The 54,370-nt window shown below is 67.8% G+C and carries 61 protein-coding genes, 2 pseudogenes and 1 riboswitch (2 of these 64 only partly in view); of the genes and pseudogenes, 23 read left to right on the top strand and 40 right to left on the bottom strand.

Annotation, left to right across the window (positions count from 1 at the left end):
* From E3O48_RS15490 to E3O48_RS15450, 9 genes are all read right to left on the bottom strand, one after another.
* Positions 1-884, bottom strand: partial view of a hypothetical protein gene (locus tag E3O48_RS15490; RefSeq protein WP_134540199.1) — the 5' portion only. Its footprint begins 178 nt before the window's first position; 884 of the gene's 1,062 nt are visible here — the first part of the coding sequence; it begins with the start codon at positions 882-884; its stop codon lies beyond the left edge, outside the window.
* On the bottom strand, positions 885-2,114 hold the full coding sequence (locus tag E3O48_RS15485; RefSeq protein WP_134540196.1) for an aminotransferase class V-fold PLP-dependent enzyme: 1,230 nt from the start codon (positions 2,112-2,114) through the stop codon (positions 885-887). It lies immediately after the preceding gene.
* A 23-nt stretch (positions 2,115-2,137) separates the two neighbouring features.
* The gene (locus E3O48_RS15480) at positions 2,138-3,667 is read right to left on the bottom strand and encodes a multicopper oxidase family protein (RefSeq protein ID WP_134540193.1); all 1,530 of its coding nucleotides are present in this window, start codon (positions 3,665-3,667) and stop codon (positions 2,138-2,140) included.
* Positions 3,667-3,954, bottom strand: coding sequence for an SHOCT domain-containing protein (locus E3O48_RS15475; RefSeq protein WP_134540191.1), 288 nt, complete (start codon positions 3,952-3,954; stop codon positions 3,667-3,669). The genes E3O48_RS15480 and E3O48_RS15475 overlap by 1 nt, the downstream gene beginning before the upstream one ends.
* Positions 3,955-4,049: 95 nt before the next feature.
* On the bottom strand, positions 4,050-4,967 hold the full coding sequence (locus E3O48_RS15470; RefSeq protein WP_134540188.1) for a F510_1955 family glycosylhydrolase: 918 nt from the start codon (positions 4,965-4,967) through the stop codon (positions 4,050-4,052).
* Between the two features lie 58 nt (positions 4,968-5,025).
* Positions 5,026-5,682, bottom strand: coding sequence for a DUF305 domain-containing protein (locus E3O48_RS15465; RefSeq protein ID WP_241982573.1), 657 nt, complete (start codon positions 5,680-5,682; stop codon positions 5,026-5,028).
* Between the two features lie 42 nt (positions 5,683-5,724).
* Positions 5,725-6,273 carry a hypothetical protein gene (locus E3O48_RS15460; protein WP_134540186.1) on the bottom strand — a complete coding sequence of 183 codons (549 nt, stop codon included), beginning with the start codon at positions 6,271-6,273 and terminating at the stop codon, positions 5,725-5,727.
* 166 nt (positions 6,274-6,439) lie between these two features.
* Positions 6,440-6,997, bottom strand: coding sequence for a gluconokinase (locus tag E3O48_RS15455; protein WP_134540548.1), 558 nt, complete (start codon positions 6,995-6,997; stop codon positions 6,440-6,442).
* 34 nt (positions 6,998-7,031) lie between these two features.
* A complete protein-coding gene (locus E3O48_RS15450) occupies positions 7,032-8,438 on the bottom strand; it encodes a GntP family permease (protein WP_241974641.1) in 1,407 nt (468 codons plus the stop codon).
* A 275-nt stretch (positions 8,439-8,713) separates the two neighbouring features.
* On the opposite strand from E3O48_RS15450, the gene E3O48_RS15445 reads away from it, so the two are divergent.
* Positions 8,714-9,463 (top strand): FadR/GntR family transcriptional regulator, encoded by a 750-nt coding sequence (locus E3O48_RS15445; protein WP_134507661.1) that lies wholly within the window; start codon positions 8,714-8,716, stop codon positions 9,461-9,463.
* Positions 9,464-9,478: 15 nt separating this feature from the next.
* Here the strand turns inward: E3O48_RS15445 and E3O48_RS15440 are convergent, their stop codons facing one another.
* Positions 9,479-10,765 carry an ATP-binding protein gene (locus E3O48_RS15440; protein WP_134507663.1) on the bottom strand — a complete coding sequence of 429 codons (1,287 nt, stop codon included), beginning with the start codon at positions 10,763-10,765 and terminating at the stop codon, positions 9,479-9,481.
* A 190-nt stretch (positions 10,766-10,955) separates the two neighbouring features.
* Positions 10,956-13,586 carry an excinuclease ABC subunit UvrA gene (locus E3O48_RS15435; RefSeq protein ID WP_166788722.1) on the bottom strand — a complete coding sequence of 877 codons (2,631 nt, stop codon included), beginning with the start codon at positions 13,584-13,586 and terminating at the stop codon, positions 10,956-10,958.
* A gap of 346 nt (positions 13,587-13,932) precedes the next feature.
* On the opposite strand from E3O48_RS15435, the gene E3O48_RS17695 reads away from it, so the two are divergent.
* Positions 13,933-14,109 carry a hypothetical protein gene (locus E3O48_RS17695; RefSeq protein WP_166788721.1) on the top strand — a complete coding sequence of 59 codons (177 nt, stop codon included), beginning with the start codon at positions 13,933-13,935 and terminating at the stop codon, positions 14,107-14,109.
* 102 nt (positions 14,110-14,211) lie between these two features.
* On the opposite strand, the gene E3O48_RS15430 is transcribed toward E3O48_RS17695, so the two are convergent.
* Together E3O48_RS15430 and E3O48_RS15425 are read right to left on the bottom strand one after the other, a co-directional pair.
* The gene (locus tag E3O48_RS15430) at positions 14,212-14,760 is read right to left on the bottom strand and encodes a helix-turn-helix domain-containing protein (RefSeq protein WP_134507665.1); all 549 of its coding nucleotides are present in this window, start codon (positions 14,758-14,760) and stop codon (positions 14,212-14,214) included.
* An 8-nt stretch (positions 14,761-14,768) separates the two neighbouring features.
* Complete coding sequence (locus tag E3O48_RS15425) at positions 14,769-15,437, bottom strand: cyclase family protein (protein ID WP_134540183.1); 669 nt, start codon at positions 15,435-15,437, stop codon at positions 14,769-14,771.
* A gap of 115 nt (positions 15,438-15,552) precedes the next feature.
* Between E3O48_RS15425 and E3O48_RS15420 the strand changes: the two genes are divergently transcribed.
* Positions 15,553-17,118, top strand: coding sequence for a cytosine permease (locus E3O48_RS15420; protein ID WP_134540180.1), 1,566 nt, complete (start codon positions 15,553-15,555; stop codon positions 17,116-17,118).
* A 3-nt stretch (positions 17,119-17,121) separates the two neighbouring features.
* The gene (locus tag E3O48_RS15415; RefSeq protein ID WP_134540177.1) at positions 17,122-17,529 is read left to right on the top strand and encodes a nuclear transport factor 2 family protein; all 408 of its coding nucleotides are present in this window, start codon (positions 17,122-17,124) and stop codon (positions 17,527-17,529) included.
* Here E3O48_RS15415 and E3O48_RS15410 read toward each other — a convergent pair.
* From E3O48_RS15410 to E3O48_RS15385, 7 genes are all read right to left on the bottom strand, one after another.
* On the bottom strand, positions 17,526-18,557 hold the full coding sequence (locus E3O48_RS15410) for an acyl-CoA thioesterase (RefSeq protein ID WP_241982572.1): 1,032 nt from the start codon (positions 18,555-18,557) through the stop codon (positions 17,526-17,528). The two genes, E3O48_RS15415 and E3O48_RS15410, sit on opposite strands and share 4 nt — an antisense overlap.
* 70 nt (positions 18,558-18,627) lie before the next feature.
* Positions 18,628-19,932 carry an MFS transporter gene (locus E3O48_RS15405; RefSeq protein WP_134540174.1) on the bottom strand — a complete coding sequence of 435 codons (1,305 nt, stop codon included), beginning with the start codon at positions 19,930-19,932 and terminating at the stop codon, positions 18,628-18,630.
* A gap of 69 nt (positions 19,933-20,001) precedes the next feature.
* Entirely contained in the window at positions 20,002-20,325 is a 324-nt protein-coding gene (locus E3O48_RS15400; protein ID WP_134540171.1) for a YciI family protein, read from the bottom strand.
* Between the two features lie 93 nt (positions 20,326-20,418).
* Positions 20,419-21,414, bottom strand: coding sequence for a TIGR03086 family metal-binding protein (locus E3O48_RS15395; RefSeq protein ID WP_134540169.1), 996 nt, complete (start codon positions 21,412-21,414; stop codon positions 20,419-20,421).
* Positions 21,414-21,734, bottom strand: a complete 321-nt coding sequence (locus tag E3O48_RS15390) for a helix-turn-helix transcriptional regulator (RefSeq protein ID WP_198413084.1) — start codon at positions 21,732-21,734, stop codon at positions 21,414-21,416. The genes E3O48_RS15395 and E3O48_RS15390 overlap by 1 nt, the downstream gene beginning before the upstream one ends.
* Positions 21,735-21,808: 74 nt before the next feature.
* Entirely contained in the window at positions 21,809-21,895 is an 87-nt protein-coding gene (locus E3O48_RS18390) for a hypothetical protein (protein WP_370250278.1), read from the bottom strand.
* 5 nt (positions 21,896-21,900) lie between these two features.
* The gene (locus tag E3O48_RS15385) at positions 21,901-22,290 is read right to left on the bottom strand and encodes a heme-binding protein (protein ID WP_370250196.1); all 390 of its coding nucleotides are present in this window, start codon (positions 22,288-22,290) and stop codon (positions 21,901-21,903) included.
* Positions 22,291-22,430: 140 nt separating this feature from the next.
* Here E3O48_RS15385 and E3O48_RS15380 point away from each other — a divergent pair, with 140 nt between their 5' ends.
* Positions 22,431-22,634 carry a three-helix bundle dimerization domain-containing protein gene (locus E3O48_RS15380; protein WP_134540163.1) on the top strand — a complete coding sequence of 68 codons (204 nt, stop codon included), beginning with the start codon at positions 22,431-22,433 and terminating at the stop codon, positions 22,632-22,634.
* 70 nt (positions 22,635-22,704) lie between these two features.
* Here the strand turns inward: E3O48_RS15380 and E3O48_RS15375 are convergent, their stop codons facing one another.
* Entirely contained in the window at positions 22,705-23,214 is a 510-nt protein-coding gene (locus tag E3O48_RS15375) for a universal stress protein (protein ID WP_134540161.1), read from the bottom strand.
* Between the two features lie 177 nt (positions 23,215-23,391).
* On the opposite strand from E3O48_RS15375, the gene arsD reads away from it, so the two are divergent.
* The 4 genes from arsD (at position 23,392) to E3O48_RS15355 (ending at position 26,562) form a co-directional block, all read left to right on the top strand.
* A complete protein-coding gene (gene arsD, locus E3O48_RS15370) occupies positions 23,392-23,811 on the top strand; it encodes an arsenite efflux transporter metallochaperone ArsD (RefSeq protein ID WP_134540158.1) in 420 nt (139 codons plus the stop codon).
* A 13-nt stretch (positions 23,812-23,824) separates the two neighbouring features.
* The gene (gene arsA, locus E3O48_RS15365; RefSeq protein ID WP_134540155.1) at positions 23,825-25,624 is read left to right on the top strand and encodes an arsenical pump-driving ATPase; all 1,800 of its coding nucleotides are present in this window, start codon (positions 23,825-23,827) and stop codon (positions 25,622-25,624) included.
* Positions 25,625-25,754: 130 nt separating this feature from the next.
* The gene (locus tag E3O48_RS15360; protein ID WP_134507690.1) at positions 25,755-26,123 is read left to right on the top strand and encodes a VOC family protein; all 369 of its coding nucleotides are present in this window, start codon (positions 25,755-25,757) and stop codon (positions 26,121-26,123) included.
* Positions 26,124-26,162: 39 nt separating this feature from the next.
* Positions 26,163-26,226: riboswitch (guanidine-III (ykkC-III) riboswitch) on the top strand.
* A 12-nt stretch (positions 26,227-26,238) separates the two neighbouring features.
* On the top strand, positions 26,239-26,562 hold the full coding sequence (locus E3O48_RS15355; RefSeq protein WP_134540152.1) for a multidrug efflux SMR transporter: 324 nt from the start codon (positions 26,239-26,241) through the stop codon (positions 26,560-26,562).
* An 84-nt stretch (positions 26,563-26,646) separates the two neighbouring features.
* On the opposite strand, the gene E3O48_RS15350 is transcribed toward E3O48_RS15355, so the two are convergent.
* Together E3O48_RS15350 and E3O48_RS17690 are read right to left on the bottom strand one after the other, a co-directional pair.
* Complete coding sequence (locus tag E3O48_RS15350; RefSeq protein WP_134540149.1) at positions 26,647-27,288, bottom strand: NADPH-dependent F420 reductase; 642 nt, start codon at positions 27,286-27,288, stop codon at positions 26,647-26,649.
* Between the two features lie 125 nt (positions 27,289-27,413).
* On the bottom strand, positions 27,414-27,554 hold the full coding sequence (locus E3O48_RS17690) for a hypothetical protein (RefSeq protein ID WP_166788720.1): 141 nt from the start codon (positions 27,552-27,554) through the stop codon (positions 27,414-27,416).
* A 158-nt stretch (positions 27,555-27,712) separates the two neighbouring features.
* On the opposite strand from E3O48_RS17690, the gene E3O48_RS15345 reads away from it, so the two are divergent.
* The 3 genes from E3O48_RS15345 to E3O48_RS15330 all read left to right on the top strand — a co-directional run bounded on the left by E3O48_RS15345 (position 27,713) and on the right by E3O48_RS15330 (position 29,862).
* Entirely contained in the window at positions 27,713-28,387 is a 675-nt protein-coding gene (locus E3O48_RS15345) for a VOC family protein (protein WP_134540146.1), read from the top strand.
* Positions 28,388-28,640: 253 nt separating this feature from the next.
* Complete coding sequence (locus tag E3O48_RS15340; RefSeq protein ID WP_134507698.1) at positions 28,641-29,192, top strand: OsmC family protein; 552 nt, start codon at positions 28,641-28,643, stop codon at positions 29,190-29,192.
* 274 nt (positions 29,193-29,466) lie between these two features.
* On the top strand, positions 29,467-29,862 hold the full coding sequence (locus E3O48_RS15330) for a DUF4177 domain-containing protein (RefSeq protein WP_241974643.1): 396 nt from the start codon (positions 29,467-29,469) through the stop codon (positions 29,860-29,862).
* A gap of 182 nt (positions 29,863-30,044) precedes the next feature.
* Here the strand turns inward: E3O48_RS15330 and E3O48_RS15325 are convergent, their stop codons facing one another.
* From E3O48_RS15325 to E3O48_RS15300, 6 genes are all read right to left on the bottom strand, one after another.
* Complete coding sequence (locus tag E3O48_RS15325) at positions 30,045-30,335, bottom strand: DUF4287 domain-containing protein (protein ID WP_134540143.1); 291 nt, start codon at positions 30,333-30,335, stop codon at positions 30,045-30,047.
* 120 nt (positions 30,336-30,455) lie between these two features.
* Positions 30,456-30,896: an SRPBCC domain-containing protein gene (locus E3O48_RS15320; protein WP_134540140.1), complete on the bottom strand. Its 441-nt coding sequence runs from the start codon at positions 30,894-30,896 to the stop codon at positions 30,456-30,458.
* A 261-nt stretch (positions 30,897-31,157) separates the two neighbouring features.
* The gene (locus tag E3O48_RS15315) at positions 31,158-31,514 is read right to left on the bottom strand and encodes a GntR family transcriptional regulator (RefSeq protein ID WP_166788736.1); all 357 of its coding nucleotides are present in this window, start codon (positions 31,512-31,514) and stop codon (positions 31,158-31,160) included.
* A gap of 2 nt (positions 31,515-31,516) precedes the next feature.
* Positions 31,517-32,536, bottom strand: a complete 1,020-nt coding sequence (locus tag E3O48_RS15310; protein WP_134540134.1) for a hypothetical protein — start codon at positions 32,534-32,536, stop codon at positions 31,517-31,519.
* Between the two features lie 284 nt (positions 32,537-32,820).
* A complete protein-coding gene (locus E3O48_RS15305) occupies positions 32,821-33,198 on the bottom strand; it encodes a hypothetical protein (protein ID WP_134540132.1) in 378 nt (125 codons plus the stop codon).
* A gap of 785 nt (positions 33,199-33,983) precedes the next feature.
* Positions 33,984-35,366: an ATP-binding protein gene (locus tag E3O48_RS15300; protein WP_241982571.1), complete on the bottom strand. Its 1,383-nt coding sequence runs from the start codon at positions 35,364-35,366 to the stop codon at positions 33,984-33,986.
* Between the two features lie 890 nt (positions 35,367-36,256).
* On the opposite strand from E3O48_RS15300, the gene E3O48_RS15295 reads away from it, so the two are divergent.
* From E3O48_RS15295 to E3O48_RS15280, 4 genes and pseudogenes are all read left to right on the top strand, one after another.
* On the top strand, positions 36,257-36,823 hold the full coding sequence (locus E3O48_RS15295) for an AAA family ATPase (RefSeq protein WP_134540129.1): 567 nt from the start codon (positions 36,257-36,259) through the stop codon (positions 36,821-36,823).
* A gap of 831 nt (positions 36,824-37,654) precedes the next feature.
* Positions 37,655-38,221 carry a nucleotidyltransferase domain-containing protein gene (locus E3O48_RS15290; RefSeq protein WP_166788719.1) on the top strand — a complete coding sequence of 189 codons (567 nt, stop codon included), beginning with the start codon at positions 37,655-37,657 and terminating at the stop codon, positions 38,219-38,221.
* A complete protein-coding gene (locus tag E3O48_RS15285) occupies positions 38,218-38,625 on the top strand; it encodes a hypothetical protein (RefSeq protein WP_134540124.1) in 408 nt (135 codons plus the stop codon). The genes E3O48_RS15290 and E3O48_RS15285 overlap by 4 nt, the downstream gene beginning before the upstream one ends.
* 66 nt (positions 38,626-38,691) lie before the next feature.
* Positions 38,692-39,275 (top strand): annotated as a pseudogene (locus tag E3O48_RS15280) (recombinase family protein).
* Between the two features lie 70 nt (positions 39,276-39,345).
* On the opposite strand, the gene E3O48_RS15275 reads toward E3O48_RS15280, so the two are convergent.
* Both E3O48_RS15275 and E3O48_RS15270 read right to left on the bottom strand, forming a co-directional pair.
* The gene (locus tag E3O48_RS15275; RefSeq protein WP_134540121.1) at positions 39,346-39,606 is read right to left on the bottom strand and encodes a Txe/YoeB family addiction module toxin; all 261 of its coding nucleotides are present in this window, start codon (positions 39,604-39,606) and stop codon (positions 39,346-39,348) included.
* Complete coding sequence (locus E3O48_RS15270; protein WP_134507710.1) at positions 39,603-39,854, bottom strand: type II toxin-antitoxin system Phd/YefM family antitoxin; 252 nt, start codon at positions 39,852-39,854, stop codon at positions 39,603-39,605. Before E3O48_RS15270 ends, E3O48_RS15275 begins: the two co-directional genes overlap by 4 nt.
* Before the next feature lie 397 nt (positions 39,855-40,251).
* On the opposite strand from E3O48_RS15270, the pseudogene E3O48_RS18205 reads away from it, so the two are divergent.
* Together E3O48_RS18205 and E3O48_RS15265 are read left to right on the top strand one after the other, a co-directional pair.
* Positions 40,252-40,335: pseudogene (locus E3O48_RS18205) on the top strand (hypothetical protein); the annotation flags it as partial.
* A 12-nt stretch (positions 40,336-40,347) separates the two neighbouring features.
* Positions 40,348-40,716, top strand: a complete 369-nt coding sequence (locus E3O48_RS15265) for a PxKF domain-containing protein (protein WP_255453767.1) — start codon at positions 40,348-40,350, stop codon at positions 40,714-40,716.
* Positions 40,717-41,833: 1,117 nt separating this feature from the next.
* Here the strand turns inward: E3O48_RS15265 and E3O48_RS15260 are convergent.
* From E3O48_RS15260 to E3O48_RS15235, 6 genes are all read right to left on the bottom strand, one after another.
* Complete coding sequence (locus tag E3O48_RS15260; protein WP_134540115.1) at positions 41,834-42,886, bottom strand: DMT family transporter; 1,053 nt, start codon at positions 42,884-42,886, stop codon at positions 41,834-41,836.
* Complete coding sequence (locus tag E3O48_RS15255) at positions 42,886-43,254, bottom strand: metalloregulator ArsR/SmtB family transcription factor (protein WP_134540112.1); 369 nt, start codon at positions 43,252-43,254, stop codon at positions 42,886-42,888. Before E3O48_RS15255 ends, E3O48_RS15260 begins: the two co-directional genes overlap by 1 nt.
* Before the next feature lie 259 nt (positions 43,255-43,513).
* Positions 43,514-44,701, bottom strand: coding sequence for an MFS transporter (locus E3O48_RS15250; protein WP_370250186.1), 1,188 nt, complete (start codon positions 44,699-44,701; stop codon positions 43,514-43,516).
* 89 nt (positions 44,702-44,790) lie between these two features.
* Positions 44,791-45,018, bottom strand: coding sequence for a YgaP-like transmembrane domain (locus tag E3O48_RS15245; RefSeq protein ID WP_206751286.1), 228 nt, complete (start codon positions 45,016-45,018; stop codon positions 44,791-44,793).
* A 55-nt stretch (positions 45,019-45,073) separates the two neighbouring features.
* Positions 45,074-45,694 (bottom strand): bifunctional 2-polyprenyl-6-hydroxyphenol methylase/3-demethylubiquinol 3-O-methyltransferase UbiG, encoded by a 621-nt coding sequence (locus E3O48_RS15240; RefSeq protein WP_134540109.1) that lies wholly within the window; start codon positions 45,692-45,694, stop codon positions 45,074-45,076.
* Between the two features lie 76 nt (positions 45,695-45,770).
* On the bottom strand, positions 45,771-47,093 hold the full coding sequence (locus E3O48_RS15235; protein WP_241982570.1) for a LuxR C-terminal-related transcriptional regulator: 1,323 nt from the start codon (positions 47,091-47,093) through the stop codon (positions 45,771-45,773).
* Between the two features lie 120 nt (positions 47,094-47,213).
* Between E3O48_RS15235 and hxlB the strand changes: the two genes are divergently transcribed.
* Positions 47,214-47,816 (top strand): 6-phospho-3-hexuloisomerase, encoded by a 603-nt coding sequence (hxlB, locus tag E3O48_RS15230; RefSeq protein WP_134540106.1) that lies wholly within the window; start codon positions 47,214-47,216, stop codon positions 47,814-47,816.
* Between the two features lie 55 nt (positions 47,817-47,871).
* Positions 47,872-48,495, top strand: coding sequence for a 3-hexulose-6-phosphate synthase (hxlA, locus tag E3O48_RS15225; protein WP_134507742.1), 624 nt, complete (start codon positions 47,872-47,874; stop codon positions 48,493-48,495).
* Positions 48,496-48,578: 83 nt separating this feature from the next.
* On the opposite strand, the gene E3O48_RS15220 is transcribed toward hxlA, so the two are convergent.
* From E3O48_RS15220 to E3O48_RS15210, 3 genes are all read right to left on the bottom strand, one after another.
* The gene (locus tag E3O48_RS15220) at positions 48,579-49,247 is read right to left on the bottom strand and encodes an HAD hydrolase-like protein (RefSeq protein ID WP_241974649.1); all 669 of its coding nucleotides are present in this window, start codon (positions 49,245-49,247) and stop codon (positions 48,579-48,581) included.
* Positions 49,248-49,379: 132 nt separating this feature from the next.
* Complete coding sequence (nucS, locus tag E3O48_RS15215; protein ID WP_134507744.1) at positions 49,380-50,075, bottom strand: endonuclease NucS; 696 nt, start codon at positions 50,073-50,075, stop codon at positions 49,380-49,382.
* Between the two features lie 9 nt (positions 50,076-50,084).
* Positions 50,085-51,338 carry an MFS transporter gene (locus E3O48_RS15210; RefSeq protein ID WP_134540103.1) on the bottom strand — a complete coding sequence of 418 codons (1,254 nt, stop codon included), beginning with the start codon at positions 51,336-51,338 and terminating at the stop codon, positions 50,085-50,087.
* A 91-nt stretch (positions 51,339-51,429) separates the two neighbouring features.
* Here E3O48_RS15210 and E3O48_RS15205 point away from each other — a divergent pair, with 91 nt between their 5' ends.
* The 3 genes from E3O48_RS15205 to E3O48_RS15195 form a co-directional block, all read left to right on the top strand.
* Complete coding sequence (locus E3O48_RS15205) at positions 51,430-52,839, top strand: pyridoxal-dependent decarboxylase (RefSeq protein WP_134540100.1); 1,410 nt, start codon at positions 51,430-51,432, stop codon at positions 52,837-52,839.
* A 79-nt stretch (positions 52,840-52,918) separates the two neighbouring features.
* Complete coding sequence (locus E3O48_RS15200; RefSeq protein WP_134540097.1) at positions 52,919-53,725, top strand: IclR family transcriptional regulator; 807 nt, start codon at positions 52,919-52,921, stop codon at positions 53,723-53,725.
* 100 nt (positions 53,726-53,825) lie between these two features.
* Positions 53,826-54,370: the beginning of a cytochrome P450 gene (locus E3O48_RS15195; protein ID WP_241982569.1), read on the top strand. 784 nt of this gene lie beyond the right edge of the window; 545 of the gene's 1,329 nt are visible here — the first part of the coding sequence; it begins with the start codon at positions 53,826-53,828; the stop codon falls past the right edge of the window.

Genomic DNA, 54,370 nt, shown 5'->3' with positions numbered 1-54,370 from the left:
CCGAATTCCGCAGCCCAGTCCTGCAGCAGCGCGGTTGCCTCAACGGCATCCGCGGAGTTGATCACGCTCTGCCACGACACGCCGGCGGCATCCTTCTCGGTGTAGATCCGCTTGAGGATCTCCCAGTCGACCGGAGTCTTCGCATCGGCGAGCGGGTTCAAGCGCAGGGCCTCGAGGTACTGGGTGACCAGCAGGGAGTTCGGGAACTTGTAGCCAGTCGGCGCGGGGATTGGGAAGGCGATGTAGCTGAGATTCTGCTTGTTCGCGAAACCGGCCTCCTCGAGGTTCTCGAACAGCTGCAGACAGTAGGTGCAGCCGGGGTCGATGACCTCGAGCGCCGTCGGCTTCTGGGCGTCGAATTCGTTCAGGTAGGTCGCGTTCGCCGGCAGATATTCCTTGGCGTCCCAGTTCTGCATCCGGGAGGGGATCGCGGAGAATGTCTCGCCGAGCCGCACGAAGTCGTTGCCGAAGGCGCCGACGATGTCCCAGGCGGCGATGGAATCGCCGAAGGTCGGAGTCTGGTCGGGGATGGAGCAGGCCTCCGCGCCCAGGCTGCAGGAGGCGGAGTCCTGTTTGTTGCAGGTGCCGTAGACGTAGAGGTTCGCCGCGCTCTCGACGACGACGTAGCCGCTCCAGATCGTGGTGAGCACGACCAGGAACGCCACCACCTCGAGGGCGACGCTGGCGGGCCCGACGAGCCCGGGGCGGCGGGCCGCGAGCGGCGCGAGCATGTGGTCCTTGAGGTCCTGCTTGAAGGTCGTGTCGCAGGGGCGGAAGGTCACCCGGCGGAACGTGCAGCTCGCCGCCTTCGCGAGGTAGCGCCGGTAGCGCGCCGAGACGGCGGCCATGAACAGGAGAACGATGAAGGCGGCGATGCAGAACACTTAGGAGAGGCCTTTCATGAGGCGCGCGAGGGCGTCGTGCGCCCGGTCGACGTCCGCCGTGGTCGAGTGAAGTCCGAGCGAGAAGCGCAGCAGCGGCGGCAGGCCGAGCCGTTCCTTCAGGTAGTGGTGGGCGCAGAAGTAGCCGCTGCGCGCGGCGATGCCCGACTGGGACAGGAAGACGGCCAGGCGGTGCGAATCCTGTTTCGGGGCGTAGACGCTGATCACCGGGCTGGCCGCGGCGTTGACCATGGTCAGGCCCGGGATGTCGGAGAGACCGTCGAAGAGCCGCTCCGACAGGGCCGAGACGTGTTCGGCCGGGGGCCGCCCGCCGGGGCGCACGGTGCCGAGCCAGTCGGTCGCGTGGCGGAGGGCGATGATCTCGGCCCAGGCCTGCAGCCCGGGTTCGAGGAGGGCGCCCGGGTCGTTGGGCAGCAGGTCGTAGGAGTCCTCACGGACATCCGCGACCATGCCGCCGCCGATGAAGGAGAGCTCGAGCGAGGAGAGCAGCTCGCGCCGGGCGACGATCACGCCCAGGCTCGCGCTGTACATCTTGTGCGCGGAGAAGCAGATCGCATCCGCGTCGGTCTTCTGCAGCAGGGCGCGCTCGTGCGCCATCGACTGAGCGGCGTCGAGGATGACGATGCCGCCCCTGGCGTGGGCATCGCGCACAAGCTCGGCCAGGTTGGTCAGGAGCCGGCCGTCGATGTTCGAGGCGGCGTTGACGACCACTATCGCGCGCTCGAGTTGGGCGGGTTCGTAGACAAGGGCGCCGTCGGCGGCCCGGTCGAGCACGAGCCGGGGGACGCCGAGCCGTTTCGCTGCCGTCATCGTGGGCAGGAAGACCGAGTTGTGTTCGACGTGGCTGGTGACGACCCGGGCGTACCGGCCCTGCGGCAGCTGCTGCAGCAGCAGGTTGAGGCCGAAGGTCGTGTTCAGGGTGAAGGAGACCGCGTAGTGCCGCCCCGACAGGCCGAGCAGGCCGAGCACGCCCTGTCGTGCCGCGGCGACCTCGTCATCGACGCGCCTGCCCCAGGCGTACTTCACCCGGCCGCCGCACGCGTTGTAGCTGGTGTAATACTCGGTCAGCGCATCGAGCACCGGCTGCGGGCGCAGGCTCTGGCAGGCGGAGTCGAGGTAGACGACGCCGGGGTCGAGGTAGGAGAAGTCGGCGAGACGGTCCGTCTCGATCGGCTCCGGCGTGGCCCGCCGGAAAAGCCCGTTGTGTTTCATGGTCCTGATTCTCTCGGCTCAGTCTAGGTGAGCGGCTGGCCGGCCGGGCGAACGTCGATGACGCCCATCATGCCGTTGTCTTCGTGGTCGAGAATGTGGCAGTGGTACACGGTCTTGCCGGCGAACCCGGTGAAGGCGATCCGTACCCGCATGGCGCTGCGGGCCGGCACGTTGACGACGTCCTGCCAGAGCACGGAGTCCACGGCTCGGCCGCCGCGCTCCACCACCTGCATCGGCCAGACATGCAGGTGCAGCGGGTGGTCCATTTGGCTGGTGTTGGTCAGCGTCCATTCCTCGACGGTGTCGCCCTGCACGGTCGTGTCGACGCGTCCGCCGTCGAATTCGCGGCCGTTGATGGTGAACCCCATGCCCCCTCCGCCCATCATGCCGCCCATGCCCATCTCGAAGACGAATTCGCGGCGCGCCGTGACGGTGGCGCCGCGGAGGTCCCTCGGGGTGGCCTGGCGGGGGAGTGCGGGCAGTGCGTCGGCCTTGCTGCCGCCGCCGGCATTCGCGACGGTGACCGTGGCGAGCGTGACCTCCGCGCCGGCCGATCTGCGGCCGCCGCCCATCATGCCGCCCATCATGCCGTCGTCGCCGCGGTCGTAGGGAACGGCGCGCAGGGTGGTGGTGCCCTCACTCGCGGTGACGAGCAGATCGGCTCGATTGCCCGGCGCCAGCAGCACTTCCTCCACCTTCTCCGGCTTCTCGAACCGGCCGGAGTCCAGCCCGAGAAGTTGCAGCTTCTGCCCGTCAAGGCGCAGCCGCAGGTAGCGCGAGGCACAGGCGTTCACTATCCGCCACCGTTCGCGTTCACCCGAACGGATGTCCACCGCCGGGTTCAGCTGACCGTTCACCAGCACCAGCTCACCCTCGCGGCCGTGCATCCGTTCGGCCACGGTGGCCCGGGCCAGGCTGCCGGCGGCGTCGAGCGTGAGGTCGGAGATCACTAGCACGCGTTCGCGGCTCACCGGTATCGGCTGCGGATCTTCGACGATGATCGCACCGTAGAGCCCACCGAAGACCTGCGCGGCCGCAAGGGTGTGATGGTGCGGGTGGTACCAGTAGAGGCCGGGCGGATGGTCGGCGGGCAGGCGGTAGTCATAGTCGAACGAGTCGCCCGGCTCGACCACGACGAACGGGTTGTCGCTGTTGCCCTCCGGCGAGACGTGCAGGCCGTGGGTGTGCAGGTTCGTGGGGTCGTCGAGACCGTTGCGCAGAGTCACCGCGAGGCGGTCCCCGGCCAGCACCCGCAGGGTCGGGCCGGGGAGGCCGCCGTTGTAGCCGAGAGTCGTGGCGTTCCGGCCGCCGATCCGAATCCGGCCTGGTGCGGCATCCAATGTCACCTCGAGCACGCCGTCACGGCTACTCTGCTCGGTCGGTTGGCGCAGCGGCTCGCCGGATTTCGCCCTGAAGGACGATCGGGCGACCGGCTCGCCGAACGGTGTGAAGCCGGGCTGAGCGGTCCAGAGCAGGCCGGCGCCGCCGATGACGGTGCCGGCCAGCCCCAGGCCGCCGAGGGTGACGGCGGTCCGGCGGCTGATCGGCTCCACTAGCCTTCCTCGCCGAGAACCTGGATTTGTTCGCGGTACTGCTCGGCAGTGAGCTCGCCCTGAGCGAAGCGCTCGTCGAGAATCTGCCGGGCGCGGCTGCGCCCCTGCGCCAGCGGCGGCTGGGCGGCGGGCGGTGCCGGCGGAGCCTCCCGCCGGTCGGTCCCGCTGCGGTCGATGCCGCCGCTGTACAGGCGCACCAGGAGCACCACCAGCAAGGCGATGCCGACCAGTGCCAGCAGGCCGAACACCCAGCCCCAGCCCATTCCTCCTCCATAGCCCCACATCATGATTGGTCTCCTTTCGTAGTCAACGGTGTGCCCGTCAGTGTCAGTATGCCCCCGGGGGTAATTTCGGGGGCCGTGGTCAGCCTCTGGTCCATGGCTCAGGCCCCTGCCGGGACGAGTTCGGTCCAGCTCGCCCCGAAGTCGTCGCTGGCGACGACGCCGCGCGTGTCCGCGGCGAGGATCCACGGCGCGATGCCGCCGACGTAGCTGAGGGCGACGGGGGCGCCCTCGGTACGGCCGCCCCTGATCCAGGGTCCGGCCGCGGAATCCTGATGCCAGACCACGCCCTCCGGGTCGATGCCGACGAGTCCTCCGCCGGTGCGTGCGTCGCCGACGTCGATCAGGAACAGGGTCGGGGCGTCGGCGACCAGGCTGAAGCTGCGGCCTGCGTCGCCGCTGCCGACAAGCCCGTCGGCAGTGGTCGCGAAGACCTGGTCCGGGTTCGCCGGGTCGGCGGCGAGGTCTCGCATCGGAACGGTTTCGCCCGTTGACCAGGTCGCGCCCGAGTCGTCGCTGATGGCCAGGGTGCCGTTGCCTGAGTCATAGCCGTACACCCGCAGCGCACTGCCTGACAGGGGCACCGCGTCGAGATCGTGGAAGTCCGTCTTGCCTGCGAGCGAGAGCGGGGTCCAGGTTTCTGCGGCATCCGCGCTCGAGATCAGGCCCAGATTGGGGGCGGCGAGATCCGACGGAGCTTCGGGATCAGGATGCCCGGAGGCCAGCAGCAGGCCGGGTGCGGCGACCGTGAAACCCATGACGTCGAGCACGCGCCCGGCGACCTGCGTCGGCTCCGAGATGTCGGCGGCCGAGGACCTGGCCGGGTAACTGGCCGGGAGAGCGTCCGTCGGGATCAGCCAGACCCCCTGGTGGGTGGCCACGAAGGTCTTGCCGGCTGCGGCGTCCGCGCCGAGACCGTGGATGTGCTCGAAGCCCTCGGCTGCGGCCGACCGGGCCGCCGGAGCGGCAGCCGGGCTCGGGGCGCATCCGGCCAGGAGGATCGCGAGGCCGGTCGTCACAGCGGCGGCACAGCCGAGTTTCCTGGTCCTGCGACAGGATTTCATCGTGTCCCCGGCTCTAGAGCGTCGTGAGGAGGCTCGTCATGACGGCGATCTCCTCGGTCTGGGAGGTGACGATGGCGCTGGCGAGCGCCCTGGCGTCGGCATTCGTGCCCTTGTCGAGTTCGGTGCGCGCCATCGCGATGGCACCCTCGTGGTGCATGACCATCTGCTCGAGGAAGATCCGGTCGGCGTCCGCTCCGTCGGCGTTGTCGAGGGTCATCATGTCGGCGTCGCTCATCATGCCGTCGTTGCTGTGGTCCATCCCGGACATGCTGTCGGCCGTGGCGTTCCAGTCCGTCAGCCAGGATTTCAGCCGGACGATCTCGGGGGCCTGGGCGGCCTTGATCGTGGTGGCCAGCTTGGTCACCCGGGGATCGACGCCGTGCTTGGCCAGCATCCCCTCGCTCATTTCCACCGCCTGCTCGTGGTGCGGGATCATCATCTGGGCGAACTCGATGTCGGCCGTGGAGAAGGTCGCCGCCGAGGCGTCGGCCGTGCTGCTCGGGCCGGATGTCGGGCCGGAACCGGAGGTCGCCCCCGAGCAGGCGGTCAGGGTGAGGGCGGTCGCGATCGCGGCCAGGGTGAAGAGGGAGATGCGCGAGGTGCGCGGGAAAAGCTGCATGTTCGTGGTCCATTCGTCAGGGAAGAGTGCGAAACCGGTGGCCGTTGACACGGCGAATCCGCGCTGCCGGGGTGGCGCGCGGGCGGGTTCGGTCTAAACGCGACTGATCGACAGGAGGGTGAGGCTGGGGCGGTTCAGGTGCGCGGGAATGGCCCGGAAGGTGTCGTTGACGAAGCCGACGGAGGCAAAGACCAGGCCGGAATCGGACGGCTCTTGCGCGAGTACGGCGTTGGAGCCGACCACGAGCAGATCGGAGCAGGACCTCAACGCCGTGCCGCTGCCGCCCAGGGAATTGTGCTCGGAGCAGAGCGCGGGCGGGGTTGCGAGCGCGGCGAGGGTCATCGTCGGGCCGGTGCGGGTCGGATGCGTCGCGGACGTGACCGGGAGCGCGTCCGTGACCGGGAGCGCATCCGTGACCGGGTGTGCGGTCGGCAGGTGGTTCGCGGTCGCCGGGGGCTTCGCGGCCATGCTGGTCGCTGTGGTGCCGGCCATGGTGTGCCCGGCGCCGTCGGAGTGGACAGCGACGAGGCAGAGAAGCGTGGCGACCAGGATCAGCGTGGCGAGGATCACGGCGCGAAGGCGGGAATGGTGCGTGAGTGACGCGGAGACGGCTGGCACCGCGGAGGAGACGACCTGATTCATCTCACCTCCGCTCGTCCGGCACTGATGTGCGGTACGACCACCGGTCGGATACACCGACGGGCACCAGACCAGATTAGCCGAACTGTGCTCGCAAACCCTGTGAGCCGCCGCCACGCACGAACGGCCCCGCGAAAACGGGGCCGTTCGTCGGTTGATTGCGAGGTGCTCAGGCTCCCTGGACCGGGACGCCGCGGCCGACCGAGGATTTCCCCGGCTCCGGGGCACCCAGGCTCGATGAACCCGGTCGCGGTGTGACCCCGAGACGCCGCACGATCTCGGCGGCCTCCTCGGCCGGCGCGCGCCCGGCGTCGATCGTGATCGCCCGCTCGTCGGCGTCGGGCGCCTCGAGGGTCGCCACCTGCGAGTCGAGCAGCGAGGTCGGCATGTAGTGGTCGTGCCGGGCGGCGAGCCGACGGCCGATCAGGTCCTTCGACCCGGCCAGGTGCACGAAGATCACGTTGTGCTCCCGCAGCACGTCGCGGTAGCGGCGCTTGAGCGCGGAGCAGGTGATGATCCCGGGCACGCCCGCCATGGTGTGCTCGATGATCCACGACGAGATGGTGTCGAGCCATGGCGCGCGGTCCTCATCGTTCAGGGCGTGGCCGGCCGACATCTTGTCGATGTTCTCCTGCGGGTGCAGGTCGTCGCCCTCCTCCAGGTCCCAGCCGAGCTGGCCTGCGAGGATGCCTGCCACCGTCGACTTCCCGGAGCCGGAGATGCCCATGATGACGAGGACGGGCTGCTGGTTCAGGAACACGCTAGATCACGATGTTCAGGAGGAGCACGCCGGCCAGGCCGGTCACGGAGATGAGGCACTCCATGATGGTCCAGGTCTTCAGGGTCTGCCCGACGGTGGTGCCGAGGTACTCCTTGACCAGCCAGAAGCCCGCGTCGTTGACGTGGGAGAGGAACAGCGAACCGGCGCCGATCGCGAGCACCATCAGCGAAAGGTCCGTGCCGCCCAGGCTGGCGGCGACGGGGGCGAGGATGCCGGCGGCGGTGACGGTCGCGACCGTCGCCGAACCGGTGGCGACACGCACGAGCGCGGCGACGAACCAGGCCAGGAGCAGCACCGAGATGCTGCTGCCGGCGACGGCATCGGCGATGACGGTTCCGATCCCGGTGTCGATCAGCACCTGCTTGAACCCGCCGCCGGCGCCGACGATGAGGAGGATTCCCGCGATCGGGGGCAGCGAGTCGGCGAGCGACTTGGAGACGGCGGCGCGGTCCATGCCGCCGCCACGGCCGAAGACGATCATCGCGTAGATGACGGCAAGGCCCAGGGCGATCATCGGGGTGCCGAGGAAGTCGAGTGCGGCGTTGAGCGGAGCGGTCGAACCGGGGGCGGTGGCGTCGGCGATCGACCGGGCCAGCATCAGCACGACGGGGAGGAGGATGCCGGAGAGGGTGATCAGGAAGCTCGGGCGCCTGGTGCGCGTCTCGCCGGCGCCGAGGTCCTCGGTGGTGATGAAGAGGGCCGGAACCGGAACGGAGACCCAGCGGCTGGCGAACTTGCTGAAGACCGGGCCGGCGACGATGACCGTGGGGATGGCGACGAGCACGCCGATCGCCAGGGTGAGGCCGAGGTTGGCGCCGAGGGCCGTGACGGCGACGAGGGGGCCGGGGTGCGGCGGTACGAGGCCGTGCATGACCGACAGGCCGGCGAGGGCGGGGATGGCGATCCGGATGAGCGACATCCCGCTGCGGCGTGCGACGAGGATGATCACCGGGATGAGGAGCACGAGGCCGACCTCGAAGAACATCGGCAGGCCGATCAGGCCGCCGATCAGTGCCATCGTCCACGGCAGCGTGCGAACGCTGGAGCGGGTGACCAGGGAGTCGACGATCCGGTCGGCTCCGCCGGAGTCGGCGAGCAGCTTGCCGAACATGGCGCCGAAGCCGACGAGGATGCCGACGCCCGCCATGGTTCCGCCGAAGCCGGTGCTGAAGCTGGTGACGGCGGCGCCCGGTGCGAGCCCCGCGCCGGCGCCGACGCCGACGGCGCCGATAGCGAGGGCGAGGAACGGGTGGACCTTGAGCCAGGTGATCAGCACGATGATGACGGCGATGCCGACGATCGCGGCGATGATCAGCTGGGCGTCACTTCCGGCCGGGGTGATCGGCACAACCGGCGCGGGCGCCGCGGTCGCAAGGGAAAGATACATCTGGGTGTCCATTCCGAGGCCGCGTCCCTGCGACCCCATCGTCATAAGTGGCGCACGGGGAGTCGTCCGGCCGGCTGCGAGTCCGGCATAGTGGGAGGAGACACCGTGCGGTAATAAATCTGATTAATCAGATAATTGAGTGTGGCATACGTCACGCGGTTTTGGGAAGAGCAACGGCGCAATTCGCCGCTACGATCGCGGGGACGCCGCAAACGATCGCCGACACCGGTCGCCGAACCGGGAGCGCCGCGAGCTGCAGAGACAAGGAAGCACCGATGATCACTGGCGTTGGCCCCGGTTCCTGGCGCGAACGCGGGCTGCACGCCCGGGTGCTGAACTCCCTCGGCCAGGAGATCGTCGACGGCCGGTACGCGCCCGGGGACATCCTCAACCTGGACGACATCGCCGCCGCGTTCGCCGTGTCCCGCTCGGTGCTGCGCGAGGCGCTGCGGGTGCTGCAGTCGCTCGGCCTGGTCGAGCCGCGCCAGCGGGTCGGAACGCAGGTGCTCCCGCGCGGGGCCTGGGACCTGATGAATCCGCAGATCATCGTCTGGCGGGGCCGGGGGCCGGAGTACTACACCCAGATGCGCGAGATGCTCGAGATGCGGCTCGGGATCGAGCCGGTCGCCGCCCGGCTCAGCGCCCGGTTGATGACGGATGCCCAGCTCGCCGCCGTCGCCGAGGCCGCCGCGGCCATGGTCGCCGCCGATCTCGCCGGTGACGGCCGTCGGTTCCTGGAGTCGGACATCGCCTTCCACTCGCTGATCCTGGCCGGCTCGGGCAACAGCGTGATGGGCCACTTCGCCGGCACGGTCGCCGCCCTGCTGCGCACCAGGGAAGAGGAGAAGCGGTTCACCATCACCGAGTACACGCCGCCCTCCGCGCACCGGCACAACCAGCTCGCCCTCGCGCTCGCCGAACGTGACGCCGACGCCGCCTATCGCTGGTCGTACGCGACGATCGAGGCCACCCTGGCCGAGTTCATGCAGGAGGCGGGCGACGCCGCGAGCCGGCCGGGGGCCTGACGCCGCGCACAACACTCACAGCCGGGCGAGCCGCTCGATGTCCTCCAGGAACTCGGCCGCCACCTGGGCCGAGACGGTGGTGCGGGTCGACCGGATCGCCGCCAGGTAGTCGTCGGTGCCCGGGCCGGTCGGCTCGGTGTCACTGCTGTCGTCGAACAGGGCTCGCTCGAGCGCCTGCTGTGAGGCCCGCCGGGCGGCATATTCGATGTCGGCCGGGGAGAAGCCGCCGCTGGCCTCGACCAGGGTGGGCAGATCGACGGAGTCTGCGAACGGCTTCGGGATGTAGCCCTCCCAGATGGCCTGGCGGGCGGCGTGATCGGGCAGGCCGATCGGGATGACGTAGTCGAACCGGCCGTGCCGCAGCAGCGCCGAGTCGAGGGCGCGAATGAAGTTGGTCGCGCAGACGAGCAGCCGGCCGGGCTGTTCCCGGAAGGCCGGGATGATCTTGAGCAGTTCATTGGTCACACCCTGCAGTGGCGAGGGCGGTTCGCCGCCCCGCTGCGCGGCGATCTCCTCGACCTCGTCGATGAAGACGACCGCGTGCTCCAGTTCGGAGATCTTGAGGAAGGTCTCCCGGAGCGCGCCGGCCAGACCCTGGGGATCCCCGGCCAGCCTCGACGGGAACACCTCGACGAACGGCCATTCGAGCCGGGAGGCGATGGCCTTGGCGAAGGTGGTCTTCCCGGTGCCGGGCGGTCCGAAGAGCACCACGGCCTTCGGCGGCACGACGCCGTACCGGTCGGCCATGTCGGGCTTGGCGAGCGGCATGACGAGGCGGCGCTCGAGCAGTTCCTTCTCCTTGCGCATGCCCCCGACCCCGGCCCACAGGTCGCGGGGGAGGACTCGGCCGCCCAGCTCGCTGAGGGCGCGCAGACCCTCGCGCTGCACCGGGAGGTGGCGCTCGAAGTAGCGAAGCTGCTTCTTCACCTCGAAGCCGCGGTTGAGGAACGCGTCGACCCGGCTGGCCGTCTCCGGCATCAGGGCGGACAGCTTCGTGATCCCGTGCGGCGCCATCCTCGCCTCGAGGGCCGCGAGCATGGCCGTGCCGATGCCCTGGCTCTGCCAGGACTGCCGGGTGGCGAGGAACACGATCCAGCCCTGGGCGTGAGCGGCCCGGCCGACCGCGGCGCCGACCACCTCGTCACCGTGCAGGGCGACGACGGCGTGGTCCTTCTGGCAGGATGCCATCACCTCGGAGAGCCCGTACACCGGCTCCGTCTTGGCTGCCGTGATCTCCTGCCAGAGCTGCAGGATGCCGTCGAGATCATCGGCATGGAAGTCCCGAATACGCCAACCGGTCATTGAGGCTCCTTCGCGCCATGAGGTGTGCTGACAAATCTAGGTCACCCGGGCGCAGGGCGTGCCCCCGGCATCCGTCGTCGCCGCCTGCCGGGGTGGAGTTTCTCGGACACGCCGCGTTGTTCGGGCGCGCGGCCCGGCGTGTCCGAGGTTTCTCCGATCGTGCGTGGGCCGGGGGCTCGCGCCCGGCCGGCTAGAGAGCGCCGCCGTCGGCCAGACGCCGGGCCAGGTAGGGGGCGGTGCGGCTCTCCGCGTGCCCGGCCACGGTCTCGGGCGGCCCGGAGACGAGGATGCGGCCGCCCGCGTCGCCGCCGGCCGGCCCGAGGTCGATCACCCAGTCGGCCGCGGCGACCACGTCGAGGTCGTGCTCGACCACGATCACCGTGTTGCCGGCGTCGACGAGCCGGTTCAGCTGGGTCAGGAGCAGTTGCACGTCGGCGGGGTGCAGGCCGGTGGTCGGCTCATCGAGGAGGTAGAGGGTGTGGCCGCGGCGGGCGCGCTGCAGCTCGGTGGCGAGCTTGATCCGCTGCGCCTCACCGCCCGAGAGCTCGGTGGCAGGCTGGCCGAGCCGCAGGTAGCCGAGGCCGACCTCGCGGAGGGTGCCGAGGCTGCGCGCGGCGGCCGGGACGTCCGCGAGGAACTCGGCGGCGGCGTCGACGGTGAGGCCGAGCACCTCGGCGATGGTGCGGCCGTTGTAGTCGATCTCCAGCGTCTCGGGATTGTAGCGGGAGCCGCCGCAGGCCGGGCAGGGCGCGTAGCTGCCGGGCAGGAAGAGCAGCTCCACGGCCACCGAGCCCTCGCCGAGGCAGGTCTCGCAGCGGCCGCCGGCCACGTTGAAGGAGAAGCGGCCGGCGCCGTAACCGCGTGCGCGGGCCTCATCGGTCGCGGCGAATGCCGAGCGCACCGCGTCGAAGAGCCCGGTGTAGGTGGCCAGGTTCGAGCGCGGGGTGCGGCCGATCGGCTTCTGGTCGACGCGCACGAGGCGGTCGACGGCGGCCAGGCCGGTGATCCGGTCGACGGTGGTCGCGGCGGAGGCCGTGCCAGGGGAACCCGGGGCGTCGTCGTCGTCGGCCGCGGCGGCATCCGAGTCGTCGTTGATGGCGCCGGGGTGCAGCTCGTGCCGCACGGCGTCGGCGAGCACCTGGCTGACCAGGGTGGACTTGCCCGAACCGGACACCCCCGTGACCGCGGTGAGCACGCCCAGCGGGAAGCCGGCGTCGAGGGCGCGGAGGTTGTGCCGGCTGATGCCGTGCAGGCTCAGCCACTCCGCGGGCACCCGGCGGCTCGGCCCGGTCGGGGCCGGGGTCGCCGAGCCCGTCTCGGTGTCGGTGTCGGTCTCGAGTCCGGCCTCGCCGTCGGTCCCGGGGAAGAGGAAGCGACGGGTGACCGACGCCGGTACGTCGGCCAGGCCGGCAATGGGCCCGCTGTAGAGCACGGCGCCGCCCTCGGTGCCGGCCCGCGGTCCGACGTCGACGACCCAGTCGGCGTTTCGCACGACGGCCATATTGTGCTCCACGACGAAGACGGAGTTGCCGGACTCCTTGAGCTGCTGGAGCACGACGAGGAGCGGCTCGGCGTCGGCGGGGTGCAACCCGGCCGAAGGCTCGTCGAGCACGTAGATCACGCCGAACAGCCCGGAACGGAGCTGGGTGGCGATGCGCAGGCGCTGCATCTCGCCGGGTGAGAGGGTCGGGGTGGCCCTGGCCAGGCTCAGGTAACCGAGGCCGAGCTCGAGCAGCACCTCGATCCGGGAGAGCAGGTCGCGGGTCAGGGTGACGGCGACCTCGGTGACCTCGCCGGATGCCGCATCCGGCCGGGCCGCGCCGGCCTCGGTGAGCGCCGCCGTGGGCCGGATGACCTCGGCGAGACCGGTCAGCGGCAGAGCGGCCAGCTCGGCGATCGACCGGCCGGCGAAGGTGACGGCGAGGGCCGCCGGAGTGAGCCCGGTGCCGCCGCAGAGCGGGCACGGCCCCGACTCCACGAATCGCAGCGCCCGTTCGCGCTGGCTCTGGCTCTTCGAGTCGGCCAGCGTGTGCATCACGTAGCTGCGCGCGCTCCAGAACCGGCCCTGGTACGGCTTGGCGATCCGGTCCCGCTGCGGGACGACCTCGACAACGGGCTGTTCCTCGGTGAACAGGATCCACTCCCGGGCGTCGGCCGGCAGGTCACGCCAGGCCGTGTCGACGTCATAGCCCAGCACGATCAGGATGTCGCGCAGATTCTTGCCTTGCCAGGCTCCCGGCCAGGCCGCGATCGCGCCGTCGCGGATGCTCAGGGTCGGGTCGGGCACCAGGGAGCCGGCCGTGACGGTGTGCGCGATGCCCAGCCCGTGGCACTGCGGGCAGGCCCCCGCTGCGGTGTTCGGTGAGAAGGAGTCGGACTCGAGGCGAACGACGCCGGCGGGATACGTGCCCGCGCGGGAATACAGCATCCGGAGCGAATTGGAGAGCGTGGTGAGCGTGCCGACCGACGACCGTGAGCTGGGGGTTCCGCGCCGCTGCTGCAGCGCGACCGCGGGCGGGAGCCCGGTGATCTCGTCGACGCGTGGACTGTGTCCCTGTTGGATCAGCCGGCGGGCGTACGGGGCGACCGATTCGAGGAACCGTCGCTGGGCTTCGGCGAAGATCGTGCCGAACGCCAGGGAGGACTTGCCGGATCCGGAGACCCCGGTGAACGCGACGATCGCGTCGCGCGGCACGTCGACGTCGACATCCCGCAGGTTGTTCTCCCGCGCGCCGCGCACGCGCACGAAACCGGTGAGCGCAGGGGTGGTCGAATCGGTGGTTGCATCGGTGGGACCGGTGGGGCGAGGCGGCGTTTGCATCCAGATGACTCTACTGGGCGCGGCTGGTCGATACCCGTGCACGGCCGCAGCGGAGCTATCATAGGGGTTGCGATCCCGTCCACTGATGGTGGTGGGTCGGTGGGACATCTCTCGTGCAGTCCGATGCCAAACCGTGACAATCTCGATCGTTCGTTCATTGAACAAGGCTCAGCGGCGTGCCGTTCACTTCACGTTTGAGACTGAGAGACCCATTGGCCGATTCCACGAATAATTCAACGATCCAGTACGTTTCGGCGCTTCGATGGGCCGCACTGAAGCGGGAGTTCGTCTCTCGGCAGGGCGCGACCAGCAGTGACCGGGACAAGGATCGGGGCTGAGAGCAACAGTGGCTGACCCGTCCGCAACCGACGCGACGCAACCGTCGCCGGTCAATCAGGTGTCATTGCCGCGCTGGGCGGAACTCAAGCGCGCCTATGTCGCGCGGCAGGGCAAGGACCACGGCGGGCCGACGGCGGGCGCGGAAAACGCGGCCGACCCGGACCCGATCGCCCCGGAGAGCTGACCCCACCCGCCTCCTCGCAGCCGCCTAAAACAGGCCGGCGTTGCAAACACCCCTTGACTCCGCCGCGCCACGAAGGTGCTTTCTCCGAAACTCAGCGTCGGCTTACGGGGCAGGTGCCAGCATCCAGAGCACTTCGCACTCCTCGGCGGCCGATGCGTTGCGCCAGGTGTGCGGGTCACGGCCACGGAAGGTCATCGCGTCGCCGGCCTCGAGGGAGAACGTCTCCTCACCGATGACGATGACCAGGGTGCCGCGCAGAACATAGGCGAACTCGATCTCGGTGTCGAGCACGTAGAGGTCCAGGCCGGCCGAGCCGCCGGGGTCGATGACCGAGCGGATGACCTCGACCTGGCTTTGGTTGCCGGGCGTCAGCAGGCTCTCGGTGGCGCCCCTCCCGCCGAAATTGATCGGCGAGCCGTGCCCCGCACGCACGATCTGGGTCGGGGGCGCCTCGAACAGCTCACCGACCCGCAGGCCGACGGCGTCGCAGATGGCGACCAGGGTGGCAACGGACGGCGAGACCTGGTCGCGCTCCAGCCTGCTGACGAATCCCTGGGTGATCCCGGCGCTGGTGGCGACGGCCTCGAGGGTGAGGCCCTTGCCCAGCCGCGCCGCGCGCAGCCGCGCGCCGATCGGAACCTGTCGCGCCATCGGAATCCCTACAGTTCGAGGTGCAGCGCCACCGCCCGGACCGGGGCGCCGTCTGCCGCTTCAAAGGCTATCGGTAGCAGCGAAATGACCGGTCCGTCGAAGTCGATCGAGGCGAGATTGGTGAGGTTCTCACTGATCACGCCGCCGACGTCGGCAATGAGGTGGTGCACGGGGAAGCCCTCGCCGGGGTGCGTCCCGTCGGGGGTCTCGTCGATGTTGATGGCGTCGATCCCGAAGGTGCGGATGCCGAGGCCGATCAAGCGCGCGCACGCGCCCGCATCGAGAAAGGGATTGTCGAAGTACCGATCGGTGCCGTAGTGCGTGCTCCAGCCCGTGTGCAGGAGCACGATCGCGCCGGGTTCGAGCAGGTGGGCGACGGGTTCGATCTGCCGCCAGGTGATTCGCCCGCGGTCTCCGACCTCCCTGGCGTCGACGATGACGCCCGGCCCGATGAAGCGGTCGAGCGGCAGCTCGTCCAGCTTCGGAGCGGATTCATCGAAGTGGTACGGCGCGTCCACGTGGGTGCCGGTCTGCGAGCCCATGCTCACGCTGAGGAGGTTGAAGCCGTCCCGCTCGATCGTGCTGTGCACGTCGAATACAGGCACCGGGTCACCCGGGTAGACCTGCGTGGCGGCGTTCACGACGACCGAGAGATCCACGACGCTGTTTATCTTCATAGTCAAAAACTATTGCATGAGAGTCAAGCCAGCGGCTAGTGTCTACCCAACTTGTCCCGAGCCCCCGCTTCTCCCCTCGCGCAGCATCATCCGAGAAACCCGAAGGTCGTCACACATGAGCGAAACCCCCGGCACCGGCCACGATGACGGCACGGTGGTGCTGAACGCCCGCCCGAAGGCCACCGAGGTGGAGACGCACGGGATCGACACGATTCCGCCGGCGGACCGCACCTCCACCTGGGTCGACCTGCTGAGGATCCAGTTCGGCGGAGCGAACACGTTCGCAACCGTGCTGCTCGGCACCTTCCCGATCGTGCTCGGGCTCTCCTTCTGGCAGGCCGTGCTCGCCACCGTGACCGGCGTGCTCGTCGGCACCGTCTTCCTGATGCCGATGGGGCTCTTCGGGCCCAAGACCGGCACGAACAACGCGGTGTCGTCCGGCGCGTTCTTCGGCGTGCGCGGCCGGGTCGTCGGGTCGTTCCTGTCGCTCCTCACCGCGATCGCGTTCTACTCCATCTCGGTGTGGGTGAGCGGCGACGCCCTCGTCGGAGGACTCAACCGGCTGGCCGGCATCCCCGACTCGATCGGCCTGCGAACCCTGGTCTACGGCGTGATCGGCGTGATCGTGATCATCGTGGTGGTCTACGGGTTCCAGTTCATGCTCCTCGTGAACAAGACGGCCGTCATCGCCAACACGGCGCTGATCCTCCTGGCCGTGGTCGCCTTCTCCGGAACCTTCGACGCCGGTTACAACCCCGGGCCCGACGCGCTGGCACTCGGCGGATTCTGGCCGACCTTCGTGGGGGCGGCACTCATCGTGATGAGCAACCCGATCTCCTTCGGGGCCTTCCTCGGCGACTGGTCCCGGTACATCCCCAAGAGCACGCCGCCGCGCAAGCTGCTCCTCGCGACGTTCCTCGGCCAGCTCCTCACCCTGGTGCCGTTCCTGTTCGGCGTCGCCACGGCAACCTTGGTCGCGGGCCAGGCCGACTACGTCTTCGCCCTGATCCAGGCCTCCCCGATCTGGTACGCGGTGCTGTTGATGCTGGTGGCGTTCATCGGCGGGCTATCCACCGGCACGACCTCCCTGTACGGCACCGGCCTGGACTTCTCCTCGGTGTTCCCCACCTTCAGCCGGGTGCAGGCCACGATCGGGATCGGAGTGGTCGCCTTCCTCTTCATCCTGACCGGCCGGCTCTTCTTCGACCTCCTCGGGGCGGTCAACGCGTTCGTCGGCGCCATCATCGTGACCACCACCCCGTGGATGGTCATCATGGCGATCGGCTACGTCGTGCGCCGCGGCCACTTCGACGCCCGGAACCTCCAGGTCTTCAACAAGGGCGAAATCGGCGGCATCTACTGGTTCACCTCCGGCGTGAACTGGCGCGGGATGGTGGCCTGGATCGGCGCGGCCGCCCTCGGGCTGCTCTTCGCCAACTATCCGCCCATCATCGTCGGCCCCTTCGTCGGCCTCGGCGGCGGCATGGACCTCAGCCTGGTCACAGCGGTTGTGGCCGGAGCAGTGCTTTACCTGGGCGCACTGTGGATCTTCCCCGAACCGCGCTACGTCTTCGGTGCGAACGGGCCACGCCTCGTCGCTGCCGTTGACGGAACCGCTCAGGAGGTCGTCACCGATCACGGTTCGACGGCGGCCAGGGCCGCTGCCCGCAGGGCGCGGTAGACCATGACGACCGCAAAAGAACAGACGGGCCCGGCTGCCGAGGCTCTCGCCGCAGCGGACGCGATCATCGACGACTTCGGTCACCATCGACGGGATGCCTACTTCGCCGGGTTCGCAGCCGAGGCCTCCTTCATGTTCCACACGGTCCCGGAGCGGCTGGAAACGCGCGCCGCTTACGAGGAACTGTGGAGGGACTGGGAGCAGACCAACGGTTTCCGCGTGCTGGGCTGCACCTCGGCGAACCGGCGACTGCAACTCTTCGGCACGGTTGCCGTGTTCAGCCACGACGTGACCACCGTGCTCGAATCCGACGGGGTCCGGGCGACCCAGCATGAACGCGAGACGATCGTGCTCGAGAAGCAGGGCGGACGCTGGCTCGGAGTGCACGAGCACCTCTCCCCGGCGGTTTAGGGCCGGCGGAAGACTTCCACGGGCATCATCGCGAGCGGCGCGCGCAGGGCGATGAGCGCCCTGGCCTGTTCGTCGAGCGCCTTGTCCTCTGCGGTGATCAGGGTGAGCGGGGTGACCGATTCGGCGTGGCCGTCCGCCCCGATCGCCACGAAGATGCTCATGCACGCGGTGGTTAGCTGGAGGTCGTGCGGGTTCCGCGGGCTGCCCGAGCGCACCCGGATGCTGATGTGCATGCTTCGATGACCGGTGTGGATGAGCCGGGCATCCACCTCGACGATGTGCCCGATGTGGATCGGCCTGTAGAAGTGGATGCCGCCGGAATAGACGGCGACGGCGGCCTCTGAACTCCAGGCAGCGGCGGTGGCGAATGCGGCCTCGTCGATCCAGCGCATGACCGTGCCGCCGTGAGCGTTGCCGCCCCAGTTCGCGTCGGCAGGAGCGGCGAGGAAGCGGAAGACCGTGCGCGCGGTCGTGCCGTCATCGGTATATTCCGCTGCGCGCATAATCGCTTGGATGCGCTTGCGGGGTTCGAGCCGGGCCTGCGCGTTCCGCTGCAAGGAGCGGTCCACGTCCGAGCGGGGGGTCCAGGTGGGCACCTCGCGGGGCGTGCCCGCGTCGTCGACGGCGACGAAAACGAGGATGCAGTGGGTTGCCGGACTGTATTCCCTGGCGCGCACATCCGTCGTCTCGACCGTGACGAGCACGTGCATGCTCGTGCGGCCGGTGTGGATGATGCGAGCGTGCACCTCGACGAGGTTGCCCGGCTTGATCGGCCGGGTGAAGTGCACGTTGCCGACGTATGCCGTCACCGTGTCCGAAGCGCTCCAGCCGACCGCGCAGGCGTAGGCGGCCTTGTCGATCCACTCGAGCACGCTGCCGGCTGCGACCGTGGAGCCGGAGGCAGCCACGTCCTGGGGCACGGCCATGAAGCGCAGGGTGATGCGGTCGTCGGGCTCCGGGCCCCGGACGGCTCCGCCGGAATCGGGTGCCGGCGTCGGTTCGGGATTCGGTGTCATCGGTATGGTCACGGGAACTCCAGGGGAGCCAGGTCGGGGGCTTGGTTCCAGAATCCCACGCCGGGCCGGATTGGGGAAACGTTCAGGTGCTGAGCCCGGCGTCCCTGCGTTGCAGCCGGATGGTGGCCCAGAGCAGGGCGACGGCCGCGACCTGGAGGGCGAAGACGGTGCCGACGAGCACCGGCACCTGGTCATAGAGCGCCCCGGCCAGCGTGCCGCCGGCGAGTGCGGCCGCGCCCTCGAACGCGGCGAAGATGCCGTACGCGGTGCCACGGTGGCCGCTCGGCACCAGGTCGGCGACCAGGGCCTTGACGGTCGACTCCTGGATGCCGGTGGCCGCGCCCCAGAGCACAGCGCCGACGACGACGGCGCCGAGCTGGGCCGACAGGGAGAGGCCCGGCACGAACGCGATCATCAGCGGAAGGGAGAACAGCACCCCGGTGCCCAGCTTGTCGTAGGCGTAGCCGCTGGCCAGGGCGCCGAGGGCGGCGGAGCCCATGGCGACCGCGTAAACAAGGGGGACCGCGGCCAGCGGCAGGATCTCGGCATCCACGAGGTGGAAGGAGATCACGCCGAAGCTGACCAGTCCGACCGTGGACACTCCGACGGTTGCCGCGAACAGGTAGAACGCGCGGGGCAGCCTGAACGGCGCGGGAGGGTCCGTGGGGTCGGCCGGGTTGCCCGGGTCAGCGGGATCATCCGTCGCGCCGGGCCGGGGTCGCGCGGAAACAGGGGCGCGGTCCCGGCTGCTCTCGTACACGCTGAGATCGGGCACGCGGGCGCGCATCCAGACGAGGATTCCGATCGCCACGGCGCCCGGGATGGCGAGCACGGCGAAGGCCGGCCAGATCACGGTCGTCACGGCGATCACCGCGGAGACGACCAGTGGCCCGAGCAACGACCCTGCCTGGTCGAGGGACTTGTGCACGGCGAAGCCGCGCCCCCTCCCGACGGCGCCGGCGGCGTTCGCGAGGAGCACGGTCTTCGCCGGGCTGCGGATGGCCTTGCCGGTGCGTTCGACCAGGATCAGGGTGCTGGCGAGAACCAGGCCGACGCTGCCGACGAACGGGGTGACGGCGAGCAGTGGAACGCAGACCGCCGTCAGGGCATAACCGGCGATCGTGAAGGTCCAGTACCGGCCGGTACGGTCCGACCAGGGGCCCGAAATGAGACGGAAGGTGAGCGCGAACGCCTCGCCCAGGCCCGTCACGACGCCGACGACCAGCGCGGATGCCCCGAGCTGGCCGAGGAGCGGACCGGTGAGGGACTCGGCGCCATTCGAAGCCAGATCGACGACGAGGCTGACAATGCCGAAGTTGAGCACCACGCGCCAGGCCGACCACTGGCGGGCGGGTGGGTCGGCGCCGAGGGGAACGGGCTCGCCCATCGGTGCCTCCTGACGAAGAGGGTGGCCGGCCGGGGCGACGGCCCCGGCCGGCCGGATCTTGATCCGAGGTTACATCTGTCCGAGTTCGAAGATCTGCAGGCTGAACCTTCCCTTGCCTTCGCTGAGGAACGGGTGCCCCTCGGCGAGGGCCTGCGCCTCGTCGAGGCTGGCGGCTTCGACGATGCTGTAGCCGGTCAGGTCGGCCGCGGCCGCGGTCGATCCGTCATCGACGACGGCAGTGCCGCCGGCGAACGGGGCGCCGCCGTCAACGAGCGCCGACCCGATCCGACCCATCCAGGCTCCCCATGCCGCGGTTTCCTTTTCACTCTGTTCAGGAGTGAACTGGTCCATCGGCGTGGCCGGGCCCTTGTAGATGTAGATGAACTTGCTCATGGTGTTTCCTTCCTGTTGGTGCACCCGGCCGGGTAGCAAGGTACCGTTTTCTTGTATGCGGTTGGCGTCGGGTGCCCGCGGCCGGGCCGACGGTCACGAGGGATTCCGGCGGCCGGTGAAGGCGAGGAGCCGAGGCAGGCTCGCGACCGATTCCGCGACGTCGATTGCCGGATGGAAGCTGCCGTTGCCGCGCGTCGCATCCGTGATGGTCTGGCGGGCCAGGCCGAGGATGTAGTCCGACAGAGCCGGCGCCACCTCGAGCTGCTGCCCGGTCGCCGTGGCCAGGTCCCAGGCGTGCACGAGGAACTCCAGGTTCAGGATGTTCGCCGCCGTCGACGCGGGGAGGCCGCCCGGCCCGAGGTCGACCGTTCCGGCCAGGCCGCGGAGCCGGAGGGCCTCGAGGGTCTTCTGGGCCGCGTCGGCGATCCGCACCTCGGCAGGGACGGATGCTGCGGCAGCGGAGGAGGGGGCGGCGGGCTCAGGCACCCCGAGCGCCGTGCCGATCCGGGCGATCGAGTCCAGAAGGTGCGCGACGAGCTCGGCCACGGTGAAGTCCTCGCAGGGGGTCGGGACCCCCGCGTTGGCCGCGGTCACGCCTCGCAGCACCCGCTGCACAATGGCGAGGGCGGCCTCGGCGCTGGCCAGCGGGTCGATCGGGTCGGGGACGGCGGCCCACTCATCCGGACCGACGTCACCCTCGACACCGAGGGTGACCAGGCGGCCGAGGAAGTGGTGCCAGCCCTGGGCGTGACTCGCGGCCTGCTCGGCGGTGAGACCGTCATGCACGAGCCGCACGGTGGTGCCGCCGTCGACCGCGTCAAGGGTGATCGAGACCGTGGACGCCCCCGGCGGCAGGTCGGGGGAGCCCTCCCAGCCCCAGGTGAGCACGACCCGCTTGCCCGGCTCGATCTCGGTGAAGGTGCCGGCCGCGGAATGCCCCGGCACGATGGTCCACCGGTATTCGCCACCCACGCGCAGTTCGACCCGGGCGGCCACGGTCTTCCACCGGCGCAGGCGCTCCGGCTCGGTGATCAGCCGGAAGGCGGCGTCGGGGTCGAGCGGCAGAAAGACGGTCATGTCGAACGGCATCAGGATTCTCCTTGCGGCGAGTGTGGACGAAGGGCGTGGGCATCGGCTACGAGCTGGTCGAGTTCGCTGGTCCAGAAGGCGTCGAAGAGGCATCGCAGCCGGCCCATTCCGGCCTGGTCAAGCCGGTAGTGCCGGTTACGGCCCTCCTTGCGGGCGGCCACGAGCCCGGCTCCTTCCAGCAGCAGCAGATGCTGGGAGATCGCGGAACGGCTCACGGCGAACTCACCGGACAACTCGGTCACGGTCTGTTCACCGTGGGCGAGCAGTTGGAGCAACCGGCGCCTGGTGGGCTCCGTTGCCACCTCGAGGAGGTCGACCATGCACATACGTTAGCAACCACTAACGCATTTGGCAATGGCCGCACCGGCAGGGTCAGTCGCCGCGGTGGAGGTGTTCAGCCCTGGGCCAGGCGGTGCTCCGCGAGGACCTCGACGACGAGGTCGTGGTCGTCGCGCTGGGCCAGGCCGGAGACGCCGACCACGCCGATCAGCGACCCGCGTACCCGCAGCGGGAAGGCCCCCCGTGGGCGGCGTGGGTGGCCGGGTCGAGGTTCGAGGCGGTGCGGAAGTCGCGGCCGAGCGAGCGGAAGCGCGTGCCCACCGCGAACGAGGAGTTCGCGAACCGGCGCACCACCCGGAACTTGTTCTCGAGCCAGGCGTCGTTGTCGGCACTCGACCCGGGCAGCGCCGCGTGGAAGACGCGCTGGTCGCCGAACGTGATCGACACGGCGATCGGATGCCCGCGCAGGGTTCCCAGTTCGACCAGCCGGGAGCCGACCGCCCAGGAGTCGCCGAAGTCGAAGGAGTCGAATTGGATGGTGCGTTCCTGGTCGAGCAGTGTGGTGAGGAGGTCTGCCGCCTCCGATGCGTCCGTCATGGTCCGCCTTTCGCCCGAGGGCGTCGGTGTGCGCCCGGACCTCAGTCTTCCACGCCCGCGAAGCAGCACGCCGCGGCGAACCGGCCCGCGCACGCCGGTTGTGAGTTGACCAAAAGGGGGCGGGGGCAGAAACTGGAGAGGTGAACCCCCAAGAGGAAGACCGTGCCGTCGCCAAGGTCATCGACCGGTTGGCCGAGAAGTTTCCGCAAGCGCCGCGAGTGCGGATCGAACAGGCCGTGCACGAGCAGCAGGAGGCGCTGGCGGGGAACCCGGTGCGCGACTACGTTCCCGTGCTGATCGAACACGCGGTGAAGAGCCGATTGCGCAGCTCCGCCGCGAGCTGAACCCGAAGGATCTCGTCGGTGTGGGACTGAGTCAAAGTGATGGCGGCAGGGTCCCAGCAGCCACCGACATTCAGCCCAACTCCCAGGGGAGCCGTTCGTCGAAGGGAACGGGGGCGAGCGGGATCATCACCACCGGGCGGTGCTGGCGGTGGGCCAGGCGCACGGCGATGGACCCGGTGAAGAAGGCTTGAAGGCCGCCGCGGACGCTGGATTCCCGCGTGCCGACGATGATCATCGACGCCCCCAGCGTCTCGGCGAGGTGACCGAGGGCCAGGGCCGGGTCACCGGCCAGGGCCCGCGTGCTCCACGCCACGCCACGCCCCTCGAGCAGCGTCTCCAGGCGCGCGCGCAACCCCGGGTGGAATCCCTCATCGGCCAGGTCCGTGTTGTCGGGGTCGAACGACAGGGAGGACATGCTGCCGTCGGGGTGCTCGGAAACCATGTACCGGCCGGGATCGACCCACGCGCAGACCAGTTCGGCCGCGAAATGGGAGGCGAACCCGGCCGCCTGCTGCACGACGGCATCCGGCTGGCCAGGGGCGACGCCCACGATCACGCGCGCCGGGTGTCGAACGGTCATGAGGTGCTCCCTGTGGGCGGGGCTGGATGCCGACCAGTCCGATCGTGCCACCGACCGGCGGGCAGTGCGAGCAATCCCCGCCGAACGCAACAAATATCGATGTTCATCGATATACTGGAAGGACCGACACCACGGACAGGTCGTCCCCACGGATGCCGGACCAGGAGTTGGTGCGCAATGGCAAACATCCAGATCTTCGAACCCGGACTGTGCTGCGGCACGGGAATCTGTGGCGTGGACGTCGACGAGGCGCTGGTCACGGTGTCGGCGGACCTCGACTGGACCCGGTCGCAGGGTGGACAGGTCACCAGGTTCAATCTAGCCCAGGAGCCGCTGGCCTTTGTCGAGGACGAGATCGCCCACGCCTTCCTGCTGACGGCCGGCGAGGAGGGTCTCCCGCTCACCGTCGTCGACGGCGCCACGGTGCTGACGGGGCGGTATCCGTCGCGGGCCGAGTTGGGCAAATGGGCCGGAATCCAGACCCACGAGTCCGCCGTGCAGCCGGAGGGGTCGCCCCGCCTCCTGGCCATGGCGGCACCGGCCGCGGCCCTCGAAGCCGAGGCGGGTTGCTGCGGCGGCACCGGCGGATGCTGCTAGTCAGGACCCCGCGATGACGAATCCCCGGTTCCTCGACGACACGCCGCGCTTCCTCTTCTTCACCGGCAAGGGCGGGGTCGGGAAGACGTCGATCGCCTGCGCGACGGCCGTGCGCCTGGCCGACGGCGGGGCATCCGTTCTGCTGGTCAGCACCGACCCTGCGTCGAACGTCGGCCAGGTCTTCGGCGTGGGCATCGGCAACACGGTCACCCCGATCGACGCGGTCCCGGGGCTGTCGGCCCTGGAGATCGACCCGGAGCAGGCCGCCGAACAGTACCGCGAGCGGATAGTCGGCCCGGTTCGCGGCCGACTGCCGGCCGCCCAGGTGGCGTCGATCGAGGAGCAGCTGTCGGGTGCGTGCACCACGGAGATCGCCTCATTCAACGAATTCACCGAGCTGCTGACGGATGCTGCCTGGACCGCCGCCTACGACCACATCGTTTTCGACACGGCCCCCACCGGGCACACCATCCGGCTGCTCCAGCTGCCCGGCTCGTGGACCGACTTCCTCACCGAGGGAACCGGCGACGCCTCCTGCCTGGGGCCGCTGTCGGGGCTGGAAAAGCAGCGCGCCGTCTACGCGGAAGCCGTCGCAGCCCTGTCGGACCCGGCCCGCACCCGGCTGGTGCTGGTGGCCAGGGCGCAGCGCTCGACCCTCGCCGAGGCCGCCCGCACGCAGGCCGAACTGGCCGCGATCGGCATGACCCGGCAGTACCTGGTGGTCAACGGCATCCTGCCGGAGCAGCCCGCCGACAGTGCGGTCGACCCGCTCGCCGCTGCCATCCGGGCCAGGGAACAGCGGGCGCTCGCCGAAATGCCCGAGGCCTTGCGGAGTGCGACGACCGACCGGGTGGCGCTGAAAAGCACCAACATGGTGGGGCTCGTCGCCTTGCGAAGCCTGCTCGAGCCGGAAGACCTCCCAGGACAACCTGGCCCGGCGCCTGAGCTTGCCCCGGCTCCGCTGTCGGCCCTCGTCGACGAGATCGCAGCCGGCGGCCACGGCCTCGTCATGCTGATGGGCAAGGGCGGCGTGGGCAAGACCACCATGGCTGCCGCGATCGCCGTGCAACTCGCCGAACGCGGGCATCACGTGCACCTGACGACGACTGATCCGGCCGCGCATCTTGTCGACACGCTGGCCGGCGGGCTTCCCGGACTCGAGGTGTCCCGGATCGACCCGGCCGTCGAAATCGCGAACTACACCGACCGGGTCATGCGCACCAAGGGGGCCCATCTCGATGAACAGGGCAAGGCGATGCTCAGGGAAGACCTCCGCTCGCCGTGCACCGAGGAGATCGCCGTGTTCCAAGCCTTCTCCCGGGTGACCCGGGAGGCGAAGGACTCCTTCGTCATCATGGACACGGCGCCCACCGGTCACACTCTGCTGCTGCTGGATGCGACCGGGTCGTACCACCGCGAGATCCAGCGCCAGATGGGCCCCGGTATGCACTTCACGACTCCGATGATGAAGCTGCAGGATCCGGAGCAGACCAAGGTGATCCTGGTCACCCTTGCCGAAACGACACCGGTGCTCGAGGCCGCGGAACTGCAGGACGACTTGATCCGAGCCGGAATCGCCCCCTGGGCCTGGATCATCAACAATTCGATCGCCGCGGCGGCGCCGAGCTCGCCGCTCCTCCGGCTCCGGGCCGCAGGCGAACTGTCGGAGATTGCGCACGTGCGGGAGCTGAAAGCGCCCCGCCTGGCGGTCGTGGCGCTGCTCGCGGTCGAGCCGGTCGGCATCCCCGCACTGCTGGCGCTCAGCGACGGCGTTCCCGCCCTCGCGGCAACCGCCGATTCCCGTTCGTCCTGACTCGCTTCGGGGCGGGGTGTCGGCGAATCAGGGCGGAGTGCCCGGTGTGCTGCCATGCTTACGATCGGGTGGCCGGCCGTTCGGCCAACCGGGAACAACGCCGCGTCGTCGGCGGGATTGTGGAGTGCTTGTGGACATGCGACTGGAACTGGTCCCGCTGCCGTCGACGGATGTGGACCGCTCAAAGGCGTTCTACGTGGACGGAGTGGGGTTCACCCTTGATCACGATGTCGAGCCGGGCAACGGAATGCGCGTCGTGCAGCTGACCCCGCCTGGATCGGCGTGCTCCATAGTCATCGGGGTCGGGATCAGCGATCCCCACGCCGCTCCCGTCCTGAACCTCCATTTGGTCGTGGGCGATGTCGACGCCGCCCGCCGAGAACTCATCGGCAACGGCGTTGAGGTCTCGGACGTGCACGACATGGGCGGAGGCATCCGCTACGCCTATTTCAGTGACCCCGACGGCAATTCCTGGGCCCTGCAACAGATCTCTGTGTGAGTTCACTGCGCTTGCACGGCCGACTGCGATACCGTAATCCGGAGCCGCGATCAGCGGGCCCGGACGAGGGATCAGTACCCGGAACGCGACAAGACTGGCCGTAGGAGTTGTTGTCATGTCCTGGATCGTGCTTATCGTGTCCGGCGTCCTCGAAGCGGTCTGGGCTACCGCGCTGGGCAAGTCCGACGGCCTGACAAAGCTGTGGCCGTCGGTGGTCTTCGTGGTGGCGCTCACCATCAGCATGGCCGGTCTCGCCTGGGCAATGCGAGACATCTCAACCGGCACGGCATATGCCGTCTGGGTTGGAATCGGGGCGGCACTGACCGTGCTCTACGCGATGGTCTTCGGCGGCGAGCCCGCATCACTGGTCAAGATCCTGCTCATCCTCGGGCTCGTGGGGTGCATCGTCGGTCTCAAACTCGTGGATGGCGGCCACTAGGCCAGTCCCCGGCGAACGCAAGCGGGCAGGCACAGAAACGGCGCAGAACCGAGGATGTCCTCGGTTCTGCGCCGCATGTCTGGATCAGATCGTGCGCGGTGCCTTTGCCAGGTTGGCCTCGAGCTCGGCGATGTTCTGTCGCGTGCCGTAGGCGGGGCGGTCGCGCTCGACCCGCCAGCTCTCGGCGAGCGGACCGATGTTCACGGTGTCGAAACCGAATTCGTCGTAAAGCTTCGTGACGAAGTCGGAGGCATCCGCAAAGTCGGACGATGTCGCGAGCGCACGCCGCGCCGGGTCGCCGGTCGGGAACGAGTCAGCGGTGATGTCGGCGGCCGTGATGTGGTTGAAACCCTTCGCGACGCGTGAGGTCGGCAAGTGCCCCTGCAACATGCCGGTCACGGTCGCCTCGCCGTTGTCGAGGGCCTCGATGTGGCCGTCGCGTTCGAAGTAGTAGTTGTTGGTGTCGATGACGATCTTGCCGGCGAGCGGCTGGACCGGAACGTCCGCATAGGCCTTGAGCGGCACGGTCACGACCGCGACGTCGGCAGCCTGTGCCGCCTGCGCGGCGGTTCCGGCGGTCGCCTTCGGGCCGAGCTCGGCGACGAGGGCCGCGAGCGTCTCGGGGCCGCGGGAGTTGCTGATCACGACGTCGTAGCCGCTCTCGATCGCCTTGCGGGCGACCTGGCTGCCAATGTTTCCTGCACCGATGATTCCGATAGTTGTCATGCTCACGTCAACGGGCCCGGCATCGAAAATGTTCCCGATGCCACGAGGCCGGCGTGGTGGAGGCGTTCAGGATCGCCACGTTCACGCGGTGTGGCTGTGAGCCCCGGCGCGATCAGCCGGCTGGCCTATCCTTCTTTCGATTCCTTGGGCGACCGCAATGCCGGGTTGGCCGTCGCCGGGGTGATCCTGGGCGGCGGCCCCTGCGCCGTGGTCGGCTGTATGCCCTTTCCCTTGTGCATTTGTTCCTTGGGTTTCTTGCCAGTCATGGCATCCTCCAGTCCAGTGATCCTCATCTCCAGTTTGGCCCTGATTGGAGAAACCGCTACCACCACAGCCCGTGGGAGAGGCTGCCCACAGCTTGAGGCCGAGGCTTCGCTCACCGGCCGCTTGACCTCAAGTCAGCTTGAGCATCTTGACTAGAAGCATGCAGATCACCAACGTGTCAGTCCGTGTCCGAAACGCTCGTGAAGCCGGGGAATTCTATGCCGGTGTACTCGGTCTCGACGTCGCCCACGGGCATATGGGCGTGGGCGTGACGCTAGGAACTACTCGGCTCGAACTTGTCGAGGATCCCGCAACTGACGGAGACCACCACTTCGCGATCACGATTCCCGCAAACAAGTTCGACAAAGCAAAGACATGGCTCCAGCAGAGGACTGTCCTGCTGGGAACATCCGAGGCGGACGAATTCGAAACCTCGCCCGGCTGGAATGCTCACAGTGTCTATTTCGCCGGCCATGACCGGTCCGTTCTCGAGCTGATCATTCGCCGCGACCTCGACAACGCCACGCCCGGCCCATTCACCAGCGCGGACCTCCTCGGCATCAGCGAGGTCGGGGTCGCCGTAGCGGACGTCTCGGCCATTGTCGCCACGCTTGCCGACGACGCCGAGGTTGCTCCGTATGGCGATGCGCAAGGCGGCGCCTTCGCGCCCGTCGGGGACGTCGACGGCATGCTTATCCTGGTGGCGCCAGGCCGAACCTGGTTTCCCACAACGGATCGCACGGCGGGGGAGACCCCCGTTACCATCACAGCCATCGGTGGGCGTCCAGGGACTTATTCGCTCGGCGCCCTCGGCTCGCTTCATATCCTGCCGTAAGAATCGCCGGGCCGGAGCTCCGCGCCGAGCCGTTCAAGGGTTGGGCGGTTGCAGAGACGACCGCGCTCAAAAGAGGAAGGTTGAGCGCACCCTGGAAATGGCGCCGCCCGTGGAAACGCTCCACCGCGTGCCGGGGCCCGCCGAACTGTTCCTCACCTGCGAGGGGTGTGCAAGAAGGCGCAGTATTACGCCGGGAGTCCCGCAGTGACGCGGTGCTCGTCGCGAGCCGCGGCATCCGCAGTACTGTCGGCGCATGACTCTCCTCGACGCATCCCCCGTAACCTCCGTCACCGCCGACGAGCGCGCCACGCGGCTCATCGAGGCCGGCACCGCCTGGGGGGAACGAATCGCCGCCGATGTGGCCAACGGACAGCTGACCTACCGCGTACGCGGCACGGGCGAGGGCTCGGTTGCGTCGACGATCACCGCAGGAAAGCACAGCTTCCGGGTGGATGAGCCCGCCGCGCTCGCCGGAGACGACATCGCCGCCAGCCCCGTGGAGTTCGCACTCGGAGCACTCATCTCCTGCCAGGTCGTCGTCTACCGCCTCTACGCGCAGGCTCTCGGAATCCGGGTGGACGAGATCGATGTGAAGGCCGAGGGTGACCTCGACGCCCGCCGCCTGTTCGGTATCGAGGAGTCTGTTCGCGCGGGCTTCACCGCGGTGCGTCTCGACATCATCATCACGGGCCCGGAGACAGACGCCCGTTACCGGGAGCTGCGGGCGGCGGTCGACGCCCACTGCCCCGTGCTCGACCTCTTCGCAAACGCGACGCCGGTGACCGTGAGCGTCGCAAAGGCCTAGATCGTGGTTATGCCGCGCGGAAGTATTCGATACTGACTTCCAAGCAGTAGTGCCAGAGGACGGAGATCCGCGACATCCGCTCCGGCTGCGACTCCGCGCTTCTGGGCGACAAAATCGAGGCTTTCACCGAATCGGCGGAACAGCCCGTTCTGCAGCAGCCGGCGCGGATGCGTTAGGTCTCGCGCCTGAGGCAATCGGTGCCGCCAGCGATACCGGCTGATACGTTGTAGCGCACGTCCAGGCGCGTCGCGACCTGCATGACTGAAACGAGGCAATGGTGGCGAACGCAGCAGCAGGTTGGTACGACGACGGTTCGGGTCGCCAGCGACGGTGGGACGGCGCGCAGTGGACGGATGTCTGGCAAGAGGAGGCGCCGGTGAACAGTCCCGCCGCGCTGATCGACCACATCAAGGCGGAGTCCGTCGCGGGAGGTAGACCACGACCGGCGCAAAACGGGCAGAGCTACGTCGTGTTGCAGGTGGTACTGAAGGAGAAGCTATTCGGTACCGGATCTGGCAACCTCACCGAGCTAGAAAGGTCTATCAACGCGCAAGCCGCCCTCGGCTATCGACTGCACACCATCACGACGTCAGCCTCAGGCAGTAAGGGCCTCGGGGGAGGCGACCGCATCCAGGCCACGCTGGTCTTTGAGCGACTGGGGATCAGCTGACGTCTATCGGCACCCGATCGGGGCCTCAGGCGCCCACTGACCGCCCGCAAGCCGGACCTACATGGACGCAGATTCGGCGCCAATTCGCCGACGTTCCGAAGTCTCGGGGGAGTGGCGTTTGGGAACGGTCAGCGGGCGCCGAGAGCCGTCCAACCGAACAACGGCGACCAGATGCGAATGGCTCATGTGGGGCGGTTCTGTTTCCCGTCGAGCCACAGCGTGTCGGATGGGTCGCTGTGCGCGGTACCGGTGCCCACATGCTTGGTGTCGATCTTTTCGCCGTTCTTGATGACGTGCACCAGAGCCATGGCATGACCGCGGCCCAAGTCGAAGTCCGCTTTTAGCCAATCGACGATCACCCCGGCTTTCGTGGACGGATCGTCGAAACCCTTCGCCTCGGCCAGCGCGATGAACTGGCGCGGGGTCAGTCCCGTCTTGTCTTCGATGTTGTCGAGGTACGCCTGGAATGACATCTCTACTCCTCTGCCGGTGGTGCTGAGAACTGTAGGTCGGACGCGCCGCCCATTGGAAAGCTACCTTCGCAACGCTGTCGGGGCTGTCGCCATTCCTGACCGGGTCAGCATTTCGTACACCTAGGCCCGCTCTGCCAACCGTTTGATCGTGACGATGGCCTCCGCCCACATGCCGCGCATGTCGTCGGCCCACTCGTCGGGCACCTCGAGCTCGACGACGAGAGTCGTCACCCCGTCGGTCTCGCTGAACGAGTAACTCTCGTGCAGCCCGACGGTGGGCCCTTCGCGGTTCTCGACGTCGTTCTCGGTATCGCCGAGATAGCGAATCGACACGAACTCGTGGGGCCGATTCTCGACAATGGTGCCGAAGAGACCGCTCGCCGTGCCGTCGTCGTTTGGGCCGAGGAAGCGGATCACGTCGCCCTCGTTCCAGCCGCCCTCGTAGGTTGATCCCTCGTGGAAGGCGCCCGTCCATTCGCGGTAGGTGTCGAGGTCGAGCATGACGTTCCAGACGTGTTGCGCGGGAGCGTCGACATCGACGCTGAGTCTTAGATTCTCCATGCTCGCTTGTATAACCGAGACACTCTGGTGGCGCAAGACCGCCTACAGGGCCGGTTCGTCGACGAGCTTCGCAACGTCGCGGGCGGCGAAGTCTCCGTCACGGCCTGGTCACTCACATACGCCGGCTCTGACCCGCAGCCCTGACCCGCAACCCGTCCAGACCTAAGTATCGAAACCTCGGGGAAGTGGCATTTGGGAACGGTAAACGCGCCGATACGCCGGAGACTTCAATCATCGGCGCGGCGATCGATCATCTGGTGTTCAGCTGCCTATCCAGGAGGCGCGAACTGCACTGATAGTTTCCTCCAGGCCCAGTCCGTGGCCAGCGGCGAGCTCGGATAGCGTTCGGGCTGCCTGCAAGACCTGTGCTGGCGGGGTGGGCACTGCGCTATTGACGCGGGTGCCGCCGCCAGCTCGAGACACCACGAGACCTTCGCGTTCGAGCAGCTTGTACGCCTTGGCGACCGTCCCCGCCGCCACTCCGAGGTCTCGTGCCAGTTGCCGCACGGGCGGCAGTCTCTCCCCGGCAGCCAGAGCGCCGGATTGGATGACGGTGCGGAGCCGCTGATGAATCTGGTCCGATGGCAATCCGAGTCCGTCCAACGTGATGACGGGCACGGTCACCCCTGCGGTTCTGTGACCGGGATGTTGCTTTGCTCGGCCGGAGAGTCAGGCCCCTGGCGTTCGGCCGGGCGCGGGAATCTCGTGAAGAGCGGAAGCAAGAGCAGCGCGACTCCGAGGCCTTGGAGGAGCAACCCGGCGACATTGAGCGGTACAGCGAGAGCGGCAAGGGGAGTCCCCACCGTGACGGGGCCGAGATCGTTGGATGGGAACTGGAGAACCAATGACGCGCCGGTACCGATGCAGAGCAGTGACCAACTCAGCGTCAGGATCAGTGCCCCACCACTGAGGGAGAGAATCGTGCGGGTTCTGAGGCGTCGAAGCCACAGGTCAGCACTGCGTGATTCCGTGGTCGCGGCCAGGGGCGGCCTGGCAATGACCCATAGGGCAGTGAGCGCGACCGCGGTGAGCGCAACGAGAGTGATCAAGATAGGGACGCCGTAGTACCAGCCCAGGAATGTGCTGGCGTCAGAGGCGTTGCCGACTCTGACAAACAGCACCGCATAGCGTCCTTGGTCGTCACGGCTGGAGGCAAGCCCCCCAAGAACGACGGTTGTGACGAGTGCAGCGGCCACTAATATCCAGGACGCGAACCACCAACCCCGACCGTAGGACCACACTGAGCGCGGAGCGAGATCGATCCTGTGCGCCGGATCGGAGAGATCGGGGACACGGTGCCGCGCCGCGGCTGGGGTAACCAGGAGCGACCCGATGCACACCATCACGGTCATCATCGGGACAAGAAAGGAAACCCAAGTATCAGAGGTTCGGTTGGGGAACCACAGACCCGCGATGCTCAGAATCGTGACGACAAACGCGATGCCACTCGCAAGGCGCCCACGTCGAGTCAGGCGCCGAATGGGCAGCAACCTCAGAGCGGTCCCATCGCTCTCCAGTCTGGGAACACAGAGCTCGTATGAATCTGATCGGCGCCAGTAGTGCAGGAGAAGTCCGAACGGGACCATGATCGAGGTGGTCAATGCAAAGTAGGGAATCACGTTGAAAAGCAGGAAGTCCAAGATTCCTCCTCATGTCTCGCTGTAAGCAGCGAACCGGCCGCACTTGTCTTGTATCAATTTGAAGATACATTCACGCCAAGGATTTGTCGGCGGCCCCTTCTGAGGGCCAGGGAGACTGGCATCCATCGCGTAGACGAGAAGGAGCGAATCGCTCGGCGCGCGGTGGTCCTGCCCCAATGCGGAACCATCAACGCGAACGTCTTACGAGCTGGTTTCGACGAGCGCTTGGCCGCGAAGCGGACACTCCGCTCCAGTTGCAAATGCTCAGCGAGGTGGCGGGACTGCTATCTCGCCTGAGCGAGGATCGCCTCGGCTACGGCCTTCGAGTCGCTTGAGATGGAGGAGACGTAGATGGCGTCGACACCGAGCGAGAACCACAGGTCGCAACCGGGCCGGCCGTCAACACAGTTCGACACGGCTTTCTCGCTACCAGTCTGGCCATCCAGCGTGTCGAGGTGCTCAGCGCTCTTCGGCCCAAGTCCTGCAGCAACGCGATCAACGATAGATGCGTTGTCGAGCGCGAGAACGAAGCTCGCTCTCGCGTCGAACCCTGCCTCGGCAGAGCAGGTCACGAACCCGGCGTCCTCGAGGGCGACGCTTTTGAGCGAGACGATGTCCGACGACAAATCGACAGCATCGGCATACTCACCGACGGTCGCCACTCCGAGCGCGTTGGCAAGAGCCGGAGACTTGAGAAAGCTCGAGCAAGCCTCGACTGAAGGACCACCGGAACGGCCGGCGTCCCCGGCCAGTCGAGCTGTGCTGGAGTCGCGCCTGCGAGGGTCGAGAACAGCGACGTGGCGGCAGGGGCGAGCTTCGCGAAGATTTCGTCCTGCGACGATCCGACGAGGCTGTCTCCGACCCCGAATCCTGGATCATGCACCAGAATGCTGACCCAGGAGGAGCCGATGGCTGCCGTGGCTTTGCATCCAGGATCCCCGCACGAGTGCGCTCCGTCGAACCCAGCGAACGGTGTGGTCGCGTCTGTCCCTGGTCCGTCGCCAAACGTGTATGAGGTCCATTTTTCGGCTGCGTCAGGCAGAATCTGGACGTCGAGCCAAGGGACGCCGGGTTCACCGATGATTCTCGAGTATGTGCCCGTGGAACCATCGGCCAGCCATGCGCAGCGAATTCCCCCGGCTGCGGTTGATGCGAAGTCGTACGGGGTGGGGTAGGACAAGAGACTCGCAAAGTCCATGGGTGCCGACGGTGACGCAAGGGCTATGTCGACGTCGGACCCGCCAACGAGGTCCGCGCAGGTCAACGGTGCAGCCGCCGCCGGGGACGCGGAAGGCGCCGCAACGTCGGGATCAGCCGACGGCGCCTGTCCGCCACCGGAACCGGCAGACGAACAGCCGGACAATGCAACGAGTGATCCCACGACCATAATGGCCGCCCCCCAAGACCGTCTCATACGCCGAAGCTATCACTGCCTGGAACGGAACCTTCAACGGGGCGCCGTGTGGTCGACGCCGAGCAATCGCCGCGTGAGTTTGTCCCTGGTCTTGAGCAGGGCGTCGAGGGCGGCGGCCAGATCGACGTCTGTTGGTTGTCGGCCCTGTTCGGCCGCCAGGAGTACGGTGCGGCGCATGAGTTCCTTCGCGAAGGCGCCCGTGGCGCCTTCGGCGAGTGCAGCGGCATCCGTGATCGCCTTTGGAGTCAACGGTAGATCGCCGGCGTAGAGCTCAAACAAGCGACGCCGGGCGTCGGCGTCGGGCAATGGAATTTCGACAGCGAGATCAATCCGGCCGGGGCGATCGGCAAGGGCGTGCTCCAGCACTTCGACCCGATTCGTGGTCAGCACAAAGGCGACATCGGCATCGCCGTCGAGACCATCAAGGGCGTCGAGCATGGCGAACAGAAGCGGTTGCGGCCCCACTGAAAGGTGGCGATCGGCCGCGATCAAGTCGACGTCCTCGAGGACAACGATCGCGGGCTGCATGGCGCGGGCGAGCTCGGCCGCCTGGGCAACGAACTGGATGCTGTTGCCGGCGAGCACGACGGCGGTGATGCCGGGCGTCTCGCTCAGCAGGTGGCGCACGGTCAGTGTTTTACCCGAGCCCGGAGGGCCGTAGAGGAGTACGCCGCGCTTGAGATGCTGGCCCGCGGCGCGGAGTACGTCCCGGTTCTCTCCGATTCCGACCACGTGGCGCGCTACGTTGTCGAGCACTCCCGGGGGAAGGATGACCTCGTCGCCCGGAACATCGGGGCGCGCGAGGAAGGTGACACCGGCTGCGCCCGGGCCGTACTCGTTGCCGCTGAAGGAGAGAACCTGTCCGCGCAGTACGCTGCGCTCGAGCATGAGTCGGCGCAGCGCGCCGAGCAATGCCGTGGGCCCGCCCTCGTCTTCGGCGAGGATTTCCAGTCGGGCGCTGATACGACCGAATTCGGGCCGCGCACCGCGCTGCAGAACGGCCACCCGGTGCCCGTCCACGGTCAGCAGTCGAACACCGAATGAGACCACCTGGCGTTCGGAATCCGGTCCTGTGGGTGCGGAAACGTAGTCGACCGGACCGGGCGCAAAGCGGACGAAGGGGCTGCTCATCAGCTCCTGGAAGGAGGAGTGCTCACGCTGCTGACCCCCGGTAACACCGAATACCGGTGAGGCAGAACCGCCGCTGAGCTCGTCTAGGGCGATGTCTGCATCGACCAGGCGGTGCGTCGCGACGTCTTCGGTGACCATCGGCAGGGTGGAGACATCCCTCTGCAGGAAGTCCTGCACTAGCTCACCCAAGGGGGTGCGCTCCTCCGCCTGCGGACGGGGGACGAGGATGAGTTCGTCCATGAACCGGCGGAATGTCTCCACAAACGCTGCCTGCTGATCGTCCACTTGTGCCCCCGCATCATCGATGGTGCTGCTTGCCGCTCAGGCTATCCCTTGGAACCGGGCGGCATCGCTCTCAAATGTGGCCATAATTGAACCTTTCCGGCCCTCCCGCTGGCGTGACACAGGGGAGTGGGACCGTGCCCGGGTTCCGCGGAGGAACCCCAGGAATGAACGCTGACCTGCGATGACCTATCGGAGTCGGGCGTTCGGTTGAGGAAGTCGGAAATCCGAAGACGCTCTCCATGACTCTGTAATTGGCGGACCGCCGACAGCTCAGAAGTGAGATGCTGAACGTCTGCGTGAGGGGGACAAATGTCGAAGAGAGCAGTTCGCGTTCGAAGTCTCGCGATTCCGACCGGAGTACTCGGGGTCGTTTTGCTGGTCATGTCCTATGGGTTAGCGACGGTTGGTGACTTTCGCCTCGCATACGACCGATGCACATACGCCGCGCTGCCGGCTGGAGCCCTTCGGGCGGAGGGAAGCTTGGTCGATTCCTTCGCGTCGGCCGTTCCGATCGGATATGGCTGCACCTGGACAGCGGCAGAAGTAGGCACAGTCTCGTCGACAATCACCAACTGGGCGCTCACCACGGGGGCCGGTCTTGGACTGCTCCTCGTCGTTGTTGCCGGATTTGCGCGCGGCCCTGGCGGCGATACCGGCTGCGAGGCGCATCACACCCGGAACACATCGTCCAAGCTGACCCCGTGCGGGCACGGGATCCGCCGACAGGCTTCTCGTTCGGGGAAGAGCAGTGCCATCTCACCCGGGAACGATGAATGCACCATACGGACTAGACACTTGCGAGCAGTGCTGACAATCACCGGCTCGGGAATTCCCATGGCGCAAGGCAAAGCCAGCCCAGCGTCGTGACCGAGCATGTTTACACTTGGTCGATGCTCTCCCACGACGGCGCCCTCCCTCATCGCCCACGTCGCGTACTTGTTGCGGGCGTTTCTGGCGCGGGAAAGACCACTCTTGCCGCGCGGATTGCTGTCATCACGGGCGGGCCACGCACTGAAATCGACTCGCTATTCCATGGCCCGAATTGGGTCCCTCGCCCGGAATTCCTTGACGATGTACGGGCCTTCATCGCTGCCGCATCCTGGACGACAGAGTGGCAATACGGCGCCGCTCGCCCGATGCTTGCCGAGCGCGCGGATTTGCTCGTATGGCTCGATCTCCCATTCATGCGTGTGACTCTTCCTCGCGTGATCCGCCGCACCATCCGTCGCCGGGTTCACCGTGAGAAATTGTGGAACGGCAATGTCGAGGCACCCTTCCGCACGTTGTTCACCGACCGTGAGCACATTGTGCGGTGGGCCATTTCGACCAGGCGGAAGTACGACGTGCTGGTGCCGCTGATGGAAATGGAGTACCCACACCTCGTCGTGGTTAGGCTGCGATCGCAGCATGACGTCGAGCGCTGGCTGGCCGGGGCACTCAGCGCCGCCATCCGATAGTCGCGCTCACCGGTACACCGGCCGGTATTGAGCCCATTTGCGCCTTCGAATGCCGGATTGTCTCCAACCCATCACAGGTGATCCGCCCGCGACGCCGCCGCGATCCGGCTCCACTGATGTCGGCAGCAGGACCGCCCGCGGACGAGAGATCTTCCTGAACTGAATCCGCGGAGGCGGTGCCGGTCGTCTACGGTCGATACTCTTTCGGCGGCGGCGATGTTGGCAAGTCGCCTGGGTCAGCTCTGCCTCCGAAAGTCATGGTGGCGATCGAGGACAGCCCGGCACCGATGCCCTTGGCAAGGAGGGACAGGCTTGCCCCCAGTATTTGCCATAGGACGACATTGCCACGTGACTTAGTCATGCGGTGCCCCGATCTCCAGGTCGTGTGCGTCTCGTCGTCGAGAGCCTGCACGATCGCGCGGCTACTTCGCGGCGCGCACTTGTCACTCTACGAGGGTGACCAACGCGTATCCAATAGACACAAGTACAAGATCGTCTTCACGTCTTCACTGCAACCAGTTCCGACGCTGCTGAAAGGGCGTGACATTCTCCCCTCACGCGTGGGCGCATCCGCTGTCCCGCAAGACGGACGCTGAACGGGCGCTTCTGAGCATGCTCCTGCGTGACTTCCGGAGAAGTACGGCATTGATCGAATCCTCAACTCGGAGGAGCTTTGGCACTGCCGGGTGAGCCTCAAGCCATTGCATTGCGGAGCGATGCATCTGTATTGTATTTAGATACAACCGCATCGAAGAGCAATACAAACGCTGAAGGGAGCTGTTCGTGGACTTATCTGCCCCGCTCGCCTCGTTCATGAATGGCCTGGACGCTGTGGCCCTGCGCGTCGTTGCCAGGGCCGGTTCAGCGCTCACTGGTCGACAGATCGCCCGTCTGGCGGGGACTGGAACGCCGGCCAACGTCCGATTGTCTCTTCTCCGGCTCGTCGACATCGGTCTGGTCATCTCGGTCCCAGCGCCCCATGCAACTATGTATTCTGCCAACCGGTCGCACATCCTCTGGCCGGCTGTTGAGATCGCGATGAACGCGCGCCAGGAGCTGAACAGGCGTGTTGCAGCATTCGCCGACTCGAGCGCACCTGAGGGCGTCACGGTTGCCCTCTACGGCTCCGTGGCACGAGGTGACTCCACCAAGACGAGCGACGTCGACCTGCTCGTCGTCTTTCCCGATGAGGTCGCACTCGATGACCGGGACGAATTCGTCACCGGGCTCCGGGACAACGTGCAACTGTGGACCGGCAATGATGCCCAGATCTACGACCTATCCGAATCGGCCCTGACCAGGCAAAAGGAAGAAGGAGACCCGATCGTCGATAGCTGGGCCGCGGAGGGGATCATTCTCTTCGGGAACAACACGCTGGGAATGAGGAAGGCGCCGTGAACGTGCGGATCAAACAGATGACGGCGGCGGAGGTGCGAATCCGTGCCGAACACGCCCGCGATTCTCTCCTCACTGCCCAAGCTCGATTCGAGCCTGGGGGACCGATGGCGTCAAACAATACGACGGGGCTGAATGCCGTGAACGCCGGCATCGCCGCGGCCGACGCTATTTGCGGATCCAAACTCGGATACCGCTCCAGCGGTCAGGATCACAAACAGGCCATCGGCCTCCTAACCCAAGCTCTCCCCGAAAAGAGAACCGCGGCACGGGACTTGGGCCGACTCTTGGAAGCAAAGACCCTCACCTCCTACGGGGCGAGCCACATCACAGAGGCCAGGGCGAGCGAGCTCCTCAAATACGCAACCCGGCTGGTCGACGAGATGGAAGCCGCCCTCGCCTCCTGACCGCGGGCACCCGCCGAGGATCCTCGAATGTTGACGGCCCTGCAGGTCGAGGTGAATTGTGCCGTCATGACTGAACTACTGATCGGGTACGCGCGCGTATCCACAAATGAGCAAGACCTCACCGCCCAACAAAACGCCCTGGAACGACTGGGCGTTAGACCGAACCTGATCTACACCGATCATGGCTTGACGGGAACCAACCCTGCGAGGCCGGGATTACGCGAAGCACTTGCTGCCTGCAGGAGCGGGGCACACTCGTGGTGGCCAAACTCGATCGTCTGGCCAGGTCGCTTCGGGATGCAAAAGACATCGTCGATGAGCTGAGCGCCAAGGGCGTGAAGCTCAGCATCGGCGGCTCTGTGCATGACCCGAATGATCCAGTCGGCCGGCTCCTTTTCAACGTCCTCGCCATGGTCGCGGAATTCGAGTCAGATCTCATCCGTGCTCGAACGAAAGAGGGCATGCAGGTGGCGAAAGCGAAGGGCCGGTTGCGCGGCAAACCACCGAAGCTCTCCGCGGCGCAACAGAAGCATCTGATGGAGGTCTACAACGCTGGTACTCACACAACGGCCGAGCTTGCTGAGCTGTTCAATGTCGCCCGCTCCACTATCTATCGAACCAGCCAGCGCCAACACCGAGGCGCTAGCTAGCAGCCGAGATCGCGTTGCAGGACGAACTGTCCTGCAACGCGAACCTCATGCGGGTGGCGCGGATGTCTGGTCAGTAGTGTTCGCGGGCTTGCAGGATGACGATGTGGTCGTCGGTGACGTAGTAGACCAGACGGTTCGCTTCGTCGATGCGGCGTGACCACGCGCCGGAAAGTACGTGCCGAAGGGGCTCGGGCTTGCCGATACCTGCGAACGGATCGCGCAGCGTGTCGGTGATCAGCTGATTGATGCGCTTGAGGGTCTTGCGGTCCTGGGTCTGCCAGAAAACAAAGTCCTCCCACCCATTCGGGTCGAAGGCGATCGTCCGGCTCACGCGTCCAAAAGGTCGTGCTGCTCGAACTCGCCGCGCCGGACCCGCTCGATGGCCGTGAGCAACCGCTCCGCGTTCGCAGGGTTCCGCAGTAGGAAGGCCGTTTCGGTCAACGCGTCGTAGTCCTCCTTCGACAGGATTACCGCGTTTCCGTGCCGGGAGACGACCTCGATAGCGGTGTGGTCGTCGTTGACCTGCTGGATGAGCCCGAACAGGCTTTTGCGTGCTTCGGTCGCGGTGATCGCCGACATGATCGCCTCCCAAGAGTAGTACTCGATAGCGTACCACTCAGAGCGGGGGTGACGGAAGCAAGGTCGGCACGCCAGTTGGCAACTACTGCGTCGAATGGGGAAGGCTCAGCGCGTCGTGGTTTGCTCTCTGCTCTGCTCAGACGACGGGTCTTACGTCCTCGAGCTCAGAGACACTCCACTTTGTCCGTCGTTCCCGCAGTTGTTTCCTGCTGCGGGAGAGTGGGTACTTTTCCTCAAGCCGCGGTTCGAGGTAGATCCTGCGGATCGCCACCAGAATCAGATAGCCGCCCGTCCAGTATGCGAGGAACAAGACCAGCCCGTACTGTCCGAGGGTGAAACTGACCAGGGTCAGAACGATGCCGATCCCGATGTATAGCCATCGCCAAGCTCCGGTAGTCGGGTGAGCCACACCTACACGACCGCTGGCACATACCTGACGACCTTGGCAATCCGTGACGATCAGGGCGGCGAGGCATTCACCTCCGCCGACCACATCGTCAACATCCCGAAGTACGAGTTCAACGGCTTCCTCGCACCCGTTGACGCAGCCCCTGTCATCAACGCCATGAAAGCAGGTCGTGCCGTACCGATGAAGTTCCGCCTCGGTGGCAACTTCGGGCTCGAAGTCATCCTGGCGGGCTCCCCAACGTCGGTTCGGGTTGATTGCACTACCGGCGCGACCATAGACGAAGTCGAAACCACCACGACTGCCGGGGCCAGCAGCCTGTCATACGATCAAGTCACCGACACCTACAGCTACGTGTGGAAAACGGCGTCCAGTTGGGCGGGAACCCGCCGAATATTCCAGATGAAACTCGACGACGGCAGCGTTCATAAAGCGCAGTTCATGTTCCGCACATGACCACAACAAAGTTAGGTGGAGCGATGACATCTAGTTGGGGCCGGCCCTTACTCTGGGTTGCAGTCCTCGTTTCATGGTCTGCGCTCATCGTCGCCGGACTCGCCGTGATGGGGATTGGCCTCAACCAAACCTGGTACTTCGAGCCGACCGGAGAGGCTCTTGAGGACGCCCGCGTCGGAAGGCTCCTTATCCTCGCTGGTTCGGTCGCACTCATCGCGGCAGCGGGCTGGGCGCGATGGATGCACACCCCGATCTGGGCGTGCGTTCTTGTGGCCGCCCCAGCCGTCCTTGTTGGCGGACTGTCTCTCCTATTCGAAAATTCCCTATTTCCCCAACTCAGCGCCTTGGTGGCTTTCCCGGTTGCCCTCGCCGGCCTGATTTGCGGGATTGTCCTCGCCCGGCCGCTGCTTCGGGCGGGCTCCGCGCGCCCTAACGCCTCAGTTGACCGTCACGAGTCGGACTGAGCTGCCGCCCGCCGTCGGCGAGTGCCGAGGACTACCCATCTAAACACGGCAGCATTGATCGCAGCCAACAGGAAAAACCCCAGGTTATACAGCGCCGCACTCACGGACAGCGCTCCGACGGCAAATTCTCCCGGCCCCGACCCTTGCGAAGAACCCAGTGCACCGACGACATAGTACGCAGTAGATAGCGGCAACGTCAGCACGACGATGACCAAAATCAGCGCTTCGGGTGCTCCCGTCCCAGCACCGAGCCCAAAGGCACGCATCACGGACACCGCCGCAACGAGCCCGGCGACTGCCGCCAAGTAAGCGCCCATCGATGCCCCGGCCCACGAGGGCAGGCGGCCATTCCCTGTCGGTGTTACGCGACCAGTCGTCATATCCGAAAGTTACAGGCCGTGCCCCACTTCAAGCAAGGACCCATGTCGATCGAGTCGTCGGAGATCGTCACGACTGTCAGTTGACGGACGTTCACGGACACGGATTTCGCAGCCAGTCCTTCGAGTCTCCACGGGCCAGTTGGAGTCTCACTTGGGAACCCTTTGAGTCAGCTGAACTCGGGGCAGTCCCGGTTTCGCGACCAGATCTGACCTCAAGCTGGCGTGCACCCCATCTAGTCACGCTGACCCCCAGTTGAAACTTGATTTCGGTGTTCAGTGAGCATGTCTGTGGTGGCTGTCCGGGTAGTGCTCGTGGGTGTGGGTAATCGGTTCATGTGTGTGCAGGTGCTTGTGCCAGCCGTTCGCACCGACTTCTTGATCTGGCTCGTGGTCGTGCTGGTGGTGCTCGTCGTGGGTGTGCAGATGATCGTGGGTAGTCGCTTCATGAGTGTGCTCGTGCTCATGTCGCTCGGTCAGGTGCAGCCAAACACCGGCGGCCATGAGAAGGCCAGCGACTATCACTGGCCAGCTGATTGCATCTCCGAGCGTGATTGCAAGCACTGCTCCGAAGAACGGAGCGATCGAGTAGTAGGCGCCGGCCCTGGCCGTCCCGAGGTGGCGCATGGCGACGATAAACAGGACCAGGCTGATGCCGTAGGCGAACAGACCGATTACCATCGCCGACGCGATGTTAAGGGTGCTGGGGATCTGTGCGCCGAGTAAAAAGGCGAGGATGAGGTTCACGGGTCCGGCAACCCCGCCTTTCACGGCGGCGAGCCAGGTGGCGTCATTGAGTGCGATCTTGCGGGTGAGATTGTTATCCAGGCCCCAGCTGAGGCAGGCGCCGAGAACCGCCAAAGAGGGCCACGGGCTGCCGAAATTCGCGCCAGACGGGACGCTAAGAACGATTGCGCCTGCGACGATCGCGAGCATGCCAAGTGCGATACGGCGGTCGAAGTTCTCTTTGAACACGAACCACGCCAGGGCCGCGGTGAAGACCCCTTCTGCGTTTAGCAGCAGCGACGCCCCCGATGCCGGCATGTTCGACAGGCCGAGCATCAGCAGCACGGGGCCGGCGACCCCTCCGAAGAACACCGCTCCCACGAGGGGCAGCGTTTCGGGCCGCGTGATCCGCACCCGTGGGGCGCGGCGAATCAGCCGATACAAGCTCAACCCAAGCCCTGACCCGCAGTAGAGTAACCCGGCTAGCAACCATGGGCTGACGTTGTTCTCGAGCAACACTTTGGCTAAGGGTGTGCCGGCACCGAAAAGAACCGCCGACACCAACACGGCCTGAACGCCGACGTTCTGGAACGCACGCAGCATCAGCCGACCGCCAACGGTGTCTGTGCCTGATGATGGGCGGGCGAGCTGGTCAGCGCGTGCTCGGCCTGGAAGATCGCATCGCTGACCAGGCGGCTCGCGTGCTCGTTGGCGAGCCGGTAAAACACTCGCGTTCCCTCCTGCCTAGTCGATACGATTCGCGCCAACCTGAGCTTCGCGAGGTGCTGGGACACAGCAGCTGAACTCTTGTCGACCACTTCGGCCAGACTGTTCACGGACAACTCACCATCCCGGAGAGCGAGAACGATCCTCACACGAGTGGCATCAGCAAGCATCGAAAAGATCTCCACTGCGAGTTCCACATAGGTGCTCTGAGGGTCACGACCGCAAAGCGGCTTATCTGCATCCATACGCAGATTCTTACATACCGTCCGGAAGTAATTCTCCGGCCGCGCCTGAGCGCCCCAGATCCGGTGCCGGTCGCTCTAATGCCCCACCATCACGCGCCATCAGTGACAGTCTGGTCGGATTCGTGCAGACGAGCATGAAGATCCGTGCAGCCGGGTGCGAAAACCGACATCAGTGACGACTTCGCTCCGCTGCGTGTCTCGTATACCCCGCCCGCTGAGGTTTCGCGTTCAGGTGCGCTGACTGCATCAACGCGCGAGGCTATCCGGCGCGCTTCGCCGCCGCGAGCCGCAGCGAGGACCAGACGACGATGACGGCAACGAGGAGCATGGTGACCAGGCCCAGGCCCGAGTAGCCGGCTGCCGAGAGGATCGGGCCGGCCACGGCGCCGCCGAGCGCTCCAGCCGCGTTCATTGAGAGGTCGGAGAAGCCCTGCAGGGGGGCGCGATCGTGCACTTCGACGGCCTCGGCGATCAGCGCGGAGCCGGCGACGACGGATGCCGACCAGCCGAGCCCGAGCAGGATGAGCCCCGCAGTCATGGCAACGGGGGAGTCGCCGTTCAGCCAGAACAGGGTCAGCGCGGCAAACAGCAGCGCCTGGCCGGTGAGGATCACCGGCATCCGTCCGAGCCGGTCGGCGAGGGCGCCGAAAACGGGGGAGAGGGCGTACATTCCCGCCACATGCAGGCTGATCGTGAGTCCGACCAGGGTGAGTGTGGCGCCGTGGTCCCGCAGGTGCACGGGAGCCATCGACATGAGGGCAACCATGGTGGCATGGCTGAGGGCGATCACTCCCACGGCGAAACGAGCCGGCGGGTTCGAGCGGATGATGGCCAGCCCGCCGATCCGGCGCTCGCCTGCGGGGTTGCTCGGGCGCGCGGCCAGGGCCGTGAGCAGCGGGTCCGGCCGGAGTCCTGCTGAGTAGACGACTGCGGCGCCGACCGTGGCCAGCAAGGAGAAGGCGAACGCCCCGGTCAACGGAGGCAGGCCCAGAGCCGCGCCGACCGTCTCGCCGGGGCCGAAGAGGTTCGGTCCGAGGACCGCCCCGACGGTGGTGGACCACACGACGATGGAAAGGTCGCGGGCACGGAACCGCACGCTGGCCAGGTCGGTGGCGGCGAACCGGGCCTGGAGGTTGGTGGCTGATCCCGCCCCGAGGAGCATGAGGGCCAGGAGTAGCAGTGGAAACGCGTCGACGGCGACGGCGGTGATGGCCAGAACGGCCCCCGACCCGGCGATGAGCGACCCGGCCGCCAGGGAGCGGCGACGGCCGCGAGCCTGCGCGAGCCGGGACAGTGGTACGGCGACAAGGGCCGCGCCGAGCGTGCTCATGGTGGCCGCCATGCCGGACCAGGCGCTGGAGCCGGAAAGCTGTGCGGCCAGCAGGGCGCCCAGCGAGAGCGTGGCGCCCATGCCGATGCCGCCGAGGATCTGGCCGACTACGAGCACCCGCACCACCGAGCGCTGCAGCGGGCTGTGGTCCGGCGGCGTGGTCGACTGCGCGATCGGCGTTGCTGCGGTCGCGGGCTGGTCCGGAATCAGGATGTGAAGGCCTTCCGGAAGGCGGGTCCCTGCAACGGCTTGCCGAAGAGCGGCGCGAGCAGGCAGAAATCGAATGAGCCCGCGGCGATGAAGACGGCACCGAGCACGGCCAGAATCCACCCCCAGCCACCGAGCACGACGGCGAGGAGCACGAGGATCAGGCCTGCGACGATCCGCGTCCAACGGCCGGCAGGCGACCCGAGGAACTGAAGGATGGACATCATTGCTCCCTTGTTCTGTGCTTCTCAATATACCCCATGGGGTAATTATTGCGAGGCCTCAGGCCGTGGCGACCAGGATGGTGTCGAGGGCGACTCCGCCCGTGTCCGCCGGTGACTCCGGGTCGGTGGCGAGGTCGCGACTGACGGTCTCGCACCGCAGGACTCGCTCGGGTCCCACGATCGATGCCAGCAGCTCGGGTGTGTACAGAATGTCGGGGTTGCCGGGGCCCGGACCGCCGGCGCCGATGTTTGCCCGGTCATGGCCGAGCACAAGCAGGTGCCCGCCGGGCGCGAGCCAGCCGAGCGCCCTGGCCAGCAGCGTGCGGAACAGCGCCTCCGGCAGGTGCAGGTACATCACCGTGACCAGGTCGAAGCGTTCCTCGGGTTGCCAGGTCGTGGCATCCGCCACCAGCCACGTCACGTCGACACCGGCGGCCCGCGCGTGCTCCCCGGCCTGGGCGATTGCCTCGGCGGAGAAGTCGAGCCCGGTGACGTTCCAGCCCCGGCCGGCCAGCCAGATCGCGTTGCGGCCGTCGCCGGTGGCCAGGTCGAGCGCGCGCCCCGCTCGCCAGGGCGTCACGGTGTCCTGCACGAGTTGCGCCGGCAGGGCCGACCAGAGCCTCGCGTCCTGGCCCTCGCGCGCCTGCCGGTAGCGGTCGTCCCACTCGTTCGCGTCCATTGCGAGGTCCCTTCGTTCGATCCGGCTTCCGGCGTGGCAATTTTCGCACGGTTCGGCGGCAGGAGAGCGGATGCGGTCAGCGGGCGAGCGAGGCGAGCTCTGCCCGCGTGGAGGCGCCGACCTTGCGCAACAGGTTGGCCACGTGGAACTTGACTGTGTTCTCACTGATCAGCAGCACCTCGGCGATCGCACGGTTGCGCGCCCCGGAGGCGACCAATTCCAGGACGCCCTGCTCGCGGGGGCTGAGGCCCCATTCGGCTGCCGGCGCCAGCGCGGCGACCGGCGCGTCGAGCGGCAGCGTCACCACCATCTCGGAACCCCACCCCGCGGTGGCCTCCACCTCGAGGCTGCCGCTGAGCGCGGCAACCCGGCCGGCCAGCCGGCTCACGCTCGGAACGTCGGTGGTGAGGTCGCCTGGCCCGTCGTCGCGCACCCGGATGAGCAGGTTGCTGCCGTCGCAGTCCCACTGCACCCGCACCCGGCCGACCCCCTCCTGGTCGATCAGGGCGAGCACGGCGCCGCGCACGATGGCCCGCCCGGCGTGGGCGACCTCGCCGGGGAGCGCCCGGCCGTTGAGCGGGGGCTCGATGAACTGCACGTCCAGGTCGCCGAAGCGCACGAGCGGCCGCAGGTCGTCACGCAGCCGTTCGAAGGCCTGCGCGACCGGTTCCTCCGACAGGGACCGGTCGCGGTCTGAGACCGCCCGCAGTCGCACCATGGCCTGGGCCGTCACGTCGATCGCATTCTGGCGCGCCGCTTCCGCGCTGGCGTCGCGCGCTCGAAGAACGGCGAGGAGCGACTCCAGCGTGGTCGCGTGCGCATCGGTGAGATCGGCGATCACCCTGGCCCGCTCGGCCGATGCGGCCCGCGAGTCGAAGAGGTAGGCGGGAGGCGCCGCGGCCACCTGGCGACGGATGCCGGCGGCCACGAGCTCCCACAGCTGCCCGATCACGGCGATGGACCGGTCCGGCCCGTTTTCCGGTCCGTCGTCAGCGACGGTGCCAGGTCGGCCGGACGCCTCGGCCGGCTCGGACTCCGGCCCCGGCTCGGGGTCGGTGAGCACGAGCAACGCGCCGGTCGCGGCGAGCCAGGCCGCCACCGGGCGCGTCTCGGAGCCGATCGTCGCGTCGGCCAGCCACAGGGGAGTGGAGCCCACCGGCATCGAAGCGCGGAGCGCGTCCAGCTCCGCGATCGAGACCCGGTCGGTGATGAAGTGGTCTCCAGCCTTCTTCTGCGGCCGCCCGGTGCAGTCTTCGGTGAAGATCACCAGGGCGCTGTGGGCGAGGAGCGGGCGCACCAGTTCGGAGAGGCTCGCCGCCACGCCGAGAAGTGGGCTCGAGAGCACCGGGTCGATGCGCGTGAGCAACTCGATCGAATGGGGTTGCAGAAGTGGATTCACGAATCCAGCCTATCCATTCCCGCGTTCGAGCCGCCGGATCCACGTCGACCTACCCGGACGGGTAGGTCTGCCGTCCGTTCGGTGGGCCGCGCGCCCGCCCGGGACGGCGCACGATGAGGTATGCCTTCCCGCAGCACAGTCTCGCCCCTCACGCCCGCCGTCTCGGTCCTGCCTGCCCTCGAACTCATCACCGCCGAGAACGCCGCCGTCAGCCGTCGGCTGCAGGAGGACGCTGCGACGCACCTCGAGTCGGCCGCGGCGCGGCTGCTGGCCGCCCGCAGCGTCTTCGTCTTCGGGGCCGGCCGGTCGGGCCTCGCCCTGAAGATGACCGCGATGCGCCTCATGCACCTGGGACTCCGAGTGCACGTGGTGGGGGAGACGACGTCGCCGGCGATCGGCCCCGGCGATGTTCTGCTGGTGGCGAGCGGCTCGGGCAGCACGGGCGCGATCGTGCGTGCGGCGGAGGCCGCTGTCGCAGCCGGCGCCGGGATCGTGGCGATCACCACCGATCCCGGCTCGGCGCTCGCCGGCCTGGCCGAGGTGACGGTCGTGGTTCCTGCCGCTCGCAAGCAGGACCACGACCGGCGCTTCTCGGCCCAGTACTCGGGCGGGCTGTTCGAGCAGAGCGTCGTGGTCATCGGCGACGCCATCTTCCACAGCCTGTGGAAGTCATCCGGCGCCACGGCCGAGGAATTGTGGCCGCGCCACGCCAACCTCGAATAGCCCGGCCCTTCCCGACGAATCCAGTCAATCCACACGAACCAGAAAGAAGAACAACATGAAGCTTCAAGTCGCCATGGACGTACTCACCACGGATGCCGCCCTTGCGCTGGCCGCGCAGGTCGCGCCCCACGTGGACATCATTGAACTCGGTACCCCGCTGATCAAGGCGGAAGGACTGCGCGCCGTGACCGCCATCAAGGCGGCCCACCCGGACAAGACGGTCTTCGCCGACCTCAAGACCATGGACGCCGGGGAGCTCGAGGCAGACCTGGCGTTCACGGCCGGTGCCGACCTCGTGACCGTGCTCGGCGCGGCCGGCGACAGCACCATCGCCGGGGCCGTTGCCGCGGCGCGCAAGCACGGCAAGGGAGTGGTCGTCGACCTGATCGGGGTCGCCGACAAGGTGACCCGCGCCCGCGAGGTCACCGAGCTCGGCGCCGCGTTCGTCGAGATGCACGCCGGCCTCGATGAGCAGGCCGAGCCCGGGTTCTCCCTGGCGACCCTGCTCAACCAAGGGGAGACGGCCAGAGTGCCGTTCTCTCTGGCCGGCGGAGTGAGCGTCGCCACAATCGCCTCCGTGCAGCGGGCCGGCGCATCCGTCGCCGTCGCCGGCGGCGCGATCTATGGCGCTGAAGACCCGGCGGCCGCAGCCCAGGCGCTTCGCGCGGCGATCATCTAAGCCCGGCGCCAGGCCTCGCACGAAAACACACGAGGCACCCTCCCGACGGGAAGGTGCCTCGTTCGTCGTGGGTGGGGGGTGGTTCAGCCGAGCAGGAGCTTGGCGAGTTGGTCGACCGAGTAGACCGTGGCGGTCGCGGCGGCGGCTTCGGCGGGGGAGCCGTAGCCCCACTCGACGAGGATGGTGGGAACGCCGTGCGCGGCGGCACCCTCCGCGTCGTAGCTGCGGTCGCCGACCATGACCGGCGCCGCGAGGTTGGCGCCGGCGGCGCCGAGGCGGGTCAGTGCCTCTTCCACGATGTCCGCCTTCGAGCTCCGGGTCTCCGTGTCGGACGCGCCGACCATGACCGTGAAGTACTTGGCGAGGTCGAAGTGCTCGAGGATCGTGATGGCGCTGTGCTCCGGCTTGCTCGTGGCCAGGGCCATCGGGATCCGGGCCTCGTGGATGCGCTCGAGCAGGCCGGCCACGCCGGGGTAGACGGCGGTGTCGAGCATGTGCTCGCCCTGGTAGTCGGCCCGGTAGACGGCGAGGGCCTCGACGGCCTCATCGGGCGTCATTCCGGCGTATTCGCGGAAGGCCGCGAGCAGGGGCGGGCCGACGTAGGCGAGGAGTTCGGAGGCCGGCGGAACCGGCCGGCCGAGGAGGGCGAAAGTGCGGGCGAGGGAGTTGGTGATGGCCGGGGCGGAGTCGGTGATGGTTCCGTCGAGGTCAAAGAGGATGGCGCTCCAGGTGCGCGTCAGTGTCGGATTCACTCGCCCATCCTAGGCGGCATGGCCGCGAACTCCTGCACCGGAAAAGGAACCGTTAGCTTATTCCTGTTTCGCCGCGGCCGCCAGCCTCTTGCGCAGTGTGTCGCGGCGCGACAGTCGGCACCTCGCTCGGGCCTAGAAAAGCTTGGACTGGGTGTCGTCGAGGCCGCGCATGGCGTCGTAGTCGAGCACCAGGCAACGGATGCCGCGGTCCTCGGCGAGCATGCGCGCCTGCGGCTTGATGATCTGAGCCGCGAACACCCCGACCACGGGCGCCAGGTGCGGATCCCGGTTCATCAGTTCGAGGTACCGGGTGAGTTGCTCGACCCCGTCGATGTCCCCCCGGCGCTTGAGTTCGACCGCGACCGAGCCGCCCGCGGCATCCCTGGCCAGGATGTCGACCGGGCCGATGGCCGTCATGTACTCGCGGCGCACGAGCGTGTGGCCGTCGCCGAGCAGGTGGATGTGCTCGGCCAGCAGCTTCTGCAGGTGAGCCTCGACGCCGTCCTTGATCAGCCCGGGGTCGATTCCCAGCTCGTGGGCGGAGTCGTGCAGCACCTCGTAGATGCTGACGATGAGCTGGTCGGCGGTCTTGGCGTGGGTGACCGTCCAGAGTGCGGTGACGCCGGCATCCGCCTGGTCGGCGTCGGGCTCGGATTCGGCCAGGCTGCACGGCGGGCTCATCCAATTCAACGGCTTGTACGACCCGCCGTCGGAGTGCACGAGCACGCTGCCGTCGGACTTGATCATCAGGAGTCGGGTGGCCAGCGGCAGGTGCGCGCTGAGCCTTCCGGCGTAGTCGACGGAGCATTGGGCTATTACGAGGCGCACCGTTCGAGCTTAACCGGAGACGTGGCGGGTTTCGCGCGCGGCCGGCGCGGCGAGGCCGGCGAGCACCATCAGCACGAGGATCAGGAAGAGGGCGTTGAGGATGCCCCAGGCCTGGCCGAGCAGGCCGAGCACCGGGGGGCCCACCAGGAACGCGAAATAGCCGATCATGGCGACCGCGCTCACCCGCGCGGCGGCGTTCTTCGTGTCGTCGGCGGCCGCCGACATGCCGACCGGGAAGCCGAGCGAGGCGCCCAGACCCCAAAGCACGGTGCCGCAGTAGAGCAGAGCGTGGCTGGGCGCCAGGATGAACAGCAGAAGGCCGAGCACACCGAGCACCGCGCAGGCGCGGAGCACCGGCACCCGCCCGAAACGGTCGATCACGGGACCGCCGAGCACCCGGCCCACGGTCATCGCGGCCACGAACACCCCGAAGACGATCGCGCCCTCGGTGTTGCTGAGACCGTGGCCGTCGACGGAGGCCAGGGCCAGCCAGTCGTTCGCCGAGCCCTCGGCGAAGGTCATCCCGAGCACGATCGTGCCGATCAGCAGGATCTTCGGATCCGCCCAGACGGTCAGGCTCGCCCGCAGCCGCCCACGACGGCTCTTCGGCCCGTCGGCCGTGCCGGCGGCAGCAGCCTCGGCGCGTGGGTCGACCAGTGGGATGTTGCGCACGGCGATGAGCATCGTGGCAAGCACCAGGATCGCCATCCCGAGGAGGTGCCAGTGCACGGGCAGTGCGATCAGGGAGGCTCCGGCGCCGATGAGGGCACCGAGCACGGTGCCGAGGCTGAAGCAGGCGTGCATCAGCGGCATCAGGGTCTTGCCGATTTCACGCTCCGCCGCGGCGCCCTCGACGTTCATCATGACGTCGAGCGAGCCGATGCCGAACCCGACGAGGGCCAGGCCGAAGAACACGAAGGGGGCAGACGTGAGCAGGCTGGCACCGCCACCGACGAGGGTCAGCCCGACGACGGAAAGTGAGGCGCTGAGGAGCATCGCACGCCGCGCGCCGAATCGGCCGAGCAACCAGACGGCGGCGATCAGGCCGAGCACCGATCCGGCCGAGAGGCCGAAGATGAGGATGCCGACCTCGGCCGTGCTCAGCCGCAGCCCGTCGCGCACGGCCGGGATCCGCGACATCCAGGTGGCCAGGGTCAGCCCGCTGATGAAGAAGATGACGAACACGGCGTTGCGCCAGGCGAGCAGGCCGCGCCTGGTCGTGCTGGGCGTGGTCGTTCCGGTCGGCTGTGCGGGCTGGGTCACGGGGGAATCCTCGGTCGGGGTCGTCGGCCCGTCGAGGCCGTCCCTTCAAACTAGCCCACCCGGTCGATCCGAGGCGGGCTAGACTGGCGCCATGTCGGCCCAGCCTGACGCCTTCGATGAGGCTTTGCAACGGGCGAGAGCGCACACCATGGAGTGGCTCGCGTCCGTTCCGTCCCGCCCGGTGGGCCCGTCCGTGAATGCCGACGACCTGCGTGCCGGATTCGCCGCACCGCTGCCGGAGCAGGCCACCGACCCGGCCGAGGTGATCGACGAACTCGCGCGCCTGGCCGAACCCGGTCTGATGGCGATGCCCTCCGGCCGCTTCTTCGGCTGGGTGATCGGGGGAACGCTCCCGGCGGCCCTGGCGGCCGACTGGCTGGTCAGCGCGTGGGACCAGAACGCGGGCATGCGGTTCGCCACCCCCGCCGTCGCCGCGGCGGAGGAGGCGGCCGCCGGGTGGCTGCTCGACCTGCTGCACCTGCCGCCGGGTGCCGACGTGGGCTTCACCACGGGCGGGACCACCGCGAACTTCGTCGGTGTCGCCGCGGGCCGGAAGGCCGTGCTGGACCGGGTCGGCTGGGACCTCGCCGGCCTCGGGCTCTTCGGGGCGCCGCGCATCCGGGTGTTGGCGGGCGCTGAGCGGCACGACGTCATCGACCTGGTGCTGCGCTACCTCGGCCTCGGCGCGCCCATCCTCGTCGACGCCGACGACCAGGGTCGCATCCGGCCGGGCGCCCTGGCCGCCGCCATGGACTCCGGCGGAGACCCGGCCGGCCCGGCCATCGTCTGCCTGCAGGCCGGCAACCTGCACTCCGGCGCCTTCGACCCGATGCAGGAGACGATCGCCGTGGCACACGAGCGCGGGGCCTGGGTGCACGTCGACGGCGCCTTCGGCCTCTGGGCGGCGGCCAGCCCGCGCTACCGGGAGGCCCTGGCCGGCCTCGACCTGGCCGACTCGTGGGCGACCGACGGGCACAAGACGCTCAACGTGCCCTACGACTGCGGCATGGCGATCGTGGCCAGGCCCGACGTCGTGCGTGCGGCCTTCGGCGTGCACACCAGCTATCTCATCACCGACAGCTCCGGCCCGGGCGACCCGTTCGACAAGGTGCCCGAGCTCTCGCGTCGCGCCCGCGGCGTCACCGTGTGGGCCGCGCTGCGGTCACTCGGCCGGGCCGGCACCATCGCCCTCGTGGAGCGGCTGGCCGACCGGGCGGCCGAGCTCGCCGCGGGGATCGCCCGCCTCCCCGGCGCCGAGGTGCTGAACGACGTGGTGTTCACCCAGGTGAGCGTCAGCTTCGGCGACGACGAACGCACCCGCCGGGTCACCGCGGCGCTGCTCGCCGGCGGCGTCGCCTGGATGTCCGGGTCGCGCTGGCACGGCCGGGACGTGCTGCGCATCTCGGTGAGCAACTGGTCAACGGATGCCGACGACGTCGCGCTCTCCCTCGCCGCCCTGGACCAGGCGGTCGCCTCGGTTGACGCGATAGAATTGTCCTGATCAGCGCCGATGTGAATGCGGTTGGTTCCATCGACGCTCCGGCGTGCGGGGAACCACCGAGGGCAGTCGAAGGGGCATCGTGGCAGGTCGGACATCGGCTCCGGGGCAGTCGGTCACCGGGCGCGTGCTGAGCATCCTCGCCGTCTTCGAGCTCAGCCCCTCGGCGAGGTCGCTGTCGGAGATCGCGGCCGAGAGCGGGTTGCCGCAGAGCACGGCTCACCGGCTGCTCGGCGAGCTCGAGGAGTGGGGAGCGGTGCAGCGGGATGCCCGGGGCCGGTACCAGATCGGCCTCCGGCTCTGGGAGCTGGGCCAGCACGCCGGCAGGCAGCTGCGCGACGTGGTGCGGCCGTTCCTGCAGGACCTCTTCGGCCTCACCCAGGAGACCGCCCATTTCGCCATCCGGGACGGCGCCGACGTGCTCTACATCGACCGGGTCTACGGCACCCGGCGGGTGCCGCAGGCGTCGAGGGTGGGCGGGCGGCTCCCCATGCACGCCACCGCCGTCGGCCGGGCCATCCTCGCGTTCGAAGACGGCTGGGTGCGCGACGCCGTTCTCGCCGGCACGCTGGTGAAGCGCACGGCCTTCACCAAGACCGATCCCGACCAGCTCCGCCGCGAACTCGAGAAGATCCGCGGCCAGGGGTTCGCGCTGGCCTCCGAGGAGGTGCGGCTGGGCTCCTGCTCCCTGGCGGTGCCCGTGTTCCAGGCCGACGGTCACATCTTTGGCGGCCTGGGGATCGTGCTGCCGATCACCCGGGCCCACCAGCTCGAGCGCAACCTGCCGATCCTGCTCGGCACCGCGCAGCGGATCCAGACAGGGATCGCCCACCTTCCCCCGTCGGCGCTCCGGCCGGCCACGCGGGCGCGCACGCAGCCGCAACCCTGATTCACTTCCATCCAGTGGGACGGTCCGAGGGCTTCTCAGGATCGGCGGCATTAGATGGACGCAGTTCCACGATGTTGTGGACCAGACCAAGGAGCATCACGTGAACGCTCAGACAGATTCGTCGACGGCCCCCGCCGACGCGGCATCCGCCACTGCGGCAGGCCAGTGCCCGGTCGACCACCGCTCGATGTCCAGCGTGGCCCCGGCCGACCACCACGGCTATGAACCGTTCAACATGAACGACCCGTTCCCGGCCTACGCCGAACTCCGCGCCGAACAGCCGGTCATGTTCGACGAGCGGATCGGGTACTACATCGTCAGCCGCTACGACGACGTCAAGGCCGTCTTCGATGACTGGCAGACCTTCAGCAGTGAGAACGCGCAGGCCCCGGTGCGGAAGCGGAGCGCCGCGGCCGTCAAGATCATGAACGACGGCGGATTCACCGCCTACTCCGGGCTGTCCGCGCGCATCCCGCCGGAGCACACCCGCATGCGCACGATCGTGCAGAAGGAGTTCACCCCGCGCCGGTACAAGGCGCTGGAGCCCACGATCCGCGAGAACACCGCCAGGCTGCTGCGGCAGATGCTGGCCCACCCGGATGCGACCGGCGACTTCCTCACCGACGTCGCGGTCGACATCCCCAC

It is taken from the genome of Cryobacterium sp. HLT2-28, from assembly GCF_004402495.1.
GTDB classification, from domain to species: domain Bacteria; phylum Actinomycetota; class Actinomycetes; order Actinomycetales; family Microbacteriaceae; genus Cryobacterium; species Cryobacterium mannosilyticum.
Note: the sequence above shows the minus strand (reverse complement) of the source record. Positions and strands in the feature narration are given on the sequence as shown.

What these genes read in the sequence shown, in the direction of transcription:
- E3O48_RS15450 (WP_241974641.1), bottom strand. Translation starts at nt 8,438, where the DNA reads ATGTATCTTTCCCTTGCGACCGCGGCGCCCGCGCCGGTTGTGCCGATC.
- E3O48_RS15355 (WP_134540152.1), top strand. Translation starts at nt 26,239, where the DNA reads ATGTCCTGGATCGTGCTTATCGTGTCCGGCGTCCTCGAAGCGGTCTGG.
- E3O48_RS15375 (WP_134540161.1), bottom strand. Translation starts at nt 23,214, where the DNA reads ATGACCGTTCGACACCCGGCGCGCGTGATCGTGGGCGTCGCCCCTGGC.
- E3O48_RS15460 (WP_134540186.1), bottom strand. Translation starts at nt 6,273, where the DNA reads ATGAATCAGGTCGTCTCCTCCGCGGTGCCAGCCGTCTCCGCGTCACTC.
- E3O48_RS15475 (WP_134540191.1), bottom strand. Translation starts at nt 3,954, where the DNA reads ATGATGTGGGGCTATGGAGGAGGAATGGGCTGGGGCTGGGTGTTCGGC.
- E3O48_RS15345 (WP_134540146.1), top strand. Translation starts at nt 27,713, where the DNA reads ATGCAGATCACCAACGTGTCAGTCCGTGTCCGAAACGCTCGTGAAGCC.
- E3O48_RS15405 (WP_134540174.1), bottom strand. Translation starts at nt 19,932, where the DNA reads ATGGGCGAGCCCGTTCCCCTCGGCGCCGACCCACCCGCCCGCCAGTGG.
- E3O48_RS15245 (WP_206751286.1), bottom strand. Translation starts at nt 45,018, where the DNA reads ATGATGTCCATCCTTCAGTTCCTCGGGTCGCCTGCCGGCCGTTGGACG.
- E3O48_RS15425 (WP_134540183.1), bottom strand. Translation starts at nt 15,437, where the DNA reads ATGAAGATAAACAGCGTCGTGGATCTCTCGGTCGTCGTGAACGCCGCC.
- E3O48_RS15350 (WP_134540149.1), bottom strand. Translation starts at nt 27,288, where the DNA reads ATGACAACTATCGGAATCATCGGTGCAGGAAACATTGGCAGCCAGGTC.
- arsA (WP_134540155.1), top strand. Translation starts at nt 23,825, where the DNA reads ATGACGAATCCCCGGTTCCTCGACGACACGCCGCGCTTCCTCTTCTTC.
- E3O48_RS15455 (WP_134540548.1), bottom strand. Translation starts at nt 6,997, where the DNA reads ATGGGCATCTCCGGCTCCGGGAAGTCGACGGTGGCAGGCATCCTCGCA.
- E3O48_RS15340 (WP_134507698.1), top strand. Translation starts at nt 28,641, where the DNA reads ATGACTCTCCTCGACGCATCCCCCGTAACCTCCGTCACCGCCGACGAG.
- E3O48_RS15445 (WP_134507661.1), top strand. Translation starts at nt 8,714, where the DNA reads ATGATCACTGGCGTTGGCCCCGGTTCCTGGCGCGAACGCGGGCTGCAC.
- E3O48_RS15485 (WP_134540196.1), bottom strand. Translation starts at nt 2,114, where the DNA reads ATGAAACACAACGGGCTTTTCCGGCGGGCCACGCCGGAGCCGATCGAG.
- E3O48_RS15400 (WP_134540171.1), bottom strand. Translation starts at nt 20,325, where the DNA reads ATGAGCAAGTTCATCTACATCTACAAGGGCCCGGCCACGCCGATGGAC.
- E3O48_RS15330 (WP_241974643.1), top strand. Translation starts at nt 29,467, where the DNA reads ATGGTGGCGAACGCAGCAGCAGGTTGGTACGACGACGGTTCGGGTCGC.
- E3O48_RS15320 (WP_134540140.1), bottom strand. Translation starts at nt 30,896, where the DNA reads ATGGAGAATCTAAGACTCAGCGTCGATGTCGACGCTCCCGCGCAACAC.
- E3O48_RS15255 (WP_134540112.1), bottom strand. Translation starts at nt 43,254, where the DNA reads ATGGATGCAGATAAGCCGCTTTGCGGTCGTGACCCTCAGAGCACCTAT.
- E3O48_RS15415 (WP_134540177.1), top strand. Translation starts at nt 17,122, where the DNA reads ATGACGACCGCAAAAGAACAGACGGGCCCGGCTGCCGAGGCTCTCGCC.
- E3O48_RS15440 (WP_134507663.1), bottom strand. Translation starts at nt 10,765, where the DNA reads ATGACCGGTTGGCGTATTCGGGACTTCCATGCCGATGATCTCGACGGC.
- arsD (WP_134540158.1), top strand. Translation starts at nt 23,392, where the DNA reads ATGGCAAACATCCAGATCTTCGAACCCGGACTGTGCTGCGGCACGGGA.
- hxlA (WP_134507742.1), top strand. Translation starts at nt 47,872, where the DNA reads ATGAAGCTTCAAGTCGCCATGGACGTACTCACCACGGATGCCGCCCTT.
- E3O48_RS15395 (WP_134540169.1), bottom strand. Translation starts at nt 21,414, where the DNA reads ATGCCGTTCGACATGACCGTCTTTCTGCCGCTCGACCCCGACGCCGCC.
- E3O48_RS15435 (WP_166788722.1), bottom strand. Translation starts at nt 13,586, where the DNA reads ATGCAAACGCCGCCTCGCCCCACCGGTCCCACCGATGCAACCACCGAT.
- E3O48_RS15325 (WP_134540143.1), bottom strand. Translation starts at nt 30,335, where the DNA reads ATGTCATTCCAGGCGTACCTCGACAACATCGAAGACAAGACGGGACTG.
- E3O48_RS15430 (WP_134507665.1), bottom strand. Translation starts at nt 14,760, where the DNA reads ATGGCGCGACAGGTTCCGATCGGCGCGCGGCTGCGCGCGGCGCGGCTG.
- E3O48_RS15205 (WP_134540100.1), top strand. Translation starts at nt 51,430, where the DNA reads ATGTCGGCCCAGCCTGACGCCTTCGATGAGGCTTTGCAACGGGCGAGA.
- E3O48_RS15270 (WP_134507710.1), bottom strand. Translation starts at nt 39,854, where the DNA reads ATGTCGGCGATCACCGCGACCGAAGCACGCAAAAGCCTGTTCGGGCTC.
- E3O48_RS15240 (WP_134540109.1), bottom strand. Translation starts at nt 45,694, where the DNA reads ATGGACGCGAACGAGTGGGACGACCGCTACCGGCAGGCGCGCGAGGGC.
- E3O48_RS17690 (WP_166788720.1), bottom strand. Translation starts at nt 27,554, where the DNA reads ATGACTGGCAAGAAACCCAAGGAACAAATGCACAAGGGAAAGGGCATA.
- E3O48_RS15390 (WP_198413084.1), bottom strand. Translation starts at nt 21,734, where the DNA reads ATGGTCGACCTCCTCGAGGTGGCAACGGAGCCCACCAGGCGCCGGTTG.
- hxlB (WP_134540106.1), top strand. Translation starts at nt 47,214, where the DNA reads ATGCCTTCCCGCAGCACAGTCTCGCCCCTCACGCCCGCCGTCTCGGTC.
- E3O48_RS15385 (WP_370250196.1), bottom strand. Translation starts at nt 22,290, where the DNA reads ATGACGGACGCATCGGAGGCGGCAGACCTCCTCACCACACTGCTCGAC.
- E3O48_RS15295 (WP_134540129.1), top strand. Translation starts at nt 36,257, where the DNA reads ATGCTCTCCCACGACGGCGCCCTCCCTCATCGCCCACGTCGCGTACTT.
- E3O48_RS15260 (WP_134540115.1), bottom strand. Translation starts at nt 42,886, where the DNA reads ATGCTGCGTGCGTTCCAGAACGTCGGCGTTCAGGCCGTGTTGGTGTCG.
- E3O48_RS15420 (WP_134540180.1), top strand. Translation starts at nt 15,553, where the DNA reads ATGAGCGAAACCCCCGGCACCGGCCACGATGACGGCACGGTGGTGCTG.